Here is a 53,570-nt window from a genome sequence, read left to right as displayed (position 1 = left end):
CGCGGCCGGTTTCTCTCTTGCGGCTGCGTCCGGCGCCGCGCCCGCCGATGCGCCGCTGCGGGCGGTGGCCAGTTTTTCCATCCTGGGCGACATCGTGCGCGAGGTGGGCGGCGACGACGTCAGCGTGGCCACGCTGGTCGGCCCCGATGGCGACGCGCACGAGTACGAGCCCACGCCCAGCGATGCGAAGCAGCTGTCCGCCGCCCGCGTGCTGTTCGTCAACGGCCTGGATTTCGAGACCTGGATGCCGCGCCTGGCGAAGTCCGCGGGCTTTTCCGGCCTGACCGTGGTGGCCTCGCAGGGCGTGGCCCCGCGCAAGTTCGCCGGGCCGCGGGAAGAACACGATCACGACCACGACCACGGCCACGGCCACGGCCACGATCATGACGACGACGCCGGCCACGATCACGACCACCATCACGGCGACCTGGACCCGCACGCCTGGCAGGACCTGTCCAACGGCGTGATCTACGCCCGCAACGTGGCCGAAGGCCTGGCCGCCGCCGACCCGGCGCGCGCCCCGGCCTACCGCCAGCGCGCGCAGGCCTACATCGCGCGCCTGCAGGCGCTGGACGCCGAGACCCGCAAGACCTTCGCCGCGATCCCGGCCGAGCGCCGCAAGGTCGTGACCTCGCACGACGCCTTCGGCTATTTCGGCGACGCCTACGGGGTGGACTTCATTGCCGCGATGGGCGTGTCCACCGACGCCGAGCCTTCGGCGGCCGAGGTGGCGCGCATCATCGGGCAGGTCAGGCGCGAGCGCGTGCCGGCGGTGTTCGTGGAAAATATCAGCAGCCCCAGGCTGGTCGAGCAGATCGCGCGCGAAACCGGCGCCAGGGTGGGCGGCACGCTGTATTCCGATGCGCTGTCCAAGGCCGGCCAGCCCGGCGCTACTTATCTGGAGATGTTCGAATGGAACGCACGCCAGCTCGCCACGGCCTTGCGGCCCTGAGCGCCGCCGCGTCCTTGCTGGCCGGCGACGCCGGCGCGCATCCGCATATGTGGATAGACGCCCGCGCGGCCGTCGAGATCGACGCCGGGCGGCGCATCACGGCGCTGCGGCAGGTATGGCTGTTCGACGAGATGTTCGGCGCCTACGCCACGCAAGGCCTGAAGAAGGACCGCAACGGCGCGCTGGCGCCGGATGTCCTGCGGGGCATGGCGCAGGATTGGATGAAGGCGCTGGGCGAACCCGTCACGCACTACTTCACCCGCGTCACGGTGGACGGCAAGAGCCTGGCCTTCGGCGCGCCGCAGGACGCGCGCGTCGACTGGAACCCCAAGACCGGGCGGCTGAGCCTGTCTTTCACGCTGCCCCTGGCCGAGCCGGCGGCGCCGGGCGCGGCAGGCGCGCAAGTGGACATCTACGACCCGACCTACTTTGTCGCCTACGCCTTCGACGCCAAGGACGCGGTCGCGCTTGGCGGCCCGCAAGGCGCGTCCTGTACGTCGGCGTACCGCAAGCCCAAGGAACTGGATTGGAAAACCCTGCAGCAACTGGCCGCGATACCGGCCGACCCGGACGCGTTGCCCGACGAACTCTTCGCCATCACCAAGGGGCTCACGCATCGCATCGAGGTGCGCTGCCTGTAGCCGCGGCCGCGCTGCTGCTGTGGCTGGGATGGAGCGCGGCGGCGGCGCAGGGCGCGCATCCGTTCGGCGTGCCGGAAAGCGGCGGCGCGGGCGGGCCGGGCTGGCTGTCGGGCGTCTTCGGCCAGGTCGCCGTCTGGCAATCGCATTTCTATCGCCAGCTGACGGGCGCGGTGCGCGCCTGGCAGCAGGACGGCGGCGCGGCCTGGGCCCTGGTCGGGCTGTCGTTCGCCTACGGCGTGTTCCACGCGCTGGGGCCGGGGCATGGCAAGGCGGTGATCTCCTCCTATGTGCTGGCGAACCGCCAGACCGCCCGCAACGGCGCGCTGCTGGCGCTGGTGTCCGCGCTGGTGCAGGCGCTGGTGGCGATCGCGATGGTGGCGGTGCTGGCGCTGGCGTTCAACGCCACTGCCGCGCTGATGAACGCGGCCACGCGCTGGCTGGAACTGGCCTCGTATGCGCTGGTGACGGCGCTGGGCGCCTGGCTGGTCTGGGCCAGGGCGATCCGTCCGCTGCGCGCGCACGCCGCCACTTCCGCGCACGTCCACGCGCACGCACACGATTGCGGCTGCGGGCACGCGCATGCGCCCGAGGCGGCAAGCGTGGCCGGCCCGCTGGACCGCCGGCGCGCCGTGTCGGCGGTGCTGGCCGTGGGCCTGCGGCCCTGCAGCGGCGCGCTGATCGTGCTGGTGTTCGCCTTGTCTCAGGGCTTTTTCCTGGCCGGCGTGGCCTCGGCGCTGGCGATGGGCGCGGGCACGGGCCTGACCGTCGCGGCGCTGGCCATGCTGGCCGTGGCGGCCGGCGGCGCGGCTGACCGCCTGGGGCGCCGGCTTTCGGGCGCGGGCGCGGCGCGCCTGCGCTACGGCGTGCAGGCGCTGGCGGCGCTTGCCGTGCTGTTGCTGGGGGTGATGCTGCTGGGCGGCGCGCTGGCCGCGGGCGGCTAGGTCAGGACTTGCGGCCGGCGCGCGGATGGGCCTGGTCGTAGGCGCGGGCCAGATGCTGGAAGTCCAGCCGGGTGTAGACCTGGGTGGTGGAGATGTTGGCGTGGCCCAGCATTTCCTGCACGGCGCGCAGGTCCTGCGCGGATTGCAGCACGTGGCTGGCGAAGCTGTGGCGCAGCACGTGCGGATGCACGTGGGTGGGCACGCCGGCCGCTTGCGCCACGCGCGCCAGCTGCAGCTGCACCACGCGCGGCGAGATGCGGCGTCCGCGCGCGCCCAGGAACAGCGCGGCGGCGTCGGCCGGCGGCGCGCTGAAGGGCGCGAGCTGCGGGCGCGCCGCGATCCATTTGCGCAAGGCTTCCAGGGCCGCGTGGCCGACCGGCACGGAGCGGCGCTTGCCGCCCTTGCCCAGCACCACGACCTCGGCTTCGTCCAGGTTCAGCCAGCCGCGCGATTCATAGCCGTCGGCGCGTTCGTAGCGCAGGTCCAGCCCGACCAGCTCCGACAGCCGCAGGCCGCTGGAATAAAGCAGTTCGAACATGGCCTGGTCGCGCAGCGCGGCGGGCTCGGTCGCCACCTGCGCGGGGGCGCGGTCCAGCAGCGCCTGCGTCTGTTCCACCGACAAGGCCTTGGGCAGGCCGCGCGGGGCCTTGGGCGCGCGCACGCCCGCCACCGGATTGCCGGCCAGCCCGGCCGCCGGCGCCCACCATTGATAGAAGCCGCGCCAGGCCGCCAGCGTGCGCGCCAGGCTGCGCGGGCCGCGGCCCTCGGCGTGCAGGCGCGCCACGAACTGGCGGATGTGGCCGTTGCCGACCTGCTCCAGCGGCAACCCGGCCTTGTCGGCCAGGGCGCGCAGGAAGTGCAGTTCGCGGCGGTAGCCGTCCAGCGTATGGGGCGAATAGCGGCGGTTGGCCGCCAGATACTGCAGCCAGGCGCCCATCGCGTCGGGCAGGGGCGCCGGGGCGGTGTCGTGGGCGGCCTCTGCCATGCTAGGCCTTGGGGCTGGCCGGATTCAGGCGGTGCAGCGCGGCCGAGGCCAGCTGGGCGATGGACTCCAGGAAGGTGGTGCCCATTTCCGGCGTGAAGCGGGCGGGGTCGTCCGAGCCCAGCACCAGCAGGCCGACGGCCGGGCCGTCGGCTTCCAGGCGCAGCGGCACCAGCGCCAGCGACTGGGGCTTGGCGTCCAGCCAGCCGGCGGCTTCGAAGCCGGTGTCGTTGCCACAGTACGGCGTCTTGAGGCTGTCGGTGAAGGTGCGCACGTCCTGCGAGACGGGCTCGCCATAGCCGGTCGGGGGCAGCTCCGACAGGTCCCACAGGCGCAGCGCCACGTGGTTCAGGTCGAACTGTTCGGCCAGGCCCAGCGCGATCTCGCCCGGCACGCGCTGCGGGTCGCATTCGGACAGCATGCGGCTGCACCACTTGGCCACGTGCGTGCCGATGGTTTCGTTGGCGGTGGCGTTGCGCACCAGCTCGTTGAGGCGCCATTCCAGTTCGCGGTTGCGCTCGCGCAGCGTCATGATCTGGCGTTCGCCCAGCGAAATCGCGCGCGAGCCGTGCGGATGGGGCACTTGCAGCGTGGCGAAGACGTCGGCGTGTTCGTCGAAAAAGCCCGGGTTGTCCTGCAGGAAGACGGCGATGTCCTGGGCGGTGAGAGCGGTATCAGTCATGGCTTATCGGTTCAGCCCCATGGAGAAAACGAGCTTGTCGATGTCGACCTGCCCCGTGTAGACGGATTGCGCCGGGCCGGTCATGCGCAGCTGTTCGCCGTTCCAGGCGACGGTCAGCGTGCCGCCGCGCGTCTGCACGCGCACCGGGGAATCGAGCAGGCCGCGGCGGATGCCGGCGGCGACGGCGGCGCAGGCGCCGGTGCCGCAGGCCAGGGTTTCGCCCGCGCCGCGTTCGAACACGCGCAGGCGGATATTGCCGCGGTCCAGCACCTGCATGAAGCCGGCGTTGACGCGGCGCGCAAAGCGCGGATGGGTCTCGATCAGCGGGCCGAGAATGGCGACGGGCGCGGTGTCCACGTTTTCCACGACCTGCACGGCGTGCGGGTTGGAGATCGCCACCGCCGAAAGCCAGACGCTGCGCGGCAGGCCGGCCGGCGCGTCGAGTTCCAGCTGCCACAGCGTGTCCTCGCCCTCGGGGCGCGAGGCCAGGCCGGCGGTGTCGAAGGGCAGGGCGGCCGGATCGAAGCGGGTGCTGCCCATGTCGACCGTGACCTGCTCGTCGTCGCCTTCGTCCAGGACCAGGATGCCGGTGGCGATTTCGGCGCGCAGCGGATTGCGGTCGGACAGGCCCTGCTCGTGCACGAAACGCACGAAGCAGCGCGCGCCGTTGCCGCAGTGTTCGACTTCGCTGCCGTCGGAATTGAAAATCCGGTAGCGGAAATCGGCGTCGGGCCGGGTGGCCGGCTCGACCAGCAGGATCTGGTCGGCGCCGATGCCGAAATGCCGGTCACCCAGGGCGCGCGCGCGCTCCGGCGTCATTTCGATGGTTTGGCGCACGCCGTCGAGCACGACGAAATCGTTGCCCGCGCCATGCATTTTGGTGAAGTTCCAGTTCATCACCGGATTATCGCCCATTATCGGGGCGCGGGCCGCGCGGCCGGGCTCAGTAGAGCTTGGGCTCGCCCGGCGGGCGCGTCTTGAAACGGCGGTGGACCCAGTAGTACTGGCTGGGGCAGCGGCGCACCCACGATTCGAGTTCGCGGTTCAGGCGGGCGGTGGCCTCCTCCAGCGAGTCCTCGCCCGGGAAGTCGGCCAGCGGCGGCAGCACGTCGATGTGATAGCGGCCGGTTTGCGGATTCCAGAAGCCCACGATGGGCATGACCGCGGCGTTCCACTTCTTGGCCAGTTGCGCGGTGGCCAGCAGGGTGGCGGCCGGCACGCCGAAAAACGGCACGAACACCGAGCCCTGGCGGCCGAAGTCCATGTCGGGCAGGTAGTAGACCGGGCGCGGCGCGCGCAGGTGGCGCAGCAGCTCGCGCACGCCGTCCTTGCGGCTGACCAGAAAGACCTCGTTGAAGCGGGCGCGGCCCGCGGCCACCACCGCGTCGATGTGCGGATCGCTTTGCGGGGTGTACATGGTGGCGCCGCTGGGCACCTCCATGGTGAGCCGGGTGGCGGCGGCGTCGAGCGCGATGAAGTGCGGGGCCAGCAGGATGACCGAGCGGCCTTCGGCCGTCAGGGCGTTGATGCGCTCGCTACCGGTTTCCGTCACCATTTCCTTGATGGCCTCCGGCGTGCCGTACCAGAGCACGCCGCGGTCGACGATGGATTGCGCCAGCGCGCGGAAGTGTTCGGCCAGCCAGCGCTCGCGCACCGCTTCGGGCTGGTCGGGAAAGCACAGTTCCAGATTGCGCCGGACGATGCGCGCGCGCGACTTGGCCAGGCGCGGCGCCAGCCAGCCCAGGCAGGCGCCGATACGCAGCCGGGTCGACGGTTTGGCGCGGCCGAACCATTTCATCAGGGAGACCAGCGCGCGCGTTTTGAAATCAGTCATAAGTATCAGCAGGGAAACGGGCGGGGGGGGCGCGGCGGGATTCAACCCGCCGTGGAGTCCGGCGCCGGCGGCGCCCCGCGCGGCGTCTTGTAGCGGTTGTAGCTCCAGAGGTATTGCTCGGGGCAGCGGCGGATCAGCGTTTCCATGGCGGCGTTGAGCAACGCGGCCTGGGCCTGGGGATCGGCCGGCAGCGGTTCGGGCACGCGCACGTAGTGGATGCGCCAGCCCCGGCCCTTGGGCAGCCGTTCGCCAGCGGTCAGGATGATGGAAACGCCGGTCTGCGTGGCCAGCTTGCCGGGCAGCGTCATGGTGTAGGCCATGCGTCCGAAGAACGGCGCCCACACGCCGTCGCCCACGCTGGGCGCCTGGTCGGGCAGCATGCCCACGGACTCCCCGCGGCGCAGCGCGCGCACGAACTCGCGCACGCCCTGCATGGTGGCCGGCACCGCGTTGACGGCCGAGCTGTTGCGCGCGGTTTCCAGCAAGGGAGCCAGGATGTCCTTGCGCGGCGGGCGGAACATGACCGTCATGGGCATCTGGCGCGCCAGGTAGCGGGCGGTGATCTCGAAGCAGCCCAGGTGCGGCGTCAGGAAGAGGATGCCGCGGTTCTCGGCGCGGGCCGCGTCGACCACCGCGTTGTCGTCCGACGCCACCTTGGCGAGGCTGTCCTCGTTGCGGAACCAGACCCGCGGGCTTTCCAGGATCATGGCGCCGATCTCGCCGGCGGCGCGGCGCGCGAAGGCCGGCGAGGGATAGCCGGCCTGGGCCGCGTTGGCCTGCAGCCGGCGCCGGTACTTCCCGGGCCAGGCGTAGATCGCGCGTCCGGCCAGGCGCCCCAGCGCGTGCGCAACGGGAAGAGGAAGGGCGGCGAATAGTCTGAACAGGAAGAGCAGCATGCGGCAATGGGATGGAGCGGGCAGGGGCGCGCCCGGGGCCGGAGCACGGGCGGGCGCCCCGGCGCGAGCAGCAGAACGGCATTTTCGCTTAAAATAGCGCAGTCGCCGAGTTAACCGACAACTTGCGGGGCGACGGCAGGGGGCAGCGCATGCGCGAGTCCTTTGCCAAATCCGCTAAAGCGTCGCGCCCAGATCAGTCATGCATGCCCCCAGGCATGCGATCCGGGGTGCTACGCGCCTCGTGAACCTATGCGCCGGCCAGGCCGGACACGTAAGGACGCATCTGTGGCCAACAACGACTTTCTCTTTACCTCCGAATCCGTCTCTGAAGGGCATCCCGACAAGGTTGCCGACCAGATCTCCGACTCGATTCTCGACGCCATCTTCACGCAGGACCCCAACGCGCGCGTCGCAGCCGAAACGCTGTGCAATACGGGCCTGGTGGTGCTGGCCGGCGAGATCACCACGACCGCCAACGTCGACTACATCCAGGTTGCGCGCGACACGATCCGCCGCATCGGCTACGACAACACCGACTACGGCATCGACTACAAGGGCTGCGCGGTGCTGGTCGCCTACGACAAGCAATCGCCCGACATCGCCCAGGGCGTGGACCGCAGCTCCGAGGACTACCTGAACCAGGGCGCCGGCGACCAGGGCCTGATGTTCGGCTACGCGTGCGACGAAACGCCCGACCTGATGCCGGCCCCGATCTGGTACGCGCACCGCCTGGTGCAGCGCCAGAGCGAACTGCGCAAGGACGGCCGCCTGCCGTGGCTGCGCCCGGACGCCAAGTCGCAGGTCACGTTCCGCTATATCGACGGCCGCCCGGCCGAAGTCGATACCGTGGTGCTGTCGACCCAGCACGCGCCCGAAGTCTCGCAGGAAACCATCCGCGAGGCCGTGATCGAAGACATCATCAAGCCCAGCTTCCCCGAAGGCCTGATCACGCCCAAGACCAAGTTCCTGGTCAACCCGACCGGCCGCTTCGTCATCGGCGGCCCGCAAGGCGATTGCGGCCTGACCGGCCGCAAGATCATCGTCGACACCTACGGCGGCGCGTGCCCGCACGGCGGCGGCGCGTTCTCGGGCAAGGACCCGTCCAAGGTCGACCGCTCGGCTGCCTACGCCGCGCGCTACGTGGCCAAGAACATCGTGGCCGCCGGCCTGGCGCGCCAGTGCCAGGTGCAGGTCAGCTACGCCATTGGCGTGGCCGAGCCCATCAACATCACCGTCTACACCGAAGGCACCGGCGTCATCCCCGACGACCAGATCGCCAAGCTGGTGCGCGAGCACTTCGACCTGCGTCCGAAGGGCATCGTCAACATGCTGGACCTGCTGCGCCCGATCTACGCCAAGACCGCCGCCTACGGCCACTTCGGCCGTTCCGAACCGGAATTCTCGTGGGAAGCCACGGACAAGGTGCCGGAACTGAAGAAGGCGATGTAAGCCTTCCAGGCCAGGTGAACGCCCTCGCGCTGCGAGGGCGTTTTCATTTCAGCCCGGGCTCAAGGCCACGGCAGCGGCAGGTCCAGGCCGCGGGCGACGCTTTCCAGCTCGCGCGCCACGGCTTCGGGAATGCGCAGGCCGTCGGCAAGCGCGGCCTGCTCGCAGGCCGCGGCGCGGGCGCCCGGCAGGCGGGCCTGCGCCCCGCCGCGCTGCTGGAAGCCCGCGGCCCATTCACGCATGTAGCCGGCAAAGGTAGACGAACCGGCGCGCTGCGGATTCACCAGCCAGATCAGGGTGCTTTGCGCGCCGGCGGCGCCGCTGCGCGGTGCGTGCTGCACTTTCTGGCGCGACTCGGGTTCGCCCCCGGCCAGCGCGCCGGCCAGGCATTCGGCCATGATGGCCAGCCCCATGCCCTTGTGGTCGGCCATCGGCAGCAGCGAGCCTTCCAGCGCGGCCTCGGCGTCGGTGGTGGGGCGGCCTGCGCCGTCCAGCGCCCAGCCGGGCGGAATCCCGCGGCCTTCGCGCGCGGCCAGCAGGATATGGCCGCGCGCGGCCACGCTGCACGCCATGTCGAACACCAGCGGCGGCCCGTCCGGGACCGGGCAGCCGAAGGCGATCGGATTGTTGCCGACCGCGCGCCCCGCGTAGCCCGGCAGGGCCATGAGCGGCGGCGTGCGCTGGACCACCAGCGCGATGTGGCCGTGCTCGGCCGCTAGCAGGGCGTAAAGCCCCAGCGCGCCCAGGTGCCCGCAATCGCGGATGCGGCATATGACGGAGACCTCGGTCTCCAGCATCGCCAGGCCTTCCTCGATGGCGGTCAGGGCGGCCACCTGGCCCAGGGCGCCGTCGGCGTCCACGGTGCAGATGCCGGGGCTGCGCTGCACGCGGATGTGGGGCGTGGGATTCACTTCGCCGGATTGCAGCTTTTCCAGATAGGAGGCCAGGCGCGTCAGGCCGTGGGTGGCGACGCCGCGCAGCTCGGTGCGCACCATGGCGCCGGCGGCCAGCGCCGCATGCGCGGCGCCGACGCCGGCGCGCCGCAGCACGGCTTCGACCCAGCCGGTCATCAGGGACGCGGCAACGATGCGGGCGCTCATGGCTGCAGCTCCGGCGCGTGTTCGCGCAGGTGGCGCATGAAGCCCAGTTCGATGCGCGAGATGGAGATCTCCGTGTCGCCCAGCACTTCGCTTTGCGTCATGCGGCCGGCGGCCACGCGCAGCATGGCCTCGCGCAGCGCGGCGGCGGCCTGCTCCAGCGTCTGCCCGTCCGTCAGGATGCCGCTGACGTCCACGTCGATATTGTCGGCAAAGCGCTGCGCGGTGGCCGGGTTGCCGGTGATCTTGACGGTGGGCGACAGCGGATGGCCCACCGGATTGCCCACCCCGGTATTGAACAGGATCAGATGCGCGCCGCCGGCGGCCAGCGCGGCGATGTTCTCGACGCCCGGCGCCGGCGCATCCATGAACACCAGTCCCTTGCGGCTGGGTTTCTCGCCATAGCCGACCACCTCCTGCAACGGCGAGGTGCCGCCCTTGCGCACCGCGCCCAGCGACTTTTCCTCGACCGTGGTCAGGCCGCCGGCGATATTGTCTTCGCCCAGCGGCCACAGCTGCAGCCCCTGGAACGCGGACAAGGCCTCCAGGCGCGCCACCGCGGCCAGCAGCCGCGCGGCCACTTCCGGGTTGACGGCGCGCGCCGCGAGGCTGGCCTCGGCGCCCACGATTTCGTCGGTCTCCGACAGCAGCACCACCCCGCCGGCCTGCACCAGCCAGTCCGCCACCAGCCCGGTGGCGGCGTTGGCGGTCAGGCCCGAGGTGGCGTCCGAGGCGCCGCATTCGACGCCGATCACCAGTTCGCTCAGCGGCATGGGCGCGCGCTCGATGTCCGAGCTTGCGATCACCAGCGCGGCGGCGGCGCGTATCCCCTGGGCGACCGCCTCGACGGTGCCGCCGGCGCTTTGCACGTCCAGCACCCGCACCGGGCGGCCGGCGGCCGCCACCGCGTCGGCCAGCCGCTGCGACGTTACCGGTTCCAGGCCCACGATGAGCACGGCGGCTACATTGGGATGGGTGGCGTAGTTCAGCAGCACGCGATCGTGCCGCGCCAGATCCTCGCCGAACTGGCCGCGCCCGTAGGCCACGCAGACCGGCACCGTGCCCTTGACCGATTCGCAGATCCGGCGCGCCACCGGATTGACGTTGTCCATCGCCGCGATGACGGCGACATGGTTGCGGATGCCGAAGCTGCCGTCGCCGCGCGGATATCCCCAGATGGTTGCGGTCATGAACGGTCCCCCCTGCCGCGCAGGCTTTCCAGATTGTGCAGATGGATGTGCGCGCCCGCGGGAATGGCGCACAGGGCGCGACCGATGGAAGCGCCGTATTTGCGCACTTCGCCGCCCGCGGCGATGTCGGTGACGGCGAACTTGTGCCCCGACGGGATGGCGTCGCGCAGGATGATCCGGTAGGCGGCGGGGCCGGCCTGCACCGCGATGGCGTCGCCGGCGGCCAGCGCCGCGAAGGCCGTGGCGACGTGGTCGCCGGGGTCGATCAACAGGGCGAGATTGGCTTTCATCATTGAACCTTGTAGCGAAGAATGGCGTTGCGGTAATAAGCGGATTCGGCCTGGAGCGCCTGCGAGAACGCGGCCTGCTGCAGCCCCGTGACCTGCACGCCCAGCGCCTGCAGCCGGGCGCGCACCGGTTCCCGGCCCAGCAGCCGTCCGAATGCGGCGGAGATCCGGTCCACTTCGTCGCGGTCCGCCTTGCCCGGCATGAAGAAGCCATACCAGACCTGCGGCAGGTCCTGCTGCTTGAGGTCCTGCTCGCCGATCGCCGGCACCTGCGGCAGCAGCGCGGACCGCTGTTGCGCCAGCACCGCCACGGGGACCAGGCTGCCCGCGTCGAGCAGGGGCTTGGCCGCCGAATAGCCGACCGCGCCGTATTGCGTGGAGTCCGACATCACGCCGGCCAGCACGTCCGGCGCGCCCTTGTACGGCACGGCCAGGAACTGCCCGCCGATCTGGTGCGCCACGTCTTCCAGCGCGACGTGCATGGGCGTTGCGCGGCCGGGGATGCCGATGGACAGGTCTTGCCGTTTTTTCAGGCCCTGCAGCAGGACGGCCGGGCTGGCGTCGGCGCCCGCCTTGGCCACCACCACCGACGGCACCACGCCGACCTGCAGCACCGGCGTCAGGGCTTGCAGCGGCCGGTAGCCGGGGTCCTTCAGCAGGTGCGGCGCGATCGTGATTTCCTGGTTGCCGCCGGCCAGCAGGGTGGTCTGGCCGGCGGGCGCGTTCATGACCGTGCGGGCGGCGATGGTGCCGCTGCCGCCCGGGCGGTTTTCCACCACTACGGTGCGTTGCAGCTCCGTGCCCAGCTGCTGGCCCAGATAGCGCGCCACCGCGTCCACGCCGCCGCCGGCCGGCAGCGAGACGACGATGCGGATGGCCGGGTCCTGGGCCTGCACGGAGCCGGCCAGCAGCGCCGCGCCCAGCGCCGCCAGGACCGCGCGCCGCCGCTTGTGCGTTTCAGACATGGTGTTCTCCTTTCAGCGCTCGGCGTATGGCTGGGCCGCGCTGGAAAAAAAGCGGGATTCGCGGCGTAGTTCCTCCGCGAACGGCTGCGGCGCCAGGGGCCGCGCCTCCAGCCCCGCGCGTTGCAGCGCCTGCCCGACTTCCGCTTCCTGCACGACCTGCTCCAGTTCCGCCGCCAGCCTGGCGCGCACTGCCGCGGGCGTATGCGCCGGCGCGAACCAGCCGAACCATACCGATGGCAGATGAGGAACCTGGACCCCGCCGGCTTCCTGCACCGTGGGCACGTCGGGCACCAGCGGGCTGCGCTCGTCCTGCAAGACCGCCAGCGCGCGCAGGCGTCCCGTCTGGATTTGGCCGATCACCGTCGACAAGGTGATGGCCAGCATGTCTATCTGTCCGCCCATCAGGTCGGACATGGCCCGGGCGCCGCCGTTGTAGGGAATGTGGTGCACGCGCACGCCGGAGGCCGTGAAGATGCTGTCCATCATCAGGTGCATGGGTGTTCCTATCCCCGGTGTGGCGTACGAGAGCGTGTCCGGGGCCTGTTTGGCCGCGTCCAGCAATTGCCGCAGGCTGGCGCTTTGCGCGCCCTGTTCCCGCACGACCAGCACGATGGGGGCGGTCGCCGTGCGCAGCAAGGGGACGAGATCGGCGTCCGGGTCGTACGGCAGCGAGGGCCGCAGATGGCGCACGATCGTGAGTTCCGGGTTGGTGGCCGCCAGCAGGGTGTAGCCGTCGGGCGCGGCCCGGGCGACGAAATTGGCGCCGATGGTGCCGACGGCGCCCGGATGGTTTTCCACCACCACGGACTGCCCCAGGCGCGCGGCCAGGCGTTGCGCGGTGATGCGTGTGGCCACGTCGGCCGCGCCGGCCGGCGGATAAGGCACCACCACGCGCAGCGGCTGCCCTGGCCAGGGGCGCTGTTGAGCCATCGCCGCGGGCAGCGCGACGGTGGCGCACAGCATGGCCGCCGCGGCGCGCCGCATCCATGCCGCGCGGCCGGCGCCGCTGGGCTTGATTCGGTGCATGTTGTCTCCAGTGTTATCGGTCTATGCGCCGCGCACGCTCGTCATCTGCCTACAGGGTGTCGAATACCGGGCGCACTGTGCGGTGGCGCAGCAGCCATTGCCCGTTCTCCAGGCATAGCTGGTCGCGGTACTCCGCGATGGTTTCCGGCGGCCGCGCGGATACCGGCAGCGCCGGCGGCACCGGTTCCTGGCCCAGGTGCCGGTAGACCGAGACATAGCTGAAGGCCGCAATCCGGCCGGGGCCGGCGGGCTCCAGCAGCACGTTGCTGATGACGTGGCGCGTCAGGCGCTGGACCGGGCGCGTCTTGAAGGACGAGAGCAGCGCCTGGCGGCCTTCGATGCGCTCATTGGGGCGCTGCAGCACGCCATCGACGGCGAACAGCTGCGCGGCCTCTTCATACCTAGCGGCGTCCACCAGCATCGCGAAGCGTTGAATGGCGGCCACGCAGGCCACGTGGTCCTGCGGTGTGATCGATTGCGGATTCATGGTGCGGGCGTCTCCTTTGGCGCTGGCCTTATTTTTGCCGCGTTTTTTCTAAACTTGTCGCCATTGGTCGTTAGAATTTCTAATGTGACCAATCGAATTGCTTGATCTGCACCCGACGATGAGCCGCAAACTTCCTCCCTTGAAAGCACTGCAGGCGTTCGAGGCCGCCGCCCGCCTGCGCAGCTTTGCCCAGGCTGCGCAGGACCTGCACGTCACCCCTGCGGCCGTCAGCCAGCAGATCAAGAGCCTGGAGGAATGGCTGGGCTTCGCGGTGTTCCGCCGCTCGCGCGCGGGGCTGGAGCTGACCGAGCGCGGCGAGACCCTGGCGCCTTCGCTCAAGAGCGCCTTCGACCTGATCCAGACCGCGACCGAGGACGTGACCGGCGCCGAGGCGGCCGCCACGCTGACCCTGAGCGTGCTGCCCAATTTCGCGATGCGCTGGCTGATTCCCCGGCTGCCCGATTTCACGCGGCGCCATCCCGGAATCCAGATCAGGCTGCTGTCCGTGACCCATGCGCTGACCGACCTCTACGACACCTGCGACCTGGCCATCCGCGCCTACGAGCACGATCCGCAGTTTTGCTTCGAGCCGCTGGTCAGCCCCGACATGGTGCCGATGCTGTCGCCGCAGCTGTACCGCCGCGGCGCGCTGCGCCAGCCCGATGAACTGCTGCGCTTTCCCCTGCTGCACATCACCACCTCGCCGGAGGACTGGCCGCGCTGGTTCCGCGAGACGCGGCAAGACGGCGAGCGCCAGCCCGATCCCGCGTTGCTCGCCAAGGGGCACCAGTTCGATTCCTACGTGGTGGCGGTCGAGGCCGCGATCGCCGGCCTGGGCGTGGTGCTGGGCCGGCCCTCGTTCGCGGCCGCGATACTGCGGCGCAAGGAACTGCTGATCCCGTTCGAGCGCCGCATCGCCAGCAACAAGAGCTGGTACCTGGTGTATCCACGCGCCGAGCTGCCGCGCAAATGCCGGGCGTTCCGCGACTGGCTGCTGGAGGCCTGCGCAGTCGGGGCAGGGCTGCCCGAAGGGTGATGGGCGCGGACCGGGGGCGGCGTCACCACACCGCGCCGTCCGAGCCCGGCGCCCGCAGGTGGCGGGCGAAGCGCTGCGCCAGGAATTCGACGAAGGCCAGGGTCTTGGCCGGCAGGTTCAGGCGTTCCGGATACAAGGCGTGGATGTCGGCCGGCGGCGTGCGCCAGTCGGGCAGCACCACGCGCAGGCGGCCGGCGCGCAGGTGCGCGGCCGTCTCCCACTCGGAGCGCATCACGATGCCGTGCCCGTCCAGCGCCCATTCCAGGGCGCTCTGGCCGTCGTTGGAGCTGACCGGGCCGCGCACCTTGACGGTCTCCGCGCGCAGGCCCGATTCCAGCCGCCAGGTGCCGTAGACCACGTCGTTTTCGCGCACCACGATGCAGCGGTGGCGCTGCAGGTCGCCCGGGGCGCGCGGTTCGCCATAGCTCTCCAGATAGCGCGGCGAGGCGCAGAGCAGGCGCCGGTTCGAGGCGATCTTGCGCGCGGTCAGGCGCGCGTCCGGCAGGTCGCCGAAACGCACCGCCACGTCGAAGCCTTCCTCGATCAGGTTCAGCGGCCTGTCGGTCAGGCGCATCTGCACTTCCACCTCGGGGTACTGGCGCGCGAAGTCGGACACGGCCGGCACGATGTGGGCGCGTCCGAAGCCGAAGGTGGCGTTCAGCCGCAGCAGGCCCTGGGGCTGCGCGCGGGCGCTGGACACCGAGCGTTCCAGGGCTTCGAGGTCGGCCAGGATGCGTCCGCCCTCGGCCAGGTACAGCTCGCCTTCCTGGGTGACGCTGACGCGGCGCGTGGTGCGGTTCAGCAGCCGCACGCCCAGGCGCTGTTCCAGCTTGGCCAGCCGCGTGCTGACCGCCGGCGGCGTCAGGCCCAGTTCGCGCGCGGCCGCGGACAGGTTGCCGTGCTTGACCACCAGCGAGAAAAAAGCGAGGTCCGATAAGGCGTCCATGGGCTTATTTATAAATCATATTTAATAAAGCTTTATTCGGATTATTAATTATAAGAATCCAACAGGCCTATACACTGGACTCGCCCATACAGAGCCGCCTATCGCGGCCACACGAGGAGACCAGGAATGAAGATCAACACCGCGGCCGGCGCCTTGTGCGCGGCCCTTGCCGTCGCATCCTGTTGGACCCAGGCGGCGGCCGCCGCCGGCGCGTTTCCCGAACGCGCCGTCACGCTCATCGTGCCGTTCGCGCCGGGCGGCAGCGTGGACATCGCCGCCCGCTTGATCTCCGACGCCTGGGGCCGCGCGCTGGGGCAGAGCGTGGTGGTGGAAAACCGCGCCGGCGCTTCCGGCAATATCGGCATGGCCGCCGTGGCGCGGGCCCAGCCCGACGGCTACACGCTGGCGATCAACACCATGTCGCTGGCCATCAACCCGGCGCTGTTCCAGAGCATGCCGTTCGACACGAAGAAAGACCTGCGCTCGGTGGGCACGGTGGGAACCTCCCAGCACGTGCTGACGGTGACCAACGGCCTGCCGGTGGCCAACGTCGGCGAGCTGCTGTCCTACGTGCGCGCGCGGCCGGCCAACGATCTGAGCTTCGGTTCCGCGGGCACCGGCAGCACCTTCCACATGGCCGCGGAACTGTTCAAGTCCGTCTCGCAGACGCAGATCCTGCACGTGCCGTACAAGGGCGGCGGTCCGGCCATGCTCGACACCATCAGCGGCCAGGTGCAGATGAGTTTCCCGGTGCTGTCCGCGGCCAAGCCGCAAGTCGACGGCAAGAAGCTGCGCGCGCTGGGCGTGACCGGCACGCGGCGCTCGCCGCTGTTGCCTGACGTGCCCACCATCGCGGAATCGGGCCTGCCCGGCTACGAATTCAATACCTGGTTCGTCATCAGCGCGCCCGCCAATACGCCGCAGGCGGTGATAGACACGCTCAACGCCAAGCTGGAGCAGGCGCTGCGTTCGCCCGAGCTGGCGCAGCGCATGGGCAAGGAAGGCTTCGATCCGCTGATCTCCACGCCCGCCAGGACGGACGCGATGGTGGACGAAGAAATGACGCGCTGGGCCGGCATCGTCAAGCAAGCCGGCATCAAGGCCAACTGATTCAAGGATGCAAGACATGCCCGGCATGACGCTGTACGACAAACTGGTGGCCAGCCATGAGGTGGCCCGGATCGACGACGAGCACGTGCTGCTCTACGTCGATCTGCACATCATGAACGAATACACCAGCCCGCAGGCCTTCAGCGGCCTGGCCGCGCGCGGGCGCGCGGTGCTGCGCCCCGGGCAGCAGATGGCGGTGGTGGACCACGTCATCCCCACCCATCCGGTCGCGCCGGCGCTGCGCGTCATCGCCGACGAGGCGTCCTCGCGCCAGGCGGGCAACCTCAAGCGCAATTGCGATGCGCAGCAGATCGCGCTGTTCGACACCACCGATCCGCTGCAGGGCATCGAGCACGTGATCGCGCCCGAGCACGGCATGGTGCTGCCGGGCATGGTGGTGCTGTGCGGCGACAGCCACACCACCACCTACGGCGCGCTGGGCGCGCTGGGCTTCGGCATCGGAACCTCGGAAGTCGAGCACATCCTGGCCACGCAGACCCTGGTGTACCGAGTGGCGCGTAACATGCGCATCCGCATCGACGGCACGCTGGGCCGCGGCGTCACGGCCAAGGACCTGGTCATCTGCGTGGTGCATCGCATCGGCGCGCAGGGCGCGCGCGGCCATGCCGTGGAGTTCTGCGGCGAGGCGATAGACGCGCTGTCGGCCGAGGCCCGCATGACCCTGTGCAACATGACGGTCGAGGCCGGCGCGCGCGCCGCGCTGATCGCGCCGGACGCCACCACCGACGCCTATGTCGCCGCGCACGCGCCGCAGCTGCGGGGCGACATTTTGGCGCAGGCGCGCGCCAGCTGGGCCGGATTGCGATCGGACGCCGACGCCGTCTTCGACGTGGAGCACGTGCTGGACGCCGCAACCATCGCGCCCTTCGTCACCTGGGGCACCAGCCCGGACCAGGCCGTGCCGATCGACGGCGTCGTGCCCGACCCGCAAGCCGAGCCCGACGCGCTCGCCCGCCTGGCGCTGGAGAAGGCCATGGACTACATCGGCCTGACGCCGGGCGCGCCCATCGCGGGCCTGCCGATAGACCGGGTGTTCATCGGCTCCTGCACCAACGGCCGCATCGAGGATCTGCGCGCCGCGGCCAGCGTGGTGCGCGGGCGCAAGGTCGCGGCCGGCGTGCGGGCCATGGTGGTGCCGGGCTCGGGTGCGGTGCGCGCCCAGGCCGAGGCCGAGGGCGTGGCCGCGCAATTGATCGAGGCGGGCTTCGAGTGGCGCCAGCCGGGCTGCTCCATGTGCCTGGCCATGAACGACGACGTGCTGAGCCCGGGCGAGCGCTGCGCCTCCACCACCAACCGGAATTTCGAAGGCAGGCAGGGCCGGGCGGGGCGCACCCACCTGATGAGCCCGGCCATGGCCGCCGCCGCCGCGCTGGCCGGCCGCATCGTCGACGTGCGCGAATGGGAGAAATGAATGAACCCGATGATCGAAGGCGTGGCCGCGCCTCTGCCTTTTTCCAATCTGGACACCGACCAGATCATGCCCAAGCAGTTCCTGCGCATCATCGACAAGTCGGGCCTGGAGCGGGGGCTGCTGTATGACCTGCGCTTCGACGCCGACGGCGCGCCGCGGCCCGATTTCGTGCTGAACCAGCCGGCCTACGCCGGCGCGCGCATTCTGGTGGCGGGGCCGAACTTCGGCTGCGGCTCCAGCCGGGAGCATGCCGTGTGGGGTTTGCAGCAGTTCGGCATCCGCGCGGTGATTGCGCCCAGTTTCGGCGAAATTTTCTACTTCAACGCGGTCAACAACGGCTTGCTGCTGGTCAGCCTGGCGCCAGCCGAGGTCGATGCGCTGCTTGCCCGGGTATCCCATACGGCCGCCAACCGCGTGAGCATCGACGTGGCGGCCGGCCGTGTCAGCGCCGCCGACGGCTGGACGGCCGGTTTCACGCTGCCCGAACGCCATCGCCGGATGTACGCTCAGGGCCTGGACATGGTGGGCGCGTCGCTGCAGCGGCTGGACGAAGTGCAGCGTTTCGAGGCCGGACATTGGGCGCGCCATCCATGGATGAAAGACGTGGCGCGCCGGGTGCGCGACCGCCTGGACGCCGGCCGCGCAGACTGAGGCAGACCCATGACCGATTTCTTCGACCTACCCATCCGCCGCATCGCCGTCGACGGCGTGCGCATCGCCGCGCGCATCGACGGCTCGGGGCCGCCGCTGCTGCTGCTTCACGGCCATCCGCAGACCCATGCCATCTGGCACCGCGTGTGGCCCGAGCTGACGCGGCACCGCACTTGCGTGGCGGCGGACCTGCGCGGCTATGGCGACAGCGACAAGCCGCCGGCCAGCGCCGGCCACGCCGCGCATTCCAAGCGCGCAATGGCGGCCGACATGGCGGGGTTGATGCTGGCGCTGGGCCATGCGCGCTTCGAGGTGCTGGCGCACGATCGCGGCGCGCGCGTGGCGCACCGGCTGGCGCTGGACCATGCCGCGGCGGTCCGGCGCATGATGCTGCTGGACATCGCGCCGACCCTGGACATGTACGAAGGCACGACGCGCGCCTTCGCCCAGGCCTATTTCCACTGGTTCTGGCTGATCCAGCCGGCGCCGCTGCCGGAAACCATGATCGAGCGCGACCCCGTTTTCTACCTGCGTTCGGTCATGGGCGGGCGGCCCGGCGGGCTGGCGCATTTCTCCAAGGAGGCGATGGCCGAGTACGAGCGCGCCGCGCGGCTGCCGGGCTGGGCCACCGGCATCTGCGAGGACTACCGGGCCTCGGCCACCCTGGACCTGGAGCATGACCGCGCCGGCCGCAAGGCCGGCGAGCGCCTGACCCAGCCGCTGCGGGTGCTGTGGGGCGAGCGCGGCGCGGTGGGCAGGAATTTCGACGTGCTGGGCCTGTGGCGCGCGGTGGCCGATGACGTGTCGGGCGGCCCGCTGCCGGGAGCGCACTACCTGGCGGAGGAGTGCCCCGAGGCGCTGATGGCGCAGGTGCGGGCGTTCTTCGGATGGGACGGCGATCCGGCCCCTTAGCCCACGCGGGCAAGCCTGGACGCGGAGTAGGGCCATCCAAAAAGGGACGCACCGTGGATGTTAACCTTCGGCCCATGAATCGCTACACCGTCGACCTCTCCGAGCTGCCCGCCGCCGAAGACGCGCAACGCGCCTTCAAAGCCACCGATTCGCCCTGCGTGGCGGTGTGCTCCACGCTGTTCGACGAAATCTGCCGCGGCTGCGGCCGTACGGCCATGGAAGTCGCCAACTGGGTCTTCATGACCGAGGAAGAAAAACGCGAGGTCTGGGTGCGCATCAAGGCGCAGGGCTATCCGCGCCGCAACAACTAGTGTGCTGTCCCGTAGATACGCCCGTACGAAATTCCCCCCTTGACGCCAGGGCGTCGTTGCAAATCCTCGCGATACCTACGGGTATCGCTGCGGTTTGCGCCTAGCCCTGACGCCAAGAGGAGAAATTTCGTCATGCGGACGCATCTACGGGACAGCCACTAGCCGGGCGTTGCGCGGCCGCAAAGGCCGTCTTGGGCGTGTCACATGGAGCGGGCTAAATCGCGCTTGTCATCCATTTCCGGCCCCCGCCACCGGCTCCATCATGCGCATCGTCCTGGTCACGGATGCCTGGCATCCGCAAGTCAATGGCGTCGTCCGCACCTGGACGACCATGCAGCAGATCCTGAGCGAATGGGGCCACGAGCTGATCGTGGTGAATCCCCAGGGCAGCCGCACGGTGCCCGCGCCATCTGAGCCGGACCTGCGCCTGTGCCTGCAACCCGGCCGGCAACTGCGCCGCATCCTGGGCGAGACCGTGCCCGACGCGCTGCACATCGCCACCGAAGGGCCGCTGGGCCTGGCGGCGCGCCGGCTGGCGCTGGCGCGGGGCTGGCGCTTCACCACCTCCTTCCACACCATGTTCCCCGACTATCTGCAGGCGCGCATGGGCATTCCGGCGGCCTTGCCGTGGCGCTACCTGCGCTGGTTCCACCGGCCCTCGCAGCGCGTGCTGGTGCCCACGCCCACGGTGCGCGACGTGCTGGCGCGGCGGGGGCTGGCCAATCTGCGGATCTGGTCGCGCGGGGTGGACCCGCGCAAGTTCCGGCCCGGCGCCGGCGCGGCGTTCGAAGGCCTGCCCCGGCCCGTGTTCCTGAGCGTGGGGCGCGTAGCGCGCGAGAAGAATCTGGACGCCTTCCTGGAGCTGGACCTGCCGGGCAGCAAGGTGGTGGTCGGCGCCGGTCCGGACGAGGCGCGCCTGAAAAAGCGCTTTCCCGGCGCGGTCTTCATGGGCATGCAGCAGGACCCCGCGCTGCCGGCGCTGTATGGCGGCGCCGACGTGTTCGTGTTTCCCAGCCTGACCGACACCTTCGGCCTGGTCATGCTGGAGGCCATGGCCTGCGGCACGCCGGTGGCCGCGTTTCGCAGCGAGGCGCCGCTGGCGGTGGTGGCGCAGGGGGTGACCGGCGTGCTCGACGAGGACCTCGGCCACGCCTGCCGCGCGGCGCTATCGCTGGACCGCCACGCGGTGCGCGAGCACGCGCTGACCCGCAGCTGGGACGCGGTGGCCTCGGACCTGCTGGCCGCGCTGGTGCCGCTGGACGGCACCGCCCGCGGCGCGCACCTGTTCAGCATGCCGGAGAACGCCGGCCGGCCGGCGCGGCAATAAGCGTCCGTGGCCCCGCGCCTGCTGCCCGCGGCACGGTTCCCGGGTACAATGCTCGGCAATCCTGAGGAGCGTTGCGACGACCCAGCGGTCGCCAGGCTCAGGAATCCTTGTTCAAGCGGCGCGCCCTCGGCGCGGCGCTGCAGCAACGGCGCTCACCTTTGTCGCATATGGCGGAAAAGGCGGGCACTCGACTGTCGTGGTGTATTCGCGTTGTCCGGCCATCTTGCGCGCCGTTCGTATTTCACGTGGAGCCTACACACCATGAACGCTGTGACTGACAAATCCTTCTCCGACTACATCGTCGCCGACCTGTCGCTGGCCGGCTGGGGCCGCCGCGAGCTGGCCATCGCCGAAACCGAAATGCCCGGCCTGATGGCCATCCGCGAGGAATTCGCGGCCCAGCAGCCGCTCAAGGGCGCCCGCATCGCCGGCAGCCTGCACATGACCATCCAGACCGGCGTGCTGATCGAAACGCTGGTGGCCCTGGGCGCCGAAGTGCGCTGGGCTTCGTGCAACATCTTCTCCACGCAGGACCACGCCGCCGCCGCCATCGCGGCCTCGGGCACGCCGGTCTTCGCCGTCAAGGGCGAGACGCTGGAAGAGTACTGGCAGTACACCCACAAGATCTTCGAATGGCCCAACGGCCAGCACGCCAACATGATCCTGGACGACGGCGGCGACGCCACCTTGATGCTGCACCTGGGCACCAAGGCCGAGAAGGACATCTCGGTGCTGGCCAACCCGGGCAGCGACGAAGAGCGCATCCTGTTCGCCGCCATCAAGGAAACGCTGCAACGCGATCCCAAGTGGTATTCGACGCGCCTGGCCCAGATCAAGGGCGTGACCGAGGAAACCACCACCGGCGTGCACCGCCTCTACCAGATGTCGCAGAAGGGCGAACTGGCCTTCGCCGCCATCAACGTCAACGACTCGGTCACCAAGTCCAAGTTCGACAACCTGTACGGCTGCCGCGAATCGCTGGTCGACGGCATCAAGCGCGCCACCGACGTGATGGTCGCGGGCAAGATCGCGGTGGTGGCCGGCTACGGCGACGTGGGCAAGGGCTGCGCCCAGGCGCTGGCCGCGCTGCGCGCCCAGGTCTGGGTCACCGAGATCGACCCGATCTGCGCCCTGCAGGCCGCCATGGAAGGCTTCAAGGTCGTGACCATGGAAGAGGCCGCCGCGCACGGCGACATCTTCGTCACCGCTACGGGCAACTACCACGTCATCACGCGCGAGCACATGAACGCCATGAAGGACCAGGCCATCGTGTGCAACATCGGTCACTTCGACAACGAAATCGACGTCGCCAGCCTGGCCGACTGCAAGTGGGAAGAGATCAAGCCGCAGGTCGACCACGTCATCTTCCCGGACGGCAAGCGCATCATCCTGCTGGCCCAGGGCCGCCTGGTGAACCTGGGTTGCGCCACCGGCCACCCGTCGTTCGTGATGTCCTCGTCGTTCGCCAACCAGACGATCGCCCAGATCGAGCTGTACACGCGCAACGAGGCCTACAAGTCGGGCGAAGTCTACGTGCTGCCCAAGCACCTGGACGAGAAGGTCGCGCGCCTGCACCTGAAGAAGCTGGGCGTGAAGCTCACCACCCTGCGCCAGGAACAGGCCGACTACATCAGCGTGCCGGTCGAAGGCCCGTACAAGCCCAACCACTACCGTTATTGAGGGTTGTAGCAAAATAGGGGAAGTACCGCGCCATGTCGGCGCGGGCTTACCGGTCCGCAGCTCCCTCTCGCGACCGCATTGCGGCCGCGAGGCCGGCGGACCCAACACAGGAGGTCGAACATGGCATTGATACTCGTCTGGATCCTGAACGCGGTGGCCCTGCTGGCGGTTGCCTATCTGCTGCCCGGCATCACCGTGGCCAGCTTCGGTTCTGCACTCATCGCCGCGCTGGTGCTGGGCCTGGTCAACATGCTGGTCAAGCCGGTGCTGGTGCTGCTGACGCTGCCCATCACGATCGTCACGCTGGGCCTCTTCCTCATCGTCATCAACGCCTTGTTGTTCTGGTTCGTCGGCTCCGTGCTGAAGGGCTTCCAGGTCAACGGGTTCTGGTGGGCCGTGGGCGGTGCGATCCTGTACAGCATCATCTCGGGCCTGCTCACCAAGCTGATCCCCTAGAGTCGATCCCACCCCCGAGCGCTGCGCGCTCCCCCTCAAGGGGGCATGCCGGCGGACCGGCGAAGCCGGCTCCGCGGCATCCCGGTGGGGCGCACCCGGTTCATGCGGGACGCGTAGTGCTTATAGATAACTGCTGATATGTCCGATTCGATTTCTCCCGCTTTCAGTCTGGAATTTTTCCCCCCGCGCGACCTGGCCGGCCAAGAACGGCTGGTGCGCGCGGCCAAGCAGATGCTGGCCATCCAGCCCAAGTACGTCAGCGTGACGTTCGGCGCGGGCGGCTCCACGCGTGCGGGCACGGCGGACGCCGTGCGCACGCTGCGCAACCTGGGCTGCGATGCGGCGCCGCACCTGTCGTGCGTCGGCGCCTCGCGCCAGGACCTGCGGGACATCCTCCAGGCCTACAAGAGCGAAGGCGTGCGGCGCGTGGTCGCCCTGCGCGGCGACCTGCCCTCGGGCATGGGCGGCGATGCGGGCGAACTGCGCTACGCCAACGAACTGGTGACGTTCATCCGCGAGGAGACCGGCGACTGGTTCCACATCGAAGTGGCGGCCTATCCCGAAATGCATCCGCAGGCGGCCAACCCCTCGGCCGACCTGGACCATTTCGTGCGCAAGGTGCGGGCCGGCGCCAATGCCGCCATCACGCAGTACTTCTTCAACGCCGACGCCTACTTCGACTTCGTCGACCGGGCCCAGGCCAAGGGCGTGGACGTGCCCATCGTGCCGGGCATCATGCCCATCACGAACCACACGCAGCTGCTGCGCTTTTCGGAAATGTGCGGCGCGGAAGTGCCGCGCTGGATCCGCCTGCGCCTGGCGGAGTTCGGCGACGACAAGGCCTCCATCCGCGCCTTCGGCGTGGACGTGGTGACCGAGCTGTGCCAGACGCTGCTGGACAACGGCGCGCCGGGCCTGCATTTCTACACCCTGAACCACGCCGAAGCGCCGATGGCGGTGTGGCGGGAATTGTCGCTGCAGGGATGAGGGCGGGGGCTTTGGGCGCCTGATGGGTTCCGCGCGCTCGAGCCTTGATTTCTTGTGTCGAATATCTCGCGCTGCACCCATCCTACGGCCTCACCACCGTAGGATGGGCGCAGCGCGAGAACGCTTGGGCAAGAACACGAATATCGAACGCGCGTAGCCCATCGGCCCCCCGGGCCGCCTATTCCGGCTGAATCCCCGCCTGGCGGATCTGCTCGCCCCAGGCTTCATACTGCGACCGGACGAATTGTTGCAAAGGCTCGCCGACCGCCAGGTCCGGCTCCATGCCCATCGCGCGCAGCCGTTCCTGGACGGCGGCATCGCGCATCGTCGCGCTCAACTGGTCGGCCCACCACTTGGCCGCCTCGGGCGCCAGGCCGGCCGGGCCGGCCACGCCGATCCAGCCGGTCAGGTCCAGGCTGCCCATGCCCAGCTCGCCGGCCGTGGGCACCGCGGGCAGAATGGTCGAGCGCTTGCTGGAGACCAGCGCCACGGCGTTCAGGTTCTGCGCGCGGATCTGCGGCAGCACCGCGCCCAGGTCGGCCGCCACGAAATCGATGCGCCCGCCCAGCACCTCGGCGCCGGCGGCGCGGCTGAAGGCGGCCGCGACCACCTGGCCGGTGCCCGAGCCGTAGCCGCTGGTCACCGACTGCGGCTTCTGCCTGGCCGCCGCCACCAGCTGGCGCGCGTCGCCGTACGAGCCGCTGGCGCGCGTGACGATCACCACGTCGAACCGGACCACCCGGCCCACCTGGGTGAAGTCCTTGATCGCGTCATAGCGCTGGAACGCCTTGGACAGGTAGGGGCCCGAGGAACTGGTGGCGCTGGAGCTGGGCATCATGGTGTAGCCGTCGGGCGCGGCCCGGGCCACGGCGTCCACGCCCAGCACGCCTAGGGCGCCCGGCTTGTTCTCGACGACGATCTGTGCGCCGGTGCGGGCGCGGATGTCGTCGACCACCACGCGCGAGACGTTGTCGATGGTGCTGCCGGCCGGAAAACCGACGATGAAGCGTATGGGCTTGTCGGCCTGCGGGTAGCCGCCGGCGGCGGCCAGCGCGGGCACGCAGAGCGCGGCCGCCGCCAGGGCGGCTCGGATCGGGTTGTGCATGGTTGTCTCCTCTGTTTCTTTGTGCGGGTCAGCGAGCTTGGCCGGCGCGCGCCAGCGCCAGGATCTCGTCGGTGTGTTCGCCCAGCCCCGGCGGATGCCGGCGGATCTCGCCCGGCGTGCGGCTGAACCTGACGGGCAGGCCGGCCTGGATCAGGCGTCCTTCTGTGGGATGCTCCGATTCATGCCAGAAGCCGGTGGCCTTGAGATGGGGGTCGGCCAGCAGCTCCTCGAAGCCATTGACCGGCGCGAAGGGGATGTCGGCGCTGGCCAGCAGTTCGGTCCATTGCCCGGTGCTGCGTTCGGCCAGCACCGTCTCCACGTAGCGGTACAGCTCCGGGAAATGGCGGCTGCGGCTGTTGAGGGTCTGGTAGCGCGGATCCTGCGCCATCTCGGGATGGCCGGTCAGGTCGAAAAAGCGCTGCCATTGCGGGGTGGTGTAGGGCACCACGCTCATGTAGCCGTCGCGCGTGCGGAACGGGCGGCGGTATTCGTTGAGCAGGCGCGTGTAGCCCGCCGGGCCCTCGGGCGGCACGAAGGTCAGGCCGGCCAGATGTTCCGGCGCCAGGAAGGCCACCATGCATTCGAACATCGGCACCTCGACCGCCTGGCCGCCGGCGCCGCGTTCGCGCGCCAGCAGCGCGCTGGTCACGGCGTTGGCCACGTACAGGGCCACCACCTTGTCGGCGACCACCGAATTGACGTAGCAGGGCGCGCCGGCGCCCGCGCCGCCTTGCAGCCAGGCCATGCCCGAGGCCGCCTGGATGGTGTCGTCGATGGCGGCCCGTCCGGCGTACGGGCCGGCTTCCGAATAGCCGTAGCAGGCGCAATACACCAGCTCGGGAAAGCGCGCCGCCAGCGTCGCGTAGTCCAGGCCCAGGCGGCGCATGGCGGGCGCGCGCATGTTGGAGATGAACACGTCGGCCCCGCCGATCAGCGCGTCCAGCTGCGCGCGGCCTTCGGCGGTCTTGACGTCGATCACCGCGCTGCGCTTGTTGCGGTTGAGGTTGAGGTGGGTGTGGCTCATGGCGGCATGGCGCTGCGGCGTGACGTGGCGGAACACGTCGCCTTCGGCGGACTCGATCTTGATCACGTCGGCGCCCATGTCGCCGAGCATCTGGGTGGCCATGGGCCCCATGCCCACGCTGGTCATGTCGATGACGCGTATGCCGTGCAGCGGTCCGGGCATGCTCAGTCCTCCCCCAGCAGGCGGCGCGCCAGGCGCAGGTGCGGCCGGTCGATCATCTTGCCGTCCAGCCGCAGCGTGCCCGCGCCGGGATGCTGCGCGAACGCATCGATCACGGCCCGCGCCCATTGCAGCTGCTGCGCGTCGGGCGTCAGCGCGGCGTTGACGGCGTCGACGTGGCGCGGATGGATCGCCATCTTGCCAACGAAGCCGTCGCGGAAAGCCTCGCGGGACTCGTCGGCCAGCACGTCAGGCGCGTCCAGGTCCACGCAGACCGTGTCGATGGCGCGCACGCCGGCGGCCGCCGCGGCCATCAGGCACAGCGAGCGCGCCAGCCGGAACGGTTCGGTATAGCGGCCGGCATCGCGGTTGCGCAGCGCGCCCACGTCGGCGGCCAGGTCTTCCCCGCCCCAGGACAGGCCCCACAGGCGGGCGGTGGCGTCGCGGTAATCGTGCAGCCCGAACAGCGACTGCGCGGTTTCGGTGACGATGGCCAGGATGCGGGTCGCGCCGGCGGCGGCGCCCGCGGCCGCCTCGAACGCGTCCAGGTAGTGCGCAAGCTGGCGCATGTCTTCGCGGCTGCGGCACTTGGGCAGCACGATGCCGCAGGGAGCGGCCGGCATCACGGCCGCCAGGTCGGCCAGCGCAGCGCCGCTGTCCAGCGCGTTGATCCGCACCCACAGGGACTTGCCGGCCGCGCCGCGTTCCAGCATGGCGCGCACCTGGGCGCGGGCTTCGGCTTTCTGGTCCGGCGCGACGGAATCCTCCAGGTCCAGGATCAGCGCGTCGGCCGCGCTGGCGGCGGCATGCTCGAATTTGCGCGCGGAATCGCCGGGCACGAAGAGCAGGGATCGGGTCATGGCGAGCCTCCTAGGGCTGCTTGCGCATCAGGGCCGAGCGCTTGCAGGTGGCGACCACTTCGTCGCGGTGGTTCAGGGCGGTGTGCTCGAACTCGACGATGCCCGCGTCCGGGCGCGAGCGGCTCTCGCGCATGGAGAGCACGCGGGTGCGCACATGCAGCGTGTCGCCGGCGAAGACCGGCTTGGGGAAATTCACGTCGGTCATGCCGAGGTTGGCCACCGTGGTGCCCAGCGTGGTGTCGTTGACCGTCATGCCGATCAGCAGGCCCAGCGTGAACAGGCTGTTGACCAGCGGCTTGCCGAATTCGGTCTTCGCGGCGAAATGCGCGTCCAGGTGCAGCGGCTGCACATTCATCGTCAGCGAGCTGAACAGCACGTTGTCCATCTCGGTCAGGGTGCGGGTCCAGGCATGATCGAAAGCCTGTCCGACGGAAAACTGTTCGTAATAGAGGCCAGCCATGTTTCTTCCTTCTGGGGGAGAGCGCCGGGCGCCAGCCCGGTTCCGGAGTCGCCGCAACAGAGGGATTCCGTCGGCGTTCTTACTCTTGAACAAAAGTTTATAGTCATGAACGCGTGTCGGCAACGCCCGGGCCTAGGCGTAAACCCGCATGGCGTCGCCGCGGGCCTGGCGGGCGGCCGCGGGAATCCGGGGAAGGAAAGGGGGGAAACCGCGCCCGGGAACCGGGCGCGGGCAGCGGCAGGGGAAAAGCCCTACCGGGCGAGCGGGGCGGGGGTGTCGATGCGCTGGGCCAGCTGGCGGCTGGCGGCCAGCAGGGTCTGGCCGATGGCGTCGGCCTTGGCCGCCGACCGGTCCAGCGGCGCGCCCACGACCAGCGCCAGCACCGTGCCGTACAGCATCAGGGGGGCGGCGACCGACAGCGTGTCGGCCTGGTGTTCCGCCAGGTTCACGTGCCAGCCGCGCTCGGCCTCGGACGCGATCAGGCGCAGCAGCTGCTTGTGGGTCTTGACGGTCTGGCTGGTGTAGCGGTCCAGGCTCAGGCGCGCAGCCAGCGCCTCGCGCTCGGCGGGCGCCATGGCGCCCAGCAGGGCGCGTCCGGAGGCCGAGGCGTGCAGCGGCTTGCGCTGGCCGGCCTTGGCCGTGAACCGCACGATGCGTTCGGGTTCGACGACGTCCAGGTAGACCACGTGATCGCCGGCGCGCTGCGCCAGGATCAGCGTCTCGCCCAGCTCGTCGCGCAGCGCTTCCAGCGTGGGCCGGATGCGCGTGGTCAGCTGGTCATGTTCGGCCACCGTGCTGGCTTCGTTCAGCCAGCGCCGGGTCAGGTAATAGCGACCCGCGGTCTGGTGCGCATAGCCATCGCCTTCCAGCGTGTCGAGCAGGGCCAGGCAGCTGGATTTGGGTATGCCCAGCCCCGCCGAAATCTGCGACAGGGTGGCGGGCGCCTGGGTGGCGGCGAAGAACTGCAGGATGTCCAGCACCCGCCGGGCGCTTTTTACGTCGTTCGTACTCATGCACGGCAATATATATTCATGAACGGGCACCGGCAACCGCCGCTGCCCGCCGTGCTTCAGTCGGCGTATACCCCCGCCTTGCGGATCACGCCGCCCCACTTGTCGACCTCGCTCTTGAGCCAGGTCTGCAGGCCTTCGGGGGTCTGCTTGGATTCCGGCACGATCTCGGCGCCCAGCTCGGCCATCTTCTGCGTGAAGGCCGGGTCCTTGAGGGCGGCGCGCAGGGCCGCGTTGAACTTGGCGATGGCCTCGGGCGGCGTGCCCTTGGGCGCGTAGACGCCGTGCCACACCTTGACCTCGAAGCCCTTCAGGCCGCTTTCCTGCAAGGTCGGCGCATCGGGCAGCGTCTTGATGCGTTCCAGCGTGGTGACGCCGTACAGCTTCACGCGGTCGGCCTTGATCTGCGGAATGGTCTGCGTGGTCTGGTCGCACAGCACGTCGACCTGGCCGCCCAGCAGCGCGGTCATCGCCGGCGCGGTGCCGGCGTAGGGCACGGTGGTGAACTGCACGCCCAGCGATTCCTGCAGCAGCATGCCGCAAAGCTGCGACACGGCGCCCAGGCCGGCATTGGCCAGGTTGATCTTGTTGCCGTTTTCGCGCGCGTACTTGATGAAGGCCGGCATGCCGTCGGCCGGCAGGTCCTTGCGGCCCAGCAGCGTCATGGGCACGTCGGCCACCTGGCCGACATAGGCGAAGTCGGTCAGCGGATTGAACGACAGCTTGCGGTACAGCGCCGGCGCGGTGGCCATGCCGTTGTGATGGATCAGGAAGGTGTAGCCGTCGGGCGCGGCGCGCGCCACGTGCTGCGAGGCCAGCGTGCCGCCGGCGCCCGTGCGGTTCTCGATGACGATGCTCTGGCCCAGCGTCTTGGCCATGGATGCGCCCAGGCTGCGCGCGACTACGTCGGTGGGTCCGCCCGCGGCGAAGGGCACGACCAGCGAAATCGGATGGTTGGGATAGGCGCCTTGCGCGGCCGCATTGCCGGCCGCCAGGCACGAAAGGGCCAGGACCGGCCAGGCGGCGCGTCGGGCCGCGCGCATGAAAATAGGGGGCATGTCTCGCTCCTCGTGGTTTTATCGGGGGCCCCCAGGGCAAAGCATGACGGGCCATGGCCAGTGTGGCCCACCCGCGGCCGGATGAGAATTCGCGGTTCTGCAAGCCGGGTTTCGGTAGCTGGAAAGGAGGGTTTATACGGAAATGACGTGCCGCATGGAGTGGTACGGGCCAAAACACGAAAGCCCGACGCTAGCCCGCCTGCTTCTTGCCCGGGTCTTCGGCGAGCGACTGCGGCGCGGGGTGGCTTGCGCCCGTTTCGCCGGCCGGTTCGGCGCGCAGCGGCTGGTGCACGCGGCTAGGCGGCACCAGCGAGGTCGGGGCCTCGGGGCTGGTCCACAGCGGAGCGGGGATTTCGGCGAAGACCTGGCGCAGGCGCTCGCCCCAGCTGCCGCGGATCATGCGGAAGTATTCATTGTTCTCGTCGATGCAGGCGAAATGCGTGACGCGCAGCGTATCGGCGCCGTAGACCAGCAGATCCAGCGGCAGGCCGACCGAGATGTTGGAGCGCAGCGTGGAGTCCATGGAGATCAGCGCGCACTTGGCGGCTTCGTCCAGCGAGGTGTCGGGGCGCAGCACCCGGTCCAGGATGGGCTTGCCATACTTGGCCTCGCCGATCTGGAAGTACGGACATTCCTGGCCGGCCTCGATGAAGTTGCCGGCCGAGTACACCTGGAACAGCCGGCAGCGCTCGGCGCCGATCTGGCCGCCGAAGATCAGGCTGACGTTGAAGTCGACATGCTGCTCGTGCAGGGCGGCGGCTTCGTGGCGGTAGACCTCGCGCACCGCCGCGCCGACCACGCAGGCGGCCTCGAACATGTCGGGCGCGCTCCAGAGCGTTTCGCAGCCTTCGGGGCGAGGACGCGTGAGCGCGTTCAGCACGGCCTGGCTGACCGCCAGGTTGCCCGAAGTCATCAGCGTCATGACGCGGTCGCCGGCGCGCTCGAAAACCGTCATCTTGCGAAAGACGCTGATCTGGTCGACGCCCGCATTGGTGCGGGAGTCGGAAAGGAACACCAGGCCGGAATCGAGACGGGCCGCGACGCAATAGGTCATGATCGGAACCGGGAAAAGCCATGCCGCATTCATTGTATTGCGGGGCGTTCCGGCGCGCGTTACGGTTTGCACCGTTTTGGTGCAAACCGCAGGCTGTCGCGGCGGCGTCAGCTCAGGCGGTAGCTGTGCAGCGTGGTGCCGCCGGCGCCGCCTTGCTCCAGCGGCGCGGCGGGCACCCAGCCGTCCTCGGTCAGGACCGCGTCCAGCGGGAAGTCATGCGCGGCCGGCGCGTAGCCGGCGTCCAGCGCGCCGCAGCTCCAGGCGATGCCGATGGCGATGAACGGGTGGCCGCGGTCGCGCAGCGCGGCCAGGCTGCGGTCGTAGTAGCCGCCGCCGTAGCCCAGGCGGTCGCCTTGGGCGGTGTAGCCCAGGGTGGGCACCAGCACCACGTCGGGCAGCAGTTCGGCGCCGTGCACCGGTTCCTGGATGCCGTAGGGGCCCGCGCGCAGTTCGGCCTCGGGCGTCCAGGGCAGGAAGGCGAGCGGCGCATTGCGTTCGCGCACCACCGGCAGCGCCACGGCCACGCCGCCGTCGGCCCATTGCTGCAGCAGGGGGCGCAGGTCGGGCTCGTCGGCCATGGGCCAGAACGCGGCCACGGTGGCGGGCGCGGCGCGGCCTGCGCGGACCGCTTCGTCGCGCGCCGCGTTCAGCCAGGTGAACAGCCGCGCGCGCATCAGCAGGGCGCCGCGGCCGCGCTGGTTTTCAGGCAGTTCGGCGCGCATTTTCCGCAATCGCGCGCGTAGCTGGACTGCGGTATTCTCTGGAATATTTTGCGTACTCATGCGGTGGTAGTGACAGGAATGGACAAAGATGGCGGAAGTGGCGGCGGCTTTGGCGGTCGAATGAGGGACGGCGCATGACACAAACTCTCCAAACCGGACGGTATCAGAAATCCGCGCACAAGGCCGCGGGCGCCGTCGCCGGAGCCGGGCTGCGCCGCTGGCTGCCGCTCCTGGCGCTGTTCACCGCGGCCTGTGCGCCGGTGGACGCGCAGCAGCGCAACGCGTCCATCAATGCCCAGCCGCAGGCCGCCGCCCAGGCCGCGCAGCCTGTCATTTCCGTGCCGCCCGCCGTGCTGGCGGGCCTGCCGCCCACCAACGATACGCCCGCGCTGGCCGCCGTGGTGGCCGCGCGCGAGGCCATGCAGCGCAAGCAGTGGTCCATCCTGGGCGCGCTGGTGCCGCAGGCCAAGTCCGACCCGCTGGGCATGTATCCCGAATACTGGCTGCTGCGCTATCAGCTGTGGACGCCGCCGGCCAGCGGCAGGCCCACCGCCGCGCTGCAGCAGTTCGTCAGCAGCAATCCGGATTCCTATCTGGCCGACCGGCTGCGCGGCGACTGGCTGCTTGCGGCCGCGCGCAGCGGCGACTTCGAAACCGTGCGCAAGCTGGCGCCGGTGAAAAACAGCAACGCCCAGATCGAATGCGCCATCCTGGACGCCCAGCACATGACCGGCAAGCGCGTCACCGCCGCGCAGGCCACCAGCGCCTTCGCGCCGGGCTCGGCCTGCTGGGCGCTGTATGACCAACTGGTGGCCGACGGCGTGCTCGGCTGGCAGGAGATCGAGCCGCAGCTGCGCGACGCCATCGAGGCCAACAAGACGACCGATGCGCGCAAGTTCGTGCAATACATCTTCGAGCCCGGCGACCTGAAAGCCTACGATCAGCTCATGAAGGATCCGATGCGGTGGCTGACGCGCCAGGACCGCCTGCCCGTGGGCCGCAACGAAAAAGAGCTGGTGACCATCGCGCTGGCCCGCCTGGCGCGCTCTGATGTCAGCGTGGCCGATTCCTACCTGCGCCGCGAATGGTCCAAGTCCGGGGAGTGGTCCAAGGCGATGGCCAAGTCGAACCTGGCCTGGGTCCGCAGCCAGTATGCGCTGACCGCCGCGCTCAAGCTCGACAGCCGCGCCGACGACTGGTATCGCGAGGCCGGCCATATCCGCATGACGGAATACAACGCCGCCTGGAAGGTGCGCGCGGCCCTGCGCCAGCCCAAGATCGACTGGAAGTGGGTCATCGAATCCATCGACCAGATGCCGCCGGCGCAGCAGGCGGACCCTTCGTGGGTGTACTGGAAGGCGCGCGGCCAGGCCGCGCTGGGCAACAAGGAACAGGCCGCGGCCGCCTACGCCAGCATCGCGGACCGCTTCGACTTCTACGGCCAGCTGGCGGCCGAGGAGCTGGGCCGGCGCATCAACGTGCCGCCGCGTCCGGCGCCCGTGACCGACCAGGAAATCGCCGAGGCCCGCGCCAACCCGGGCCTGCGCCGCGCGGTCCAGCTGTTCCGCCTGGGCTGGCGCGCCGAGGCGGTGCCGGAATGGAATTACAGCCTGCGCGGCATGAGCGACCGCCAGCTGCTGGCCGCCGCCGAACTGGCCCGGGCCGAGAACATCTACGACCGGGTGGTCAACACGTCCGACCGCACCGAGAAGGAATTCGATTTCAGCCAGCGCTTCATCGCGCCCTTCGAGGGCCGCGTCACCGCCAAGGCCAACGCCATCGCGCTGGACCCGGCCTGGGTCTACGGCCTGATCCGCCAGGAATCGCGCTTCATCATGGACGCGCGTTCGCACGTGGGCGCCTCCGGCCTGATGCAGCTGATGCCGGCCACCGCCAAGTGGGTGGCGGGCAAGATCGGCATGAGCGACTTCACGCCCGACAGCGTCAACGATTTCGACACCAACACCGTGCTGGGCACCAACTACCTGAACATGGTGCTGCGCGACCTGGACGGCTCGCAGATGCTGGCCAGCGCCGGCTACAACGCCGGTCCGCGCCGCCCGCACAACTGGCGCTCGACCTTCACCCATCCGGTCGAGGGCGCGATCTTCGCCGAGACCATCCCCTTCACGGAAACGCGCACCTACGTCAAGAACGTGATGTCCAACGCGGTCTATTACGCCGCCATGTTCAGCGGCCAGCCCCAGTCCCTGAAAGAACGCCTGGGCAGCGTGGTGCCGCTGGGCGCCGAAACCACCGCGCTGCCATGAGCCGCGATCCCGCCATCGCGGGCCTGCGGGTCTATATCGTGGGCGGCGCGGTGCGCGACGCGCTGCTCGGCCTGCCGCCCGGCGACCACGACTGGGTCGTGGTGGGCGCCACGCCGGAAGACATGGCGCGGCGCGGCTTCATACCGGTGGGCGGCGATTTTCCCGTGTTCCTGCATCCGCGCAGCAAAGAGGAATACGCGCTGGCGCGCACCGAGCGCAAATCGGGCCGCGGCTACAAGGGCTTCACCTTCTATACCGGCTCCGACGTCACGCTGGAGGAAGACCTGCGCCGGCGCGACCTGACGGTCAATGCCATTGCCCAGACGCCCGAGGGCGAGCTGGTCGACCCGCTGGGCGGCGTGGCCGACGTGCGCGCCCGCGTGCTGCGCCACGTGGGCGAGGCCTTCGAGGAAGATCCGGTGCGCATCCTGCGCCTGGGCCGCTTTGCCGCGCGCTTCGGCGATTTCACCATCGCGCCCGAGACCCTGGAGCTGTGCCGGCGCATGGTCCAGGCCGGCGAGGCCGACGCGCTGGTGCCCGAACGCGTCTGGAAGGAACTGTCGCGCGGGCTCATGGCGTCCACGCCGTCGCGCATGCTGGGCGTGCTGCGCGATTGCGGCGCGCTGGCCCGGGTGATGCCGGAGCTGCAGGAGGTGGACGTCACGGCCGCCGACGTGGACCGCGCGGCCGGACTGGGCCTGCCGCTGCCCGGCCGCTATGCGCTGCTGTGCCGCCTGACGCCGGAACGCGAGGCGCTGGGCCGCCGGCTGCGCGTGCCCACCGAGTGCAACGACTACGCGCGCCTGCTGCCCGAGGTGCTGGCCGGGCTGGACGCGGCGCAGCAGGCGGCCGACGCCGCCGACGCGCAGCTGGCCTTGATGGAACGCGCCGACGCGCTGCGCAAGCCGCAGCGTTTCGCCGATCTGCTGGAGACGGCGGCGGTGTTGCGTCCGGTGGACCGGCAGGCGTGGCGCGCGCGCGTGGAAGCGGTGCGTGGCGTGGATGCGGGCGCGATCGCGCGGGCCAGCGCCGGCGATCCGGCGCGCATCAAGGAAGGGGTGCGCGCCGCGCGCCTGCAGCAGCTGCGCGCGGGCGCCGCGCCGCTATAGCTTGCCCAGCCGGTCGCCGCGCGCGAAGCCGGCCAGCGGCTGCGCGATGCCGCGCCCCACCGCCAGCACCTTGAACAGTTCGCCCATCTCCGCTTCGGACAGCAGCTTCTGCACGGGCGCGACGGTCTTGGCGTAGTTCTGCACGTCGGCCGGATCGAGCTGCGCGAGCAGCTCCATCAGCCCGGCGTTCATGAGGAAGCGGGCCTGCGAGGTATAGCCCAGGACCTGCAGGCCGGCGGCCTGCGCCGCGTCGGCCATCGCGGTGAAATCGACGTGCGCGGTGATGTCCTGCAGGCCGGGGGCGGTAAAGGGATCGCCGTGCGCGTGATGGCGCAGATGGCACATGAGCGTGCCGCCGGCGCGTTGCGGGTGGTAGTACTCGCCTTGCGGAAAGCCGTAGTCCACCAGCAGCGCCGCGCCGCGTTCGAGCCAGCGGCCCATCGCGGCGATCCAGGCTTCGGCCTGCAGATTGATCTCGGAAACGTAGCCCGGCAGCGGCGGCATGCGGTCGGCCACGGCGGCGGCCAGCGCCGGCGGCGCCGGCCGGTCTTCCCAGACGAAGCCCTGCGCATCGTCGACCGCCACGCCGCGTTCCAGCACGGCGGCGCCGTCGTCGCTCCAGCGAAAGAGCGAGACCGGCATCGCGTCCAGCACTTCGTTGGCCAGCACGCAGCCGGCAAAGGCCTCGGGCAGCGCGTCCAGCCACTGCACGCGGTCGCCGAACGGCGCCAGTCTTTCGGCCTGGCGCGCGCGCAGGTCGGCCGACACTTCCAGGATCAGGTAGCGGGTCTGCGCCAGCCCCAGCGCATCCAGCTCGCGCAGCACGCCTTCGGCCAGCGCGCCGGTGCCGGCGCCGAACTCCAGCACGGCGTCGGCGCCGGTCTGGCGCAGCACCTCGGCGGCCTGACGCGCCAGCGTGCGGGCGAACAGCGGCGTCAGCTGCGGGGCCGTGACGAAGTCGCCCGCCGGTGTGGCGGCAGAGGCATCCGCCTCGGCCAGCTTGACGTTGCCTGCCGCGTAATAGCCCAGTCCCGGCGCGTACAGCGCCTGCGCCATCCAGCGGTCGAACGGCAGCCAGCCGCCATGGGCCGCGATGGCATCGCGCAGATGGGCGGCCGCGGCCTCGGAATGTTCGAGGGCGGCGGGCGACAGGGTGGGGAGATTGGCGGGGGCGGAGCGTTGCATGATCGGATGAGGCGGTGGCAGGCCGCCATTTTAAGAAAACCCCGCGTCCGTTACCGGAGCGCGGGGTTTGCGTGGCTCAGGCCGTCGGATCAGCCGCGGCGGTCGAAGCGCTTGGGGCCGCCGGGGCGCTTGTCGAACGAGGGCTTGCCGCGGAAACCGCCTTCCGGACGGTCGCCGCCGCGGAAGCCGCCTTCGCGTTGCGGGCGGTCGCCGAAGCTGGCGCGGTCGTTGTAGCTGTGGCGCGAATCGCGGTCGCCGCCGCGGAAACCGCCTTCGCGCGGGCCGCGCTCGCTGAACGGACGCGGATCGCGCTGCGGACGGTCGCCGTAGCTGGGACGATCGTTGTAGCCGCGCGCCTCGCGCTCGCCGCCGCGGAAACCGCCCTCGCGCTGGGGACGGTCGCCCCAGGAGCGGTTGCCCTGGTAGCCGCCGTCGCGCTGCGGACGATCGCCGAAGCTGGGGCGGTCGCCGAAGGAACGCGCCGGACGGTCGCCGAACGGACGATTGCCCTGGTAGCCGCCTTCGCGCGGGGCGCTGTCGCGGTGGCCTTGGTAGCCGCCTTCACGCGGCTTGAACTCGCCGCGCGGGCCGCCGAAGGAACGGCCTTCGCGATGGCCCTGGTAGCCGCCGCCGGGACGCTTGCCGAACGGTTTGCCGCCACGCGGGCCGCCGGTGGACGGGCGCGGGGTGCGCTTGGGCTCCAGGCCGGCGATCACTTCGGGCGTGATCGACTGGCCGATGTAGTGCTCGATGCGGCGGACCTTGTGGCGCTCGGAATGCGTGGCCAGCGTGAACGCCAGGCCGTTGCGGCCGGCGCGGCCGGTGCGGCCGATGCGGTGCACGTAGTCCTCGGCCTGCATCGGCAGGTCGAAGTTGACGGCGTGGCTGATGCCCTGCACGTCGATGCCGCGGGCGGCCACGTCGGTGGCCACCAGGATGCGCAGCTGGCCGCGCTGCAGCTGCGACAGGGTGCGGGTGCGCTGGCGCTGGTTCATGTCGCCGTGCAGGGCGGCGGCGGCGAAGCCCTGGTCGGCCAGGTGGTCGGCCAGATCGTCGGCGCCGCGCTTGGTCGAGGTGAAGACGATGGCCTGGTCCAGCGAGGCGTCGCGCAGCACGTGGTCCAGCAACTGCATCTTGTGGCTGGCGTCGTCGGCGTACAGCAGGCTTTGCGTGATGTTGGTGTGCTTTTCCTTGTGGCCGGCGATCTCGATGCGTTGCGGCTCGCGCATCATGCGCGCGGCCAGCTTGGCGACGGTGCCGTCCAGCGTGGCCGAGAACAGCAGCGTCTGGCGGCCTTCGGGCAGGCGGCCGACGATGGTCTCGATGTCTTCGATGAAGCCCATGTCCAGCATGCGGTCGGCTTCGTCCAGCACCAGCGTGTGCACGGTGTTCAGCTTGACGCGGCCCGAGTTCAGGTGGTCGATCAGGCGGCCCGGGGTGGCGACCAGCACGTCCACGCGGCGCGACAGCGCCTTCAGCTGCGCGCCGTAGGGCATGCCGCCGACGACGGTGGCGGTGCGCAGGTCGGCCAGCTTGCGGCCGTAGGTGGCGGTGGCGTCGGTGACCTGCAGGGCCAGTTCGCGGGTCGGGGTCAGCACCAGCACCTGCACGCCCACGCCCTTGTTGGCGGGGTGCTGGGCGATGCGGTGCAGGGCCGGCAGCATGAAGGCGGCGGTCTTGCCGCTGCCCGTCTGCGAGGACACCATCAGGTCATGGCCGGCCAGCGCCTGCGGAATGGCGGCAGCCTGGACGGCGGTGGGGGTGGTGAAGCCAGCTTCTTGGACGGCCGACAACAGGGCGGGAGCGAGACCCAGGTTTTCGAAAGACATTACTTTCCCTTGCCGCAATCAATGCGACGCAATGCTTGGTCGGGCCAGGGGATTAGGCGGCCGGATCCAGGCGACGGTTGATGGAGCATCGTGCCGACCGGATCAACCATGCGCGTGGCGCGTTCTCTTGTACTGACTGGAACGCAGGGCGAAAGGAAAGGGGTCAGGAATCGATGATAGTTCGGCATGGGGCCGGGGCGGTTGCCCGGCGAACTGCGAAAACTTCCGCTAAATCAAGGCGGTAAATGCCGAACTCGTTTTGTGCAGTGCGGCGATCATAACCCGAATTCGCCTTGCAAGGGAATTATTTTTTTGTCCAGCGCCCAATCAATAGGGTTTTTCCCTTGGTTGGCCAGCCATTCGTTGGTTTTCAGGAAATGGCCGCAGCCCAGGAAGGGCACGGGCGGCCTTCTGGCCGACAGCGGCGAGGGGTGGTTGGCCATCAGGACCAGGTGGCCGCTGTCGGCCGGCAGCAGGGCCTGCTTGGCCTGGGCGTGGGCGCCCCACAACATGAAAACCTTGGGGGACGGATCGCGCGCGACCAGGGCGATCAGCGCGTCGGTCACGGTTTCCCAGCCGCGCCGGGCGTGGGAGGCGGGCTGGCCGTCCTCCACGGTCAGCGCCGTGTTCAGCAGCAGCACGCCCTGTTCGGCCCAGCAGCTCAGGTCGTTGCCGGCCGGCACGCGGGAGCCCGGGTACTCCAGCGCGATTTCGTTGAAGATGTTGCGCAGGCTGGGCGGGCGCTTGCAGTCGTCCGGCACCGAGAAGGCCAGGCCCTGGGCCTGGCCGGGGCCATGGTAGGGGTCCTGGCCCAGGATCACCACGCGCACGTCCGAGGGCGCCAGGCCGTGCAGGGCGCGAAACGGCGTGGCGGGATAGACGGTGGCGCCTTCGGCCAGGCGTTTTTCCACGTGGGCGGTCACCGCAGCCAGCGCGTCGGCCACCGGCCGGTCGGAAAAGGCGGCCAGCCAGGCGGCGGGAAGTTGCGCCGTCTGGGCGGCGAGGGCGGCGGGAATCAGGCGGTTGTCGGTCGGCATGGGCGCGATTTTGGCACAGGGCGCGGCCGCGCCTCAGGCCGGCCAGCCGGCCTGGCGATAAGCCGAGTCCCAGAACATCCATTCCAGCTGGGCCGCGTGCGTGTAGGCCTGGTGCATCGCCGCCAGCGTCTGCGCCGAGGCCGATTCCGCGGCGCGATCCACCGAGGCGATCACGGCCCGCACCAGCGCATGGAATTCGTCGCCCGCGTAGGTGTCGATCCAGGCGGCGTAGGGATTGGGCCGGGTGGCGCGCGCGTGGATCTCGCGGCCGATCTCGGCGTAGATCCAGAAGCACGGCAGCAGGGCGGCCAGCGCCACCGGGTACGGCGCGCTCCAGGCGGTGGCGATCAGGAAGCTGGTGTAGTGGTGGCTGGCCGGCGTCAGCGGCGTGGCTTCGAAGGTGGCGGCGTCGATGCCGTACTGCTTCATGAAACCTTCGTGCAGCGAGCGTTCGGCGACCACCGCGCCGCGGGCGGCTTCGGCGAACTGCACCACGCCGTCGGCGTCGTCGGCCTTGGCGGCGGCGATGGCCAGCGCGCGTCCGAACGCCACCAGATAGTGCGCGTCCTGGATCATGTAGTGCTTGAACGCGCTCTCGTCGAGCTGGCCGCTGGCCAGTTCGCGGTTGAACGGCATGTCGCGCGTTTTTTCGTAAAGCGCGGCGTTGCGCGCCCAGGCGTCGGAGCTGAAAGACATGGGGATTCCTCGAGGCGGGTGGGCAGGCTGCCCGGCCAAAGGAGGCTAGGGTACCAAAGACCGGCGCGCCCCCAAGGCGGGCCTCAGGCGTGGCGCTTGCCGTGCCGTTGGGCGTAATCCAGCAGCGCGTCGCGCAGCACCACGGCCTGGTTGTGCTCGGCGTCGTGGGCGCCATAGAGCAAGGTCAGCGGCCGCTTGCCGGCGGCCTGCAGCAGGGCTTCCAGGCGGGCCTGCTGCTCGGGCGCGGCCAGCTCGGCCAGGTATTTGCGGCGGAACTCGTCCCAGCGTTCCTCGACGTGGTTGAACCACTTGCGCAGTTCGGTGGTGGGCGCGAGGTCGCGGGCCCATTCGTCCAGCCCCAGGTCGTCGCGGCGCAGCCCGCGCGGCCACACGCGGTCCACCAGCGCGCGGTAGCTGCCTTGCGGTCCGGTGCCTTCGTAGACGCGTTGCAGGGTGATGGCGGGCGGTTTCATGGCGGCTCCTCGGGGTCGTGGCGGCTGACCCCGTCTACCGTCTACTTTAGCGCCGCCCGCCCGTCGTCATGGCGTTTCGGCGCGGCCGCCGGCGCGCAGCAGCACGAACCCCACGATGGCCGAGGCCAGCGAGCCCGTCAGCACGCCGATCTTGGTGGCGTCCACGGCGGCCGGGTCGGTGAAGGCCAGGGCGCCGATGAACAGGCTCATGGTGAAGCCAATGCCGCACAGCAGCGCGACGCCGTAGAGCTGGGTGTAGGTGGCGTGGCGCGGCAGGGTGGCGAGGCCGCTCTTGATGGCCAGCCAGGCAAAGCCGAACACGCCCAGCTGCTTGCCCAGGAACAGGCCCAGCGCCACGCCCAGCGGCACCGGCTGCGCCAGCGTGGCCAGCCCCAGGCCGGCGAAGGAGACGCCCGCGTTGGCGAAGCCGAACACGGGCACGATGAGCAGGGCCACCGGCTTGTGCAGCGCGTGTTCCAGCGCATGCAGCGGGGAATATTCGCCGGTATCGCCCTGGTTCTGCGGGCGCAGCGGGATGGCCAGGGCCAGCGCCACGCCGGCCAGCGTGGCGTGCACGCCGGATTTCAGGACGAAGTACCACAGCACCGCGCCGATCAGCAGATAAGGCGCCAGGCGCAGCACGCCCATGCGGTTCATGCAGAACAGCACGACCAGCAGGGCGCCCGCCATGCCCAGCGCGAAGGTATTGAGCGTGGACGTATAGAAGAGCGCGATGATGACGATGGCGCCCAGGTCGTCAAGAATGGCCAGCGCGGTCAGGAAGACCTTCAGCGAGGTCGGCACCCGGCTGCCCAGCAGCGCCAGGATGCCCAGCGCGAAGGCGATGTCCGTGGCTGCCGGGATGGCCCAGCCGCGCAGCGTCTCGGGGCTGCCGGCGTTGATCAGCACGTAAATCAGCGCAGGCAGCACCATGCCGCCCACCGCCGCGATGCCCGGCAGCACGATGCGGGCCGCGCCGCGCAACTGGCCGTCCAGCACCTCGCGCTTGATTTCAAGGCCGACCAGCAGGAAGAACACCGCCATCAGGCCGTCGTTGATCCAGTGCAGCACGCTTTCCTTGAGCACGACCGGGCCGGCCTGGAAGCCGAACTTGGTTTCGAGCGCGCCGAAGTAGTACGGCGCGGCCGGACTGTTGGCGACGATCAGCGCGACCAGCGCGGCCAGCATCAGGACATAGCCGCCGAGCGCTTCGGACTGCAGGAAGGCCTGGAAGAGGGAGGGGGATTTGGGGGTGGACGAAGCCGGTCGATTCACTTTTTACGGCCTTGATTACATTTTGATAATATACGCAGCGAGAACCTGAATTTTACCTGAATACATGAACGATGGCGCTCTATTTCGGATATCTTCGCTGATTTTCAGCAAAAAACGGGCGATTCGCATTCAATCTTTATCCCGCGGTCTCGGACCGATTCCCCTGCCGTATCCGAAAATCCTCTACTAGAGTCTGGCCCAGGCGCATGACCGCGCGATAACCATCCGCCGATTCCCGCAATCGGCCTTTCCCGACATTCCGACCCGCCCTCGGTCGAGCCGTCCCGGCAACGCCGGCCAGTACATGCCTTTATCTCCTCTTACGGTATTGACCTACACCCCCGCCCGGCCCGGCGCCGCCAGCCGCCTGGTAGATGTCGGCGACTCCCTCGCCGCGCCGGCCGGCCCCATCGCCCACGGCGTTTACCGAACCCACAGGCTCGCGCCCAGCGCGCGCCTGCTCGCCTGGGCCCGTGCCGGGGCGCGTTTCGACCTCTCCCGCACGGGCGCGGCGCGCGTCTGGGCGGACGGCAGCCTGCAGGCCTCCGAGTGCCCGCATGAATGTTGCGCCACGGGTGCGGCCGCGCTGGACCCCGAAGACATCGCCTACCTGGGCGCGTACCTGATGCACCAGGGCCGCCGCTGGAGCGATACGGACGACGCCTCCCCATCATGCTGAACGCCGCCGAAACGCCGCGCCGGCCCGCCGCGGGCCTGCGCATCCTGCATACCGAAGCCGCCACTTCGTTCGGCGGGCAGGAGTTCTGCATCTACAAGGAAATGATCGCCATGCGCGAGCGCGGCCACCATCTCGAGGCGCTGTGCCAGCCCGAGGCGGAACTGGGCCGCCGCCTGCGCATGGCGGGGTTCACGGTGCACCTGATGCCCATGGACGGCCCGCACAATTTCCTGCGGGGCGTGGCGTCGGTGCGGCGCCTGCTGCGGCGCGGGGGCTTCGACGTGGTCAATACGCACAGCCGGCGCGACACCGTGCTGGCCGCGATCGCGGCGCGCCTGGCCGGCACGCCGCTGATCGTGCGCACGCGGCATCTGGCCAAGCCCATCAATTCGCTCTATGCCTACACCTGGCTGGCGCATCGCGTCATCGCGGTCAGCGCCTATGTGCGCAAGCAGCTGCTCGACGGCGGCGCGCGGCCCGCGTCCATCGCCACCATCCATTCGCCGGTGGTGCTGCCGCAGGCGCGCCGGGGCGTCTGCGTCCGGCGCGAACTGGGCCTGGCCGCGGACGACCTGGTCATCGGCTGCGTGGCCGTGATGCGGGCGGACAAGGGCCACGCCGACCTGATCGAGGCCTTCCACCGCATTTCCGGCGCGTTCCCGCAGGCCCGGCTGGTGCTGGCGGGCGACGGCATGCCGCTGTTCGAGCGCCTGCAGGCGCAGGCGGCTTCGCTGGGGCTGGCGCCGCGCGTGCATTTCCTGGGCCGGCGCGACGACATCGGCGACGTGATGGCGGCCTTCGACGTGTTCGCGCTGCCCACACAGCGCGAGGCGCTGGGCACCGTCTTTATCGAGGCCGCGGCCATGGGCGTGCCGGTCATCGGCGGCAACGTGGGCGGCGTGCCGGAAACCATGCAGGCGGACGTGACCGGCCTGCTGGTGCCGCCGCGCGATCCGGCCGCGCTGGCGGCGGCGCTGGAGCGCCTGCTGGCCGACCCCGGGCTGCGCCGGAGCATGGGCCGGGCAGGCAGAGACTGGATACGCGGGCAGGGGTTGTTCTCGGCGGAAACCGCCGCCAGCCAGGTCGAGCAGGCCTACTCGCGCTGGCTGGCCGAACTGGGCGCGCGCTAGTGCGCTAGTGCCAGAGCAGGGCGTTCATCGCCTCGACCAGCCGGTTGCGGTAGCGCGGCAGCAGGGCCTGCAGTTCCGCGCGCCGCGCCTTCCATTCCTCGGATTCCGCGCCCTGCGCCACGCGCGGCGGCGCCCAGATCGCGTCGGGGAAGTGGCGGTCGCCGCGCCAGCGCGGGATCACATGCCAATGCAGGTGCGGCACCATATTGCCCAACGAGGCCAGGTTGACCTTGTCGGGCGACAGTATCGATTGCTGCGTTTCCTCCACCACGTACACGGCCCGCATCAGCAGGTCGCGTCCATGCGTGGACAGGCTGGTCATTTCGGCCAGGTGGCCGTTCCAGACCACCCGCGTGAAGCCGGGATAATCCGGATCGGCGACTTCGATGATGCGCAGGTGCGGGCCGCGCCACAGCAGCGCGCCGCCGTCTTCCTGGCACAGCGGACAGTTGGGATCACGTGCGCTCATGTCAGCGTTTTCCGGTATTGAATGAAGCCGGAGCGGTCGGCGATGCGGTCGTACAACTGGATGGCGGTGGCGTTGGTTTCATGGGTCAGCCAGTATACGCGCGCGCAATTGGCCGCGGCCGCCTGCGCGTAGACGTGTTCGATCAGCTTGCGGCCCGCGCCGGCGCCGCGCACGTCCGGGGCCACGTACAGGTCCTGCAGATAACAGTAGTCGCCGGCGGTCCAGGTCGAACGGTGGAAGATCCAGTGCACCAGTCCGATGGCGCGGCCGCTGTCGTAGGCCAGCGCGGCGTGCATGGGCTGCGCGCCGTCCAGCAGGCGCGCCCAGGTGTTGCGCGTGACGGCGTCGTCGATGTCGACGCGGTAGAAGTCCTGGTAGCCCTTCCACAGCGGCAGCCAGGCGTCGAAGTCGGCGGCGACGATGGGTCGGATCTCTACGGTACTCATGGCGGGGCCCTCCGGCGGGATTTCAGAGCTGGGTTTCCAGGGCTTCGACGATGTGCCGCAGCACCTGCACGCGAGCGTAGCGCTTGTCGTTGGCCGAGACCACATGCCAGGGCGTGCGGGCCACGTCGGTGCGGGCCAGCATTTCGTTGGCCGCGGCCGCGTAGTCCTGCCATTTGTCGCGGTTGCGCCAGTCCTCGGCGGTGATCTTGAAATTCTTGAACGGCGATTTCTCGCGTTCCTTGAATCGTTCCAGCTGCACGTCCGGCGTGATCGCCAGCCAGAACTTCAGCACCAGCGCGCCGCTGGCGGCCAGCTGCCCTTCGAAGTCGTTGATCTCGGCGTAGGCCCGGCGCCATTGGGCCGGCGGGGTCAGTTTCTCGACGCGTTCGACCAGCACGCGGCCGTACCAGGACCGGTCGAAGATGGCGATGCGCCCATGGCGCGGCACCTGGCGCCAGAACCGCCACAGATAGGGGCGGGCCAGCGCTTCGCTGCCTGGCGCGGCGATGGGCGTGATGTCGAACTGGCGGGCGTCCAGCGCATGCGTCACGCGCCGGATGGCGCCGCCCTTGCCGGCGGCGTCCTGCCCCTCGAACACCAGCACCAGCGAACGCTCCTGGAACTTGCGCGAGCGCGCCGCGCGCGCCAGCCGGCCCTGCAGCAATCCGAGTTCGGATTCGTAGTCGCTCTTGTCGAGGCGCGCGTCATAGTCCAGCTGGCCCAGCCGGTCCGCCACGCGCGTCGGCCGCGAGTGGGGCACGAAGCTGGCCGGAATGCGCGGCACGCCGCGCTGGCGCATGGCGGCCAGCACCGCCTCGGCCGTGCGCGCCGTGCGCATCTGCTCGTCGGCGCTGGGGATCACGACCCAGGGCGCATGGCCGCTGTCGGTATGGTTCAGCACCGTCTGCCCGGCGTTGCGGATGCGGTCGTACTTCTTGTAGACCTTGAGGTCGACCGGGCTGACCTGCCACGAGGTCTCGGGGCTGGCCAGCAGGCGCTTGGCGCGCGCCTTCTGGGCCTGGGCCGACAGGTGGAACCAGAGTTTCACGATCTGCACGCCTTCGGCGGCCAGCATCGCCTCGAAGCGCCGGATCGCGACGGCCTGCGCCTCGATGCTGTCCTGGTCGGGCCGCTTGCGCATGGCCTCCAGGATCATCGGCGCGTACCAGGAGCCGAACACGATGCCGGTGCTGCCCTTGGGCGGCAGATCGTTCCAGTAGCGCCACAGCGGCGGACGTTCCAGTTCCTCGCCGACGCGCGGGCCGTAGGCCAGCGTCTTGATGTGGCGCGGGTCCATCCATTCGTTGAGCAGGTTGATGGTGGCGCCCTTGCCGGCGCCGTCGATGCCGGCCACCACCACCAGCAGCGTCTTGTCGGCCTTGGCCAGACGCTGGTATTGCGCATTCAGCAGGGCGACGCGCAGCCGCGCCTCCATCGGCTTGAATGCCTCTTTCGAGAGGCTGGGGTCGGCTTCGGCTTCGGCAAACATGGACGGTCCGTCGGTCGGCATTTCTGCGATCGGCCGATCTTGCGGGATAAGTCCGGGGCACGCAAGCCCGGCGCGCAAGCCCGCGCCGTTCAGAGCGCGTCGACGGGTATCTTCAGGTAGCGCACGCCGTTGTCTTCGGCCGGCGGGAAGTGGCCGGCGCGGATGTTGACCTGGATGGCCGGCAGGATCAGGGTGGGCATGGAAAGCGTGGCGTCGCGCCGCGTGCGCATGGCCACGAACTCGTCCTCGCCGATGCCGTCGCGCACATGGATGTTGGCGCGGCGCTGTTCGGCCACCGTGGTCTGCCAGGCGGCTTCGCGGCCGGCGGGCGGGTAGTCGTGGCACATGTACAGCTTGGTCTCGGCGGGCAGGCTCAGCAGGCGCTGGATGGAGCGGTACAGCTGATGGGCGTCGCCGCCGGGGAAGTCGCAGCGCGCGGTGCCCACGTCGGGCATGAACAGCGTGTCGCCCACGAAGGCGGCGTCGCCGATCAGGTAGGCCATGTCGGCCGGCGTATGCCCCGGCACGTGGATGGCCTGCGCCGTCAGCGCGCCGATGCGGAAGGTCTCGCCGTCTGCGAACAGGTGGCCGAACTGCGAGCCGTCGAGCTGGAACGCCGGCTCCAGGTTGAAGATCTTCTTGAACACGCCCTGCACGGTCTGGATGCTTTGCCCGATGGCGATGACGCCGCCGAGCTGCCGCTGCAGATAGGGCGCGGCCGAAAGATGGTCGGCGTGGGCGTGGGTTTCCAGCAGCCATTCGGTCTTCAGGCCGTGCTGGCGCACGTAGTCGGCCACGCGGTCGGCGCTGCCGGTGCTGGTGCGGCCCGACTTGGGATCGTAGTCGAGCACGGAGTCGATGATGGCGCAGGCGCCGCCCGGGGCCGTTTCATGGACCACGTAGGTGATGGTGGCGGTGACGGGGTCGAAAAAGCCTTGGATATGAGAGGGCATGGACGCTCGCCTGGCAGCGCATTGCTGCGTGCATAAAACAATATATGTTTTTCAATAATATTGTTGAATATTCTATCGGTCAATATAATGATCAACATCCTCCAGGCAGATTGATGCTCATCAAATGAACGAAGTGCTGACCGAATGCGAGGTCGCCGTCCTGCGCGAATCCGCATCCCAGGCCTGCGCGCTGCTCAAGGCGCTGGCCAACGAAGACCGTCTGCTGCTGCTGTGCCAGCTGGTGCAGAACGAACGCAACGTCGGCGAACTCGAGGCGCTGACCGGCATCCGCCAGCCCACGCTGTCGCAGCAGCTGGGCGTGCTGCGCGACGAAGGGCTGGTGGCGACGCGGCGCGTCGGCAAGTATGTGTACTACCAGATGGCCAGCTTCGAGGTCAGCCAGGTCATGAAGACCCTGTCCAGCCTGTATTGCGGGCGCGCCATGGAGTCGCTCAAGTGACGCTGGACTGGCCGGCCTTCACCCCTGTTGCCTCCACCCTGGGCGGCCTGCTGATCGGCGCGGCCGCGGTGCTGATGATGGGCGGCGCGGGCCGCATCGCCGGCATCAGCGGCATCCTGGGCGGACTGCTGGGGCCCGCGGGCGCGGGCCGGAGCTGGCGGCTGGCCTTTCTGGCGGGCCTGTTCGCCGCGCCCTGGCTGTACCGGCTGGGCGCGGCGCTGCCCGCCATCGCCGTCGAAGCCGGCACGGCCAGGCTGATCGCCGCCGGCCTGCTGGTGGGCCTGGGCACGCGCTATGCGTCGGGCTGCACCAGCGGCCACGGCGTCTGCGGCATATCTCGCGGCTCGCCGCGTTCGCTGGCGGCGACCGCGTTGTTCATGGCGGCGGGCTTCGTCACCGTCTACGCCTTGCGCCACCTGGGAGGCAGCTGACATGGCCGCCTTGTTCGCATTCGCATCGGGCCTGGTGTTCGGCCTGGGACTGATCGTTTCGGGCATGGCCAACCCCGCCAAGGTGCTGGGTTTTCTGGACCTCGCCGGCGCCTGGGACCCGTCGCTGGCCTTCGTGATGGGCGGCGCGGTGCTGGTGACGGCGGCCGGCTTCGCCGTGCTGCGGCGCCGTCGCGCCAGCCTTTCGGGCGAACCGCTGCACTGGCCGACCGCCGCTCGCATCGACAAGCGCCTGGCGCTGGGCAGCCTGGCGTTCGGCGCGGGCTGGGGCCTGGCCGGCTTCTGTCCGGGCCCCGCGCTGGTGGCGGCGTCGGCCGGCGTGCGCGAGGCGCTGGTGTTCGTGGCCGCCATGCTTGCCGGCATGGCGGTATTTTCAATCCTTGAAAGAATCAAAAGCCGGTAGACCGGCATGGAGACAAGCATGCCCATGACGCAAAGCCAACGAGATTTCGACGTGCTTGTGGTGGGCGGGGGCGCGGCAGGCATAGGCGTGACCGCCAGCCTGCTGCGCCGGCGTCCGGACCTGCGCATCGGGGTCATCGAGCCCAGCGACAAGCACTATTACCAGCCCGCCTGGACCCTGGTGGGCGGCGGCGCTTTCGACGTGGCCAAGACCGTGCGCGCGACCCGCGACGTGATGCCGGCGCGCGCCACCTGGCTGCAGGCCGCCGCGGCCGGCTTCGAACCCGAGGCCGACCGCGTGTTGCTGGCCGACGGCCGCGCCGTGACCTACCAGCAGCTCATCGTCTGCCCCGGCCTGCGCCTGGCCTGGGAACAGGTGGACGGCCTGACCGAGACGCTGGGGCGGCAGGGCGTCACGTCCAACTACCGCTACGACCTGGCGCCCTACACCTGGGAACTGGTGCGCGGCCTGAAGGGCGGGCAGGCGCTTTTCACGCAGCCGGCCATGCCCATCAAATGCGCCGGCGCGCCGCAAAAAGCGATGTACCTGGCGTGCGACCACTGGCGGCGCAGCGGCGTGCTGGACCGCATCGAGGTCGAGTTCGACCTGGCCGGCGCCGCGCTTTTCGGCGTGCCGACCTTCGTGCCGCCGCTGATGCGTTACGTGGAAAGCTACGGCATCGCGCTGGCCTTCAATTCGGCGCTGGTGGCCGTGGACGGCGCCGCCCGCAAGGCCTGGTTCGACGTAAAGGGCGAAGACGGCGCGGTGGCGCGCGTGGAGAAGTCTTTCGACATGCTGCACGCCGTGCCGCCGCAGACGCCGCATGCCTTCATGAAGAACAGCCCGCTGGCCGACGCCGCCGGCTGGTGCGAGGTCGACCCGGCCACGCTGCGCCACGTCCGCCATGCCAACGTGTTCGGGCTGGGCGACGGCATCTGCACGACCAACGCCAAGACCGCGGCGGCCGCGCGCAAGCAGATCGTCACGGTCGCCGAAAACCTGCTGGCGCTGCGCGAAGGCCACGCCATGCCGGTGGCCTACGACGGCTACGGCTCCTGCCCGCTGACGGTGGAGCGCGGCCGCGTCGTGCTGGCGGAATTCGGCTACGGCGGCAAGCTGCTGCCGACCTTCCCGCTGGACCCGACCGTGCCGCGCAAGAGCGCCTGGTTCCTCAAGGCCAGGATGCTGCCGTGGATCTACTGGAACGGCATGTTGAAGGGCCGCGAATGGCTCGCCCGGCCGTTCGGCAACTGAGCGCGCGTCCATGATCGCGACAGTCTGGGCGGCCAGCGCGGCGCTGGGCGGCTGCGTGGGCCTGATACTCGGGCTGACCGGCGCGGGCGGGGCCATCATGGCCGTGCCCCTGCTGGTCTTCGGCCTGCATCTGCAACTGGCGCAGGCCGCGCCCATCGCCCTGCTGGCCGTGGGCCTGTCGGCCGCGCTCGGCGCGGTGCTGGGCCTGCGCAAGGGCCAGGTGCGCTACCGGGCGGCGGGCTTCATGGCGCTGACCGGCATCATCGTGTCGCCGCTGGGGCTTTGGGCCGCGCGGCGCCTGCCGAACGCGCCGCTGTCCATTGTTTTCGCAGGCGTGCTGGGCCTGGTGGCGTGGCGCATGTGGCGCCAGGGCGCCGGCGCCGCGGCGGCGGCCGTGCAGGCGACGCGCGTGCCGCCGTGCCAGCTCAACGCCGGCACCGGCCGGCTGCGCTGGACCGCGCCCTGCGCGCGCGCCTTGACCGGCACGGGCGTGATCGCCGGTTTCCTGTCGGGGCTGCTGGGCGTGGGCGGGGGCTTCGTGATCGTGCCGGCGCTGCGCCGCGCGACCGATCTGCCGATGCAGGCCATCGTGGCCACCTCGCTGGGCGTGATCGCGCTGGTGTCGGCCAGCGGCGTGGTGGCCGCGGCGGCGGGCGGTCACCTGGACTGGGCGATCGCGGCGCCGTTCACGGCGGCCGCGGTGCTGGGCATGCTGGCCGGGCGCGCGGTCGCCGACCGCTTCGCACCGCGCCGCCTGCAGCAGGGTTTCGCGCTGTTTGCCGCCGTGGTGGCCGCGGCGATGCTGGCCAAGGGCGTGATGGCGCTGGCCGCCTATTCGTAGGTGCGCACGTCGTCGATGACCTTGCCGTCGTTCGGCAGGCTGCCGACGTCCACCCATTGCACGTCGCTGCGCAGCTTGGTGACGTCGCGCACCGATTCCGCGATGCGCTGGCCGAGTTCCTCGCTGCGGTCCTGCGATTCCACCTTGAGCACCATGCGGTCGGACCCGGTGTTGCCGCTGATCACCAGCCGCGCGCGCAGGATTTCCGGATGGCGGCGCGCCACGTCCGCCACCTGCGACGGATGTACGAACATGCCGCGCACCTTGGTGGTCTGGTCGGCGCGGCCCATCCAGCCCTTGATGCGGGTATTGGTGCGCCCGCAGGGCGACAGGCCCGGCATGACGGCCGACAGGTCGCCGGTGCCGAAGCGCACCAGCGGGTAGTCGGGATTGAGCGTGGTGACCACGACCTCGCCGACTTCGCCGTCGGGCACCGGCTCGCCGGTGCCGGGGCGCACGATCTCGACGATGATGTCCTCGCCCAGCACCAGGCCTTCGCGCGCCGGCGTCTCGAAGGCCACCATGCCCAGGTCGGCGCTGCCGTAGGCCTGGTAGCCCTCGATGCCGCGCGCCGCCAGCCAGTCGCGCAGCGACGGCGGGAAGGCCTCGCCCGAGACCAGCGCGCGGCGCAGCGAATCCAGCTTCACGCCGAGTTCGTCGGCCTTCTCCAGGATGATCTTGAGAAAGCTGGGCGTGCCGGTGTAGCCGGTGGGCGCGAGATCCTGGATCGCGCGCACCTGCTGTTCGGTCTGCCCGGTGCCGCCGGGAAACACGCTGCAGCCGACGGCGTGCGCCGCGGTTTCCATCATGGAGCCGGCGGGGGTGAAGTGATAGGAGAAACAGTTGTAGGCCAGTTCGCCGGCGCGGAATCCCGCCGCGTGCAGGGCGCGCGCGAAGCGCCAGTAGTCGGCGCGCGCGCTTTCCGGTTCGTAGATGGGGCCGGGCGAGGCGAACACGCGCAGCGCCTCGCCCCAGCCGATCGCGGAGAAACCGCCGAAGGCCTTGCGCGGCCCGGCGGGCGCGGCCGCGTCGCCGCGGCTGTGCTGCTGGCGTTCCAGCAGCTCGTGCTTGCGCAGCACCGGCAGGCGCGCCAGCGCGGCGCGCGAGGTGATGGTGGCGGGGTCGACGCCGCGCAATTGCTCGGCGATGGCCGGCGCCCGGGCCATGGCCCGGGCGATCGCGCCGGGCAGGGCGGCCATCAGATCGCGCTCGCGCTGCTCGGGCTGGCGGGTTTCCAGAACATCGAAAAACTCGGACATGGGATCGCACCCTCTCGTGTGCCGTACTGCGGTGTCGTTGCCGGCGGCGGGCCGGGCCGCGCCGGCTTCGCCGCGTCAGGAATCAGGCCAGCCAGCGTTTGCGGCGGCGGTAGAACTTGTTGTCCCGGAAACTCTTGCGCTCGCCGCTGGAGATGCCCAGGTAGAACTCTTTGACGTCCTCGTTCTCGGCCAGGTCGGAGGCGGCGCCGTCCATCATCACGCGGCCGTTTTCGAGGATGTAGCCGTAGTCGGCGTAGCGCAGCGCGATGTTGGTGTTCTGCTCGGCCAGCAGGAAGCTGACGCGCTCGCGCTGGTTCAGGTCGCGCACGATCTCGAAGATCTCTTCCACGATCTGCGGCGCCAGCCCCATGGACGGCTCGTCCAGCAGGATCATGTTGGGATTGGCCATCAGCGCGCGGCCGATGGCGGTCATCTGCTGCTCGCCGCCCGAGGTGTAGCCGGCCTGGCTGGCGCGGCGCTGCTTCAGGCGCGGAAAATACTGGTAGACCCGGTCCAGCGCCGCCGCGGTGTCGCCGCGCCCCATGTTGCGCGTATAGGCGCCGGTCAGCAGGTTCTCTTCGATGGTCAGGTGCGCGAAGCAGTGGCGGCCTTCCATCACCTGGACCACGCCGCGCTTGACCAGCTCGGCCGGAGACAGCTTTTCGATGCGCTGGTCGCGGTACTGGATATAGCCCTTGGTCACGTCGCCGCGCTCGCCCTTGAGCAGGTTCGAGATCGCCCGCAGCGTGGTGGTCTTGCCCGCGCCGTTGGCGCCCAGCAGCGCCACGATCCGGCCTTCCGGCACCTGCAGGGACACGCCCTTGAGCACCAGGATGACGTGGTTGTAGATCACCTCGATGCCGTTGACGTCGAGCAGCACCTTTGGGGCGTCAGCGGCGGCGATATTGGTGGCGTTCATGATCGTTCCTGCTGCGTGGTGAAAGTCGGCCCGCTAGGACCGGCCATCGATTCATACGAAAGTCGAAAGAAAGAGAAAGAACTTCCCCGAAGCACGCCAGACACCGCATGTAGCCGGCGCCCCCAAGCGGGGCCGCGGCAGATCCGGCTTTGCCGGTCTCCAGCGGCGCCCCCCTGGGGGGGAAGCGCCGCCGGCGCTTCGGGGGGGTCTACTTGCACTCGCGGGGCGTGATGTTCTTTTCCTTGGCGTACTTCGCGGCGCCTTCCTTCACCATCGGGTCCAGGATGGACTTGTCGGACTGGTACCAGTCGGAGACGACCTTGAACTTCGCGCCGTCCCACTGCACGATGCGGGCCCAGTCGTCGCCCATGTGGTTGCCGCAAGATGTCTTGACCGGGCGCATGATCTTGCCGAAGCCCAGCTTGTCGAGCTTCTCCTGCGTCAGGTCGAGGTTCTCGAAGCCCCAGCGCACCTGTTCCGGCGTGAGCGCCTTGCCCTTGCCGTACTTTTCCTGCGCGGCGCGGATCGCCTCGACCTGCAGCATCGAGATCATCATGCCGCGCGTGTGCGCGATGGTGCCCAGCGTGGTGTTGCCCGACTTGTCCGAGCCCTGGCCCTTGTCGTAGACGTACTTCTTCAGGTCGTCGTAGACCTTGTCGTGGTCGGCGCCGCTGTTGTGGATGGTGATGGCGTTGTAGCCCTTGGCGACGTCGCCGAGGTCTTTCACGTCGCCTTCGGAGCCGGCCCACCAGATCGCGTACATCTTGTCGCGCGGATAGCCGCTGGCCTGGGCTTCGCGGATGGCGGTGGGCGTCATGATGCCGGCGCTCCACAGCAGCACGTAGGCCGGACGCGCCTGGCGGATCTGCAGCCAGGTGGACTTCTGTTCCACGCCGGGGGCGGTCACGGGATAGAGCAGCAGCTCGAAGCCTTCCTTGGCTGCGCGCTTCTGCAGCAGCGGGATCGGCTCCTTGCCGTAGGGCGAATCGTGATAGACCAGGGCGATCTTCTTGCCCTTGAGCTTGGCCATGCCGCCTTCTTTCTTGGCGATGTCCTGGATCATCACGTCGGCCGCGGTCCAGTACGTGCCCAGCAGCGGGAAGTTCCATTCGAACACGCTGCCGTCGACCGACTGCGACAGGCCGTAGCCCATGGTCTCGACCGGCACCTTGTCGACCATGGCCTTGTCGCTGACGGCGAAGGTGATGCCGGTGGACTG

The 53,570-nt window shown here is 69.8% G+C and carries 56 protein-coding genes and 1 riboswitch (2 of these 57 only partly in view); of the genes, 23 read left to right on the top strand and 33 right to left on the bottom strand.

What is annotated here, in order from left to right:
* The 3 genes in view from A6B37_RS21960 to A6B37_RS21950 are tightly spaced (at most 47 nt apart) and all read left to right on the top strand, a layout consistent with a single transcriptional unit that may run on beyond the window.
* On the top strand, positions 1-952 hold the 3' portion of the coding sequence (locus A6B37_RS21960) for a metal ABC transporter substrate-binding protein (RefSeq protein ID WP_111826907.1). 29 nt of this gene lie to the left of the window's left edge; the window shows 952 of its 981 coding nt (coding positions 30-981); the start codon falls outside the window, past its left edge; its stop codon occupies positions 950-952.
* Between the two features lie 47 nt (positions 953-999).
* On the top strand, positions 1,000-1,593 hold the full coding sequence (locus tag A6B37_RS21955) for a DUF1007 family protein (RefSeq protein ID WP_246842542.1): 594 nt from the start codon (positions 1,000-1,002) through the stop codon (positions 1,591-1,593).
* A gap of 11 nt (positions 1,594-1,604) precedes the next feature.
* Positions 1,605-2,534 (top strand): nickel/cobalt transporter, encoded by a 930-nt coding sequence (locus A6B37_RS21950; RefSeq protein WP_168202295.1) that lies wholly within the window; start codon positions 1,605-1,607, stop codon positions 2,532-2,534.
* Position 2,535: 1 nt separating this feature from the next.
* On the opposite strand, the gene xerC is transcribed toward A6B37_RS21950, so the two are convergent.
* From xerC to A6B37_RS21925, 5 genes are read right to left on the bottom strand one after another with little or no spacing between them, the layout of a single operon-like run.
* Complete coding sequence (gene xerC, locus A6B37_RS21945) at positions 2,536-3,519, bottom strand: tyrosine recombinase XerC (RefSeq protein ID WP_111826905.1); 984 nt, start codon at positions 3,517-3,519, stop codon at positions 2,536-2,538.
* Position 3,520: 1 nt separating this feature from the next.
* Positions 3,521-4,198: a DUF484 family protein gene (locus A6B37_RS21940; protein WP_102775136.1), complete on the bottom strand. Its 678-nt coding sequence runs from the start codon at positions 4,196-4,198 to the stop codon at positions 3,521-3,523.
* Between the two features lie 3 nt (positions 4,199-4,201).
* Positions 4,202-5,113 (bottom strand): diaminopimelate epimerase, encoded by a 912-nt coding sequence (gene dapF, locus A6B37_RS21935; RefSeq protein ID WP_102775137.1) that lies wholly within the window; start codon positions 5,111-5,113, stop codon positions 4,202-4,204.
* A 28-nt stretch (positions 5,114-5,141) separates the two neighbouring features.
* Positions 5,142-6,032, bottom strand: coding sequence for a lysophospholipid acyltransferase family protein (locus A6B37_RS21930; RefSeq protein ID WP_102775138.1), 891 nt, complete (start codon positions 6,030-6,032; stop codon positions 5,142-5,144).
* 41 nt (positions 6,033-6,073) lie between these two features.
* A complete protein-coding gene (locus A6B37_RS21925; RefSeq protein WP_111826904.1) occupies positions 6,074-6,928 on the bottom strand; it encodes a lysophospholipid acyltransferase family protein in 855 nt (284 codons plus the stop codon).
* A gap of 285 nt (positions 6,929-7,213) precedes the next feature.
* On the opposite strand from A6B37_RS21925, the gene metK reads away from it, so the two are divergent.
* Positions 7,214-8,377 (top strand): methionine adenosyltransferase, encoded by a 1,164-nt coding sequence (gene metK, locus A6B37_RS21920; RefSeq protein WP_111826903.1) that lies wholly within the window; start codon positions 7,214-7,216, stop codon positions 8,375-8,377.
* 59 nt (positions 8,378-8,436) lie between these two features.
* Here the strand turns inward: metK and A6B37_RS21915 are convergent, their stop codons facing one another.
* The 6 genes from A6B37_RS21915 to A6B37_RS21890 are packed head-to-tail and all read right to left on the bottom strand — an operon-like array spanning position 8,437 to position 13,426.
* Entirely contained in the window at positions 8,437-9,474 is a 1,038-nt protein-coding gene (locus A6B37_RS21915; RefSeq protein WP_111826902.1) for an Ldh family oxidoreductase, read from the bottom strand.
* Positions 9,471-10,661 carry a UxaA family hydrolase gene (locus A6B37_RS21910; RefSeq protein WP_111826901.1) on the bottom strand — a complete coding sequence of 397 codons (1,191 nt, stop codon included), beginning with the start codon at positions 10,659-10,661 and terminating at the stop codon, positions 9,471-9,473. The genes A6B37_RS21915 and A6B37_RS21910 overlap by 4 nt, the downstream gene beginning before the upstream one ends.
* On the bottom strand, positions 10,658-10,951 hold the full coding sequence (locus A6B37_RS21905) for a UxaA family hydrolase (protein ID WP_111826900.1): 294 nt from the start codon (positions 10,949-10,951) through the stop codon (positions 10,658-10,660). Before A6B37_RS21905 ends, A6B37_RS21910 begins: the two co-directional genes overlap by 4 nt.
* On the bottom strand, positions 10,951-11,913 hold the full coding sequence (locus A6B37_RS21900) for a tripartite tricarboxylate transporter substrate binding protein (RefSeq protein ID WP_111826899.1): 963 nt from the start codon (positions 11,911-11,913) through the stop codon (positions 10,951-10,953). Before A6B37_RS21900 ends, A6B37_RS21905 begins: the two co-directional genes overlap by 1 nt.
* Before the next feature lie 12 nt (positions 11,914-11,925).
* A complete protein-coding gene (locus tag A6B37_RS21895) occupies positions 11,926-12,939 on the bottom strand; it encodes a tripartite tricarboxylate transporter substrate binding protein (protein ID WP_111826898.1) in 1,014 nt (337 codons plus the stop codon).
* Between the two features lie 49 nt (positions 12,940-12,988).
* A complete protein-coding gene (locus A6B37_RS21890; protein ID WP_102775145.1) occupies positions 12,989-13,426 on the bottom strand; it encodes a nuclear transport factor 2 family protein in 438 nt (145 codons plus the stop codon).
* 139 nt (positions 13,427-13,565) lie between these two features.
* Here A6B37_RS21890 and A6B37_RS21885 point away from each other — a divergent pair, with 139 nt between their 5' ends.
* On the top strand, positions 13,566-14,462 hold the full coding sequence (locus A6B37_RS21885; protein ID WP_168202283.1) for a LysR substrate-binding domain-containing protein: 897 nt from the start codon (positions 13,566-13,568) through the stop codon (positions 14,460-14,462).
* A 22-nt stretch (positions 14,463-14,484) separates the two neighbouring features.
* Here the strand turns inward: A6B37_RS21885 and A6B37_RS21880 are convergent, their stop codons facing one another.
* Positions 14,485-15,408 carry a LysR family transcriptional regulator gene (locus A6B37_RS21880; protein WP_111826896.1) on the bottom strand — a complete coding sequence of 308 codons (924 nt, stop codon included), beginning with the start codon at positions 15,406-15,408 and terminating at the stop codon, positions 14,485-14,487.
* 126 nt (positions 15,409-15,534) lie between these two features.
* Here A6B37_RS21880 and A6B37_RS21875 point away from each other — a divergent pair, with 126 nt between their 5' ends.
* From A6B37_RS21875 to metF, 9 genes are all read left to right on the top strand, one after another.
* Positions 15,535-16,518 carry a tripartite tricarboxylate transporter substrate binding protein gene (locus A6B37_RS21875; RefSeq protein WP_111826895.1) on the top strand — a complete coding sequence of 328 codons (984 nt, stop codon included), beginning with the start codon at positions 15,535-15,537 and terminating at the stop codon, positions 16,516-16,518.
* A 16-nt stretch (positions 16,519-16,534) separates the two neighbouring features.
* Positions 16,535-17,950 (top strand): 3-isopropylmalate dehydratase large subunit, encoded by a 1,416-nt coding sequence (leuC, locus tag A6B37_RS21870; protein WP_111826979.1) that lies wholly within the window; start codon positions 16,535-16,537, stop codon positions 17,948-17,950.
* Positions 17,951-18,601: a 3-isopropylmalate dehydratase small subunit gene (leuD, locus tag A6B37_RS21865; protein WP_111826894.1), complete on the top strand. Its 651-nt coding sequence runs from the start codon at positions 17,951-17,953 to the stop codon at positions 18,599-18,601. It abuts the gene before it with no gap.
* 9 nt (positions 18,602-18,610) lie between these two features.
* On the top strand, positions 18,611-19,513 hold the full coding sequence (locus A6B37_RS21860) for an alpha/beta hydrolase (protein WP_111826893.1): 903 nt from the start codon (positions 18,611-18,613) through the stop codon (positions 19,511-19,513).
* A 74-nt stretch (positions 19,514-19,587) separates the two neighbouring features.
* A complete protein-coding gene (locus tag A6B37_RS21855) occupies positions 19,588-19,824 on the top strand; it encodes a DUF1289 domain-containing protein (RefSeq protein WP_062683348.1) in 237 nt (78 codons plus the stop codon).
* A 262-nt stretch (positions 19,825-20,086) separates the two neighbouring features.
* Entirely contained in the window at positions 20,087-21,151 is a 1,065-nt protein-coding gene (locus tag A6B37_RS21850) for a glycosyltransferase family 1 protein (RefSeq protein ID WP_102775150.1), read from the top strand.
* Positions 21,152-21,208: 57 nt separating this feature from the next.
* Positions 21,209-21,312: riboswitch (S-adenosyl-L-homocysteine riboswitch) on the top strand.
* Positions 21,313-21,412: 100 nt separating this feature from the next.
* Positions 21,413-22,831 carry an adenosylhomocysteinase gene (ahcY, locus tag A6B37_RS21845; protein WP_111826892.1) on the top strand — a complete coding sequence of 473 codons (1,419 nt, stop codon included), beginning with the start codon at positions 21,413-21,415 and terminating at the stop codon, positions 22,829-22,831.
* A gap of 120 nt (positions 22,832-22,951) precedes the next feature.
* Positions 22,952-23,287, top strand: coding sequence for a phage holin family protein (locus tag A6B37_RS21840; RefSeq protein ID WP_006389784.1), 336 nt, complete (start codon positions 22,952-22,954; stop codon positions 23,285-23,287).
* A 138-nt stretch (positions 23,288-23,425) separates the two neighbouring features.
* Entirely contained in the window at positions 23,426-24,274 is an 849-nt protein-coding gene (gene metF, locus A6B37_RS21835; RefSeq protein ID WP_102775152.1) for a methylenetetrahydrofolate reductase [NAD(P)H], read from the top strand.
* Positions 24,275-24,452: 178 nt separating this feature from the next.
* Here the strand turns inward: metF and A6B37_RS21830 are convergent, their stop codons facing one another.
* From A6B37_RS21830 to A6B37_RS21795, 8 genes are all read right to left on the bottom strand, one after another.
* Entirely contained in the window at positions 24,453-25,379 is a 927-nt protein-coding gene (locus tag A6B37_RS21830; RefSeq protein ID WP_111826891.1) for a tripartite tricarboxylate transporter substrate binding protein, read from the bottom strand.
* Positions 25,380-25,407: 28 nt separating this feature from the next.
* Positions 25,408-26,565, bottom strand: coding sequence for a CoA transferase (locus A6B37_RS21825; RefSeq protein WP_111826890.1), 1,158 nt, complete (start codon positions 26,563-26,565; stop codon positions 25,408-25,410).
* 2 nt (positions 26,566-26,567) lie between these two features.
* Positions 26,568-27,422, bottom strand: coding sequence for a CoA ester lyase (locus tag A6B37_RS21820; RefSeq protein ID WP_102775155.1), 855 nt, complete (start codon positions 27,420-27,422; stop codon positions 26,568-26,570).
* Positions 27,423-27,432: 10 nt separating this feature from the next.
* Entirely contained in the window at positions 27,433-27,882 is a 450-nt protein-coding gene (locus A6B37_RS21815; RefSeq protein WP_102775156.1) for a MaoC family dehydratase, read from the bottom strand.
* A gap of 251 nt (positions 27,883-28,133) precedes the next feature.
* Complete coding sequence (locus A6B37_RS21810) at positions 28,134-28,895, bottom strand: IclR family transcriptional regulator (RefSeq protein ID WP_111826889.1); 762 nt, start codon at positions 28,893-28,895, stop codon at positions 28,134-28,136.
* A gap of 56 nt (positions 28,896-28,951) precedes the next feature.
* Positions 28,952-29,950 carry a tripartite tricarboxylate transporter substrate-binding protein gene (locus A6B37_RS21805; protein WP_102775158.1) on the bottom strand — a complete coding sequence of 333 codons (999 nt, stop codon included), beginning with the start codon at positions 29,948-29,950 and terminating at the stop codon, positions 28,952-28,954.
* Positions 29,951-30,140: 190 nt separating this feature from the next.
* Entirely contained in the window at positions 30,141-31,004 is an 864-nt protein-coding gene (locus tag A6B37_RS21800) for a proteasome-type protease (RefSeq protein ID WP_102775160.1), read from the bottom strand.
* A gap of 107 nt (positions 31,005-31,111) precedes the next feature.
* Complete coding sequence (locus A6B37_RS21795) at positions 31,112-31,786, bottom strand: 5-formyltetrahydrofolate cyclo-ligase (RefSeq protein ID WP_102775161.1); 675 nt, start codon at positions 31,784-31,786, stop codon at positions 31,112-31,114.
* A gap of 74 nt (positions 31,787-31,860) precedes the next feature.
* On the opposite strand from A6B37_RS21795, the gene A6B37_RS21790 reads away from it, so the two are divergent.
* Positions 31,861-33,996, top strand: coding sequence for a lytic transglycosylase domain-containing protein (locus tag A6B37_RS21790; RefSeq protein WP_111826888.1), 2,136 nt, complete (start codon positions 31,861-31,863; stop codon positions 33,994-33,996).
* The gene (locus tag A6B37_RS21785) at positions 33,993-35,105 is read left to right on the top strand and encodes a CCA tRNA nucleotidyltransferase (RefSeq protein ID WP_111826887.1); all 1,113 of its coding nucleotides are present in this window, start codon (positions 33,993-33,995) and stop codon (positions 35,103-35,105) included. Before A6B37_RS21790 ends, A6B37_RS21785 begins: the two co-directional genes overlap by 4 nt.
* Here A6B37_RS21785 and A6B37_RS21780 read toward each other — a convergent pair.
* The 6 genes from A6B37_RS21780 to nhaA all read right to left on the bottom strand — a co-directional run bounded on the left by A6B37_RS21780 (position 35,100) and on the right by nhaA (position 41,600).
* Positions 35,100-36,290 (bottom strand): SAM-dependent methyltransferase, encoded by a 1,191-nt coding sequence (locus A6B37_RS21780; protein ID WP_102775164.1) that lies wholly within the window; start codon positions 36,288-36,290, stop codon positions 35,100-35,102. The genes A6B37_RS21785 and A6B37_RS21780 overlap by 6 nt on opposite strands.
* A gap of 89 nt (positions 36,291-36,379) precedes the next feature.
* On the bottom strand, positions 36,380-38,119 hold the full coding sequence (locus A6B37_RS21775; protein ID WP_111826886.1) for a DEAD/DEAH box helicase: 1,740 nt from the start codon (positions 38,117-38,119) through the stop codon (positions 36,380-36,382).
* A gap of 275 nt (positions 38,120-38,394) precedes the next feature.
* A complete protein-coding gene (locus A6B37_RS21770; protein WP_111826885.1) occupies positions 38,395-39,156 on the bottom strand; it encodes a uracil-DNA glycosylase in 762 nt (253 codons plus the stop codon).
* A gap of 33 nt (positions 39,157-39,189) precedes the next feature.
* A complete protein-coding gene (gene tenA / locus A6B37_RS21765; RefSeq protein WP_111826884.1) occupies positions 39,190-39,852 on the bottom strand; it encodes a thiaminase II in 663 nt (220 codons plus the stop codon).
* 83 nt (positions 39,853-39,935) lie between these two features.
* On the bottom strand, positions 39,936-40,325 hold the full coding sequence (locus A6B37_RS21760; RefSeq protein ID WP_111826883.1) for a DUF488 family protein: 390 nt from the start codon (positions 40,323-40,325) through the stop codon (positions 39,936-39,938).
* A gap of 66 nt (positions 40,326-40,391) precedes the next feature.
* The gene (gene nhaA, locus A6B37_RS21755) at positions 40,392-41,600 is read right to left on the bottom strand and encodes a Na+/H+ antiporter NhaA (RefSeq protein ID WP_111826882.1); all 1,209 of its coding nucleotides are present in this window, start codon (positions 41,598-41,600) and stop codon (positions 40,392-40,394) included.
* A 304-nt stretch (positions 41,601-41,904) separates the two neighbouring features.
* Here nhaA and A6B37_RS21750 point away from each other — a divergent pair, with 304 nt between their 5' ends.
* Entirely contained in the window at positions 41,905-42,279 is a 375-nt protein-coding gene (locus A6B37_RS21750) for a hydrogenase (protein WP_111826881.1), read from the top strand.
* Positions 42,273-43,409, top strand: a complete 1,137-nt coding sequence (locus tag A6B37_RS21745) for a glycosyltransferase (RefSeq protein ID WP_111826880.1) — start codon at positions 42,273-42,275, stop codon at positions 43,407-43,409. The genes A6B37_RS21750 and A6B37_RS21745 overlap by 7 nt, the downstream gene beginning before the upstream one ends.
* Positions 43,410-43,413: 4 nt before the next feature.
* Here A6B37_RS21745 and A6B37_RS21740 read toward each other — a convergent pair whose 3' ends face one another.
* The 4 genes from A6B37_RS21740 to A6B37_RS21725 form a co-directional block, all read right to left on the bottom strand.
* On the bottom strand, positions 43,414-43,878 hold the full coding sequence (locus A6B37_RS21740) for an HIT family protein (RefSeq protein WP_102775172.1): 465 nt from the start codon (positions 43,876-43,878) through the stop codon (positions 43,414-43,416).
* A complete protein-coding gene (locus tag A6B37_RS21735; protein WP_102775173.1) occupies positions 43,875-44,324 on the bottom strand; it encodes a GNAT family N-acetyltransferase in 450 nt (149 codons plus the stop codon). The genes A6B37_RS21740 and A6B37_RS21735 overlap by 4 nt, the downstream gene beginning before the upstream one ends.
* Positions 44,325-44,346: 22 nt before the next feature.
* Positions 44,347-45,813, bottom strand: a complete 1,467-nt coding sequence (gene pap / locus A6B37_RS21730) for a polyphosphate:AMP phosphotransferase (RefSeq protein WP_111826879.1) — start codon at positions 45,811-45,813, stop codon at positions 44,347-44,349.
* Positions 45,814-45,902: 89 nt separating this feature from the next.
* The gene (locus A6B37_RS21725; protein WP_111826878.1) at positions 45,903-46,766 is read right to left on the bottom strand and encodes an MBL fold metallo-hydrolase; all 864 of its coding nucleotides are present in this window, start codon (positions 46,764-46,766) and stop codon (positions 45,903-45,905) included.
* A 124-nt stretch (positions 46,767-46,890) separates the two neighbouring features.
* Between A6B37_RS21725 and A6B37_RS21720 the strand changes: the two genes are divergently transcribed.
* From A6B37_RS21720 to A6B37_RS21700, 5 genes are read left to right on the top strand one after another with little or no spacing between them, the layout of a single operon-like run.
* On the top strand, positions 46,891-47,226 hold the full coding sequence (locus A6B37_RS21720) for a metalloregulator ArsR/SmtB family transcription factor (RefSeq protein WP_102775176.1): 336 nt from the start codon (positions 46,891-46,893) through the stop codon (positions 47,224-47,226).
* Entirely contained in the window at positions 47,223-47,657 is a 435-nt protein-coding gene (locus tag A6B37_RS21715; protein WP_111826877.1) for a YeeE/YedE family protein, read from the top strand. Before A6B37_RS21720 ends, A6B37_RS21715 begins: the two co-directional genes overlap by 4 nt.
* Before the next feature lies 1 nt (position 47,658).
* Positions 47,659-48,078 carry a YeeE/YedE family protein gene (locus A6B37_RS21710; RefSeq protein WP_111826876.1) on the top strand — a complete coding sequence of 140 codons (420 nt, stop codon included), beginning with the start codon at positions 47,659-47,661 and terminating at the stop codon, positions 48,076-48,078.
* Between the two features lie 6 nt (positions 48,079-48,084).
* The gene (locus A6B37_RS21705) at positions 48,085-49,332 is read left to right on the top strand and encodes an FAD/NAD(P)-binding oxidoreductase (protein ID WP_111826875.1); all 1,248 of its coding nucleotides are present in this window, start codon (positions 48,085-48,087) and stop codon (positions 49,330-49,332) included.
* A gap of 10 nt (positions 49,333-49,342) precedes the next feature.
* Positions 49,343-50,173, top strand: coding sequence for a sulfite exporter TauE/SafE family protein (locus tag A6B37_RS21700; protein WP_111826874.1), 831 nt, complete (start codon positions 49,343-49,345; stop codon positions 50,171-50,173).
* Here the strand turns inward: A6B37_RS21700 and A6B37_RS21695 are convergent.
* From A6B37_RS21695 to A6B37_RS21685, 3 genes are all read right to left on the bottom strand, one after another.
* Positions 50,164-51,432, bottom strand: a complete 1,269-nt coding sequence (locus A6B37_RS21695) for an AMP-binding protein (RefSeq protein WP_111826873.1) — start codon at positions 51,430-51,432, stop codon at positions 50,164-50,166. The two genes, A6B37_RS21700 and A6B37_RS21695, sit on opposite strands and share 10 nt — an antisense overlap.
* Before the next feature lie 82 nt (positions 51,433-51,514).
* Complete coding sequence (locus A6B37_RS21690) at positions 51,515-52,351, bottom strand: ABC transporter ATP-binding protein (protein WP_102775182.1); 837 nt, start codon at positions 52,349-52,351, stop codon at positions 51,515-51,517.
* A 208-nt stretch (positions 52,352-52,559) separates the two neighbouring features.
* Positions 52,560-53,570: the 3' portion of an ABC transporter substrate-binding protein gene (locus A6B37_RS21685; RefSeq protein WP_102775183.1), read on the bottom strand. 327 nt of this gene lie beyond the right edge of the window; 1,011 of the gene's 1,338 nt are visible here — the last part of the coding sequence; its start codon lies beyond the right edge, outside the window — the gene reads right to left on this strand; the stop codon is at positions 52,560-52,562.

It is taken from the genome of Achromobacter sp. HZ01 (assembly GCF_003267925.1).
GTDB classification, from domain to species: domain Bacteria; phylum Pseudomonadota; class Gammaproteobacteria; order Burkholderiales; family Burkholderiaceae_B; genus Achromobacter; species Achromobacter pulmonis_A.
This window is presented reverse-complemented; position numbering and strand designations above follow the sequence as displayed.

Excerpts from the sequence above, each read along its gene's own strand:
- A6B37_RS21915 (WP_111826902.1), bottom strand. The coding sequence starts at position 9,474 with ATGAGCGCCCGCATCGTTGCCGCGTCCCTGATGACCGGCTGGGTCGAA.
- A6B37_RS21900 (WP_111826899.1), bottom strand. The coding sequence starts at position 11,913 with ATGTCTGAAACGCACAAGCGGCGGCGCGCGGTCCTGGCGGCGCTGGGC.
- xerC (WP_111826905.1), bottom strand. The coding sequence starts at position 3,519 with ATGGCAGAGGCCGCCCACGACACCGCCCCGGCGCCCCTGCCCGACGCG.
- A6B37_RS21800 (WP_102775160.1), bottom strand. The coding sequence starts at position 31,004 with ATGACCTATTGCGTCGCGGCCCGTCTCGATTCCGGCCTGGTGTTCCTT.
- A6B37_RS21890 (WP_102775145.1), bottom strand. The coding sequence starts at position 13,426 with ATGAATCCGCAATCGATCACACCGCAGGACCACGTGGCCTGCGTGGCC.
- pap (WP_111826879.1), bottom strand. The coding sequence starts at position 45,813 with ATGTTTGCCGAAGCCGAAGCCGACCCCAGCCTCTCGAAAGAGGCATTC.
- A6B37_RS21690 (WP_102775182.1), bottom strand. The coding sequence starts at position 52,351 with ATGAACGCCACCAATATCGCCGCCGCTGACGCCCCAAAGGTGCTGCTC.
- A6B37_RS21820 (WP_102775155.1), bottom strand. The coding sequence starts at position 27,422 with ATGACCCGATCCCTGCTCTTCGTGCCCGGCGATTCCGCGCGCAAATTC.
- A6B37_RS21840 (WP_006389784.1), top strand. The coding sequence starts at position 22,952 with ATGGCATTGATACTCGTCTGGATCCTGAACGCGGTGGCCCTGCTGGCG.
- A6B37_RS21785 (WP_111826887.1), top strand. The coding sequence starts at position 33,993 with ATGAGCCGCGATCCCGCCATCGCGGGCCTGCGGGTCTATATCGTGGGC.
- A6B37_RS21775 (WP_111826886.1), bottom strand. The coding sequence starts at position 38,119 with ATGTCTTTCGAAAACCTGGGTCTCGCTCCCGCCCTGTTGTCGGCCGTC.
- A6B37_RS21825 (WP_111826890.1), bottom strand. The coding sequence starts at position 26,565 with ATGCCCGGACCGCTGCACGGCATACGCGTCATCGACATGACCAGCGTG.
- A6B37_RS21905 (WP_111826900.1), bottom strand. The coding sequence starts at position 10,951 with ATGAAAGCCAATCTCGCCCTGTTGATCGACCCCGGCGACCACGTCGCC.
- A6B37_RS21720 (WP_102775176.1), top strand. The coding sequence starts at position 46,891 with ATGAACGAAGTGCTGACCGAATGCGAGGTCGCCGTCCTGCGCGAATCC.
- A6B37_RS21705 (WP_111826875.1), top strand. The coding sequence starts at position 48,085 with ATGGAGACAAGCATGCCCATGACGCAAAGCCAACGAGATTTCGACGTG.
- A6B37_RS21850 (WP_102775150.1), top strand. The coding sequence starts at position 20,087 with ATGCGCATCGTCCTGGTCACGGATGCCTGGCATCCGCAAGTCAATGGC.
- A6B37_RS21895 (WP_111826898.1), bottom strand. The coding sequence starts at position 12,939 with ATGCACCGAATCAAGCCCAGCGGCGCCGGCCGCGCGGCATGGATGCGG.
- A6B37_RS21855 (WP_062683348.1), top strand. The coding sequence starts at position 19,588 with ATGAATCGCTACACCGTCGACCTCTCCGAGCTGCCCGCCGCCGAAGAC.
- A6B37_RS21815 (WP_102775156.1), bottom strand. The coding sequence starts at position 27,882 with ATGGCTGGCCTCTATTACGAACAGTTTTCCGTCGGACAGGCTTTCGAT.
- A6B37_RS21750 (WP_111826881.1), top strand. The coding sequence starts at position 41,905 with ATGCCTTTATCTCCTCTTACGGTATTGACCTACACCCCCGCCCGGCCC.
- A6B37_RS21940 (WP_102775136.1), bottom strand. The coding sequence starts at position 4,198 with ATGACTGATACCGCTCTCACCGCCCAGGACATCGCCGTCTTCCTGCAG.
- A6B37_RS21710 (WP_111826876.1), top strand. The coding sequence starts at position 47,659 with ATGGCCGCCTTGTTCGCATTCGCATCGGGCCTGGTGTTCGGCCTGGGA.
- A6B37_RS21795 (WP_102775161.1), bottom strand. The coding sequence starts at position 31,786 with ATGAGTACGCAAAATATTCCAGAGAATACCGCAGTCCAGCTACGCGCG.
- A6B37_RS21880 (WP_111826896.1), bottom strand. The coding sequence starts at position 15,408 with ATGGACGCCTTATCGGACCTCGCTTTTTTCTCGCTGGTGGTCAAGCAC.
- A6B37_RS21910 (WP_111826901.1), bottom strand. The coding sequence starts at position 10,661 with ATGACCGCAACCATCTGGGGATATCCGCGCGGCGACGGCAGCTTCGGC.
- A6B37_RS21830 (WP_111826891.1), bottom strand. The coding sequence starts at position 25,379 with ATGCACAACCCGATCCGAGCCGCCCTGGCGGCGGCCGCGCTCTGCGTG.
- ahcY (WP_111826892.1), top strand. The coding sequence starts at position 21,413 with ATGAACGCTGTGACTGACAAATCCTTCTCCGACTACATCGTCGCCGAC.
- A6B37_RS21805 (WP_102775158.1), bottom strand. The coding sequence starts at position 29,950 with ATGCCCCCTATTTTCATGCGCGCGGCCCGACGCGCCGCCTGGCCGGTC.
- A6B37_RS21930 (WP_102775138.1), bottom strand. The coding sequence starts at position 6,032 with ATGACTGATTTCAAAACGCGCGCGCTGGTCTCCCTGATGAAATGGTTC.
- A6B37_RS21700 (WP_111826874.1), top strand. The coding sequence starts at position 49,343 with ATGATCGCGACAGTCTGGGCGGCCAGCGCGGCGCTGGGCGGCTGCGTG.
- A6B37_RS21810 (WP_111826889.1), bottom strand. The coding sequence starts at position 28,895 with ATGAGTACGAACGACGTAAAAAGCGCCCGGCGGGTGCTGGACATCCTG.
- dapF (WP_102775137.1), bottom strand. The coding sequence starts at position 5,113 with ATGGGCGATAATCCGGTGATGAACTGGAACTTCACCAAAATGCATGGC.
- tenA (WP_111826884.1), bottom strand. The coding sequence starts at position 39,852 with ATGTCTTTCAGCTCCGACGCCTGGGCGCGCAACGCCGCGCTTTACGAA.
- A6B37_RS21780 (WP_102775164.1), bottom strand. The coding sequence starts at position 36,290 with ATGCAACGCTCCGCCCCCGCCAATCTCCCCACCCTGTCGCCCGCCGCC.
- A6B37_RS21740 (WP_102775172.1), bottom strand. The coding sequence starts at position 43,878 with ATGAGCGCACGTGATCCCAACTGTCCGCTGTGCCAGGAAGACGGCGGC.
- A6B37_RS21770 (WP_111826885.1), bottom strand. The coding sequence starts at position 39,156 with ATGCCGACCGACAACCGCCTGATTCCCGCCGCCCTCGCCGCCCAGACG.
- A6B37_RS21790 (WP_111826888.1), top strand. The coding sequence starts at position 31,861 with ATGACACAAACTCTCCAAACCGGACGGTATCAGAAATCCGCGCACAAG.
- A6B37_RS21745 (WP_111826880.1), top strand. The coding sequence starts at position 42,273 with ATGCTGAACGCCGCCGAAACGCCGCGCCGGCCCGCCGCGGGCCTGCGC.
- metF (WP_102775152.1), top strand. The coding sequence starts at position 23,426 with ATGTCCGATTCGATTTCTCCCGCTTTCAGTCTGGAATTTTTCCCCCCG.
- A6B37_RS21695 (WP_111826873.1), bottom strand. The coding sequence starts at position 51,432 with ATGTCCGAGTTTTTCGATGTTCTGGAAACCCGCCAGCCCGAGCAGCGC.
- A6B37_RS21735 (WP_102775173.1), bottom strand. The coding sequence starts at position 44,324 with ATGAGTACCGTAGAGATCCGACCCATCGTCGCCGCCGACTTCGACGCC.
- A6B37_RS21955 (WP_246842542.1), top strand. The coding sequence starts at position 1,000 with ATGTGGATAGACGCCCGCGCGGCCGTCGAGATCGACGCCGGGCGGCGC.
- A6B37_RS21760 (WP_111826883.1), bottom strand. The coding sequence starts at position 40,325 with ATGAAACCGCCCGCCATCACCCTGCAACGCGTCTACGAAGGCACCGGA.
- A6B37_RS21725 (WP_111826878.1), bottom strand. The coding sequence starts at position 46,766 with ATGCCCTCTCATATCCAAGGCTTTTTCGACCCCGTCACCGCCACCATC.
- A6B37_RS21860 (WP_111826893.1), top strand. The coding sequence starts at position 18,611 with ATGACCGATTTCTTCGACCTACCCATCCGCCGCATCGCCGTCGACGGC.
- A6B37_RS21875 (WP_111826895.1), top strand. The coding sequence starts at position 15,535 with ATGAAGATCAACACCGCGGCCGGCGCCTTGTGCGCGGCCCTTGCCGTC.
- leuC (WP_111826979.1), top strand. The coding sequence starts at position 16,535 with ATGCCCGGCATGACGCTGTACGACAAACTGGTGGCCAGCCATGAGGTG.
- leuD (WP_111826894.1), top strand. The coding sequence starts at position 17,951 with ATGAACCCGATGATCGAAGGCGTGGCCGCGCCTCTGCCTTTTTCCAAT.
- A6B37_RS21925 (WP_111826904.1), bottom strand. The coding sequence starts at position 6,928 with ATGCTGCTCTTCCTGTTCAGACTATTCGCCGCCCTTCCTCTTCCCGTT.